Annotated in this window: 45 protein-coding genes; 26 read left to right on the top strand and 19 right to left on the bottom strand. The window is 62.8% G+C overall.

Annotated elements, in window-relative coordinates; genetic code table 11:
* The 4 genes from ACEW8Q_RS09985 to ACEW8Q_RS09970 all read left to right on the top strand — a co-directional run.
* Positions 1-1,209, top strand: a 1,209-nt coding sequence (locus ACEW8Q_RS09985) for a DUF2336 domain-containing protein (protein WP_373503906.1), incomplete at its 5' end; no start/stop codon positions are given.
* A 117-nt stretch (positions 1,210-1,326) separates the two neighbouring features.
* A complete protein-coding gene (locus ACEW8Q_RS09980; RefSeq protein ID WP_373503905.1) occupies positions 1,327-1,731 on the top strand; it encodes a MucR family transcriptional regulator in 405 nt (134 codons plus the stop codon).
* A 102-nt stretch (positions 1,732-1,833) separates the two neighbouring features.
* Positions 1,834-2,331: a PAS domain-containing protein gene (locus ACEW8Q_RS09975; protein WP_373503904.1), complete on the top strand. Its 498-nt coding sequence runs from the start codon at positions 1,834-1,836 to the stop codon at positions 2,329-2,331.
* A 79-nt stretch (positions 2,332-2,410) separates the two neighbouring features.
* The gene (locus tag ACEW8Q_RS09970) at positions 2,411-3,025 is read left to right on the top strand and encodes a DUF6456 domain-containing protein (RefSeq protein ID WP_373503903.1); all 615 of its coding nucleotides are present in this window, start codon (positions 2,411-2,413) and stop codon (positions 3,023-3,025) included.
* Here ACEW8Q_RS09970 and ACEW8Q_RS09965 read toward each other — a convergent pair.
* Positions 3,001-3,438 (bottom strand): SufE family protein, encoded by a 438-nt coding sequence (locus tag ACEW8Q_RS09965; RefSeq protein ID WP_373503902.1) that lies wholly within the window; start codon positions 3,436-3,438, stop codon positions 3,001-3,003. The genes ACEW8Q_RS09970 and ACEW8Q_RS09965 overlap by 25 nt on opposite strands.
* A 63-nt stretch (positions 3,439-3,501) precedes the next feature.
* On the bottom strand, positions 3,502-3,963 hold the full coding sequence (locus tag ACEW8Q_RS09960) for a DUF5330 domain-containing protein (RefSeq protein ID WP_373503901.1): 462 nt from the start codon (positions 3,961-3,963) through the stop codon (positions 3,502-3,504).
* 311 nt (positions 3,964-4,274) lie between these two features.
* Here ACEW8Q_RS09960 and ACEW8Q_RS09955 point away from each other — a divergent pair, with 311 nt between their 5' ends.
* The 3 genes from ACEW8Q_RS09955 to ACEW8Q_RS09945 all read left to right on the top strand — a co-directional run bounded on the left by ACEW8Q_RS09955 (position 4,275) and on the right by ACEW8Q_RS09945 (position 5,553).
* Complete coding sequence (locus tag ACEW8Q_RS09955; RefSeq protein WP_373503900.1) at positions 4,275-4,931, top strand: peptidoglycan-binding protein; 657 nt, start codon at positions 4,275-4,277, stop codon at positions 4,929-4,931.
* A gap of 4 nt (positions 4,932-4,935) precedes the next feature.
* Entirely contained in the window at positions 4,936-5,271 is a 336-nt protein-coding gene (locus ACEW8Q_RS09950) for a DUF1491 family protein (protein WP_373503899.1), read from the top strand.
* A 72-nt stretch (positions 5,272-5,343) separates the two neighbouring features.
* Positions 5,344-5,553 (top strand): hypothetical protein, encoded by a 210-nt coding sequence (locus ACEW8Q_RS09945; RefSeq protein WP_373503898.1) that lies wholly within the window; start codon positions 5,344-5,346, stop codon positions 5,551-5,553.
* On the opposite strand, the gene ACEW8Q_RS09940 is transcribed toward ACEW8Q_RS09945, so the two are convergent.
* The 3 genes from ACEW8Q_RS09940 to ACEW8Q_RS09930 are packed head-to-tail and all read right to left on the bottom strand — an operon-like array spanning position 5,547 to position 9,015.
* Positions 5,547-6,116 (bottom strand): hypothetical protein, encoded by a 570-nt coding sequence (locus tag ACEW8Q_RS09940; protein WP_373503897.1) that lies wholly within the window; start codon positions 6,114-6,116, stop codon positions 5,547-5,549. The two genes, ACEW8Q_RS09945 and ACEW8Q_RS09940, sit on opposite strands and share 7 nt — an antisense overlap.
* Positions 6,113-6,670 (bottom strand): DUF1214 domain-containing protein, encoded by a 558-nt coding sequence (locus tag ACEW8Q_RS09935; protein ID WP_373503896.1) that lies wholly within the window; start codon positions 6,668-6,670, stop codon positions 6,113-6,115. Before ACEW8Q_RS09935 ends, ACEW8Q_RS09940 begins: the two co-directional genes overlap by 4 nt.
* Positions 6,671-6,678: 8 nt before the next feature.
* On the bottom strand, positions 6,679-9,015 hold the full coding sequence (locus ACEW8Q_RS09930) for a transglycosylase domain-containing protein (protein ID WP_373503895.1): 2,337 nt from the start codon (positions 9,013-9,015) through the stop codon (positions 6,679-6,681).
* 195 nt (positions 9,016-9,210) lie between these two features.
* On the opposite strand from ACEW8Q_RS09930, the gene ACEW8Q_RS09925 reads away from it, so the two are divergent.
* Positions 9,211-9,681: a YcgN family cysteine cluster protein gene (locus ACEW8Q_RS09925; RefSeq protein WP_373503894.1), complete on the top strand. Its 471-nt coding sequence runs from the start codon at positions 9,211-9,213 to the stop codon at positions 9,679-9,681.
* Complete coding sequence (locus tag ACEW8Q_RS09920) at positions 9,678-12,500, top strand: caspase family protein (protein WP_373503893.1); 2,823 nt, start codon at positions 9,678-9,680, stop codon at positions 12,498-12,500. Before ACEW8Q_RS09925 ends, ACEW8Q_RS09920 begins: the two co-directional genes overlap by 4 nt.
* Here the strand turns inward: ACEW8Q_RS09920 and ACEW8Q_RS09915 are convergent, their stop codons facing one another.
* The 7 genes from ACEW8Q_RS09915 to ACEW8Q_RS09885 all read right to left on the bottom strand — a co-directional run bounded on the left by ACEW8Q_RS09915 (position 12,501) and on the right by ACEW8Q_RS09885 (position 19,093).
* Positions 12,501-12,728 (bottom strand): formate dehydrogenase subunit delta, encoded by a 228-nt coding sequence (locus tag ACEW8Q_RS09915; protein WP_373503892.1) that lies wholly within the window; start codon positions 12,726-12,728, stop codon positions 12,501-12,503.
* Positions 12,729-12,731: 3 nt separating this feature from the next.
* Entirely contained in the window at positions 12,732-13,556 is an 825-nt protein-coding gene (gene fdhD, locus ACEW8Q_RS09910) for a formate dehydrogenase accessory sulfurtransferase FdhD (protein WP_373503891.1), read from the bottom strand.
* Positions 13,540-16,425 carry a formate dehydrogenase subunit alpha gene (gene fdhF / locus ACEW8Q_RS09905; RefSeq protein ID WP_373503890.1) on the bottom strand — a complete coding sequence of 962 codons (2,886 nt, stop codon included), beginning with the start codon at positions 16,423-16,425 and terminating at the stop codon, positions 13,540-13,542. Before fdhF ends, fdhD begins: the two co-directional genes overlap by 17 nt.
* 13 nt (positions 16,426-16,438) lie before the next feature.
* The gene (locus ACEW8Q_RS09900) at positions 16,439-17,974 is read right to left on the bottom strand and encodes a formate dehydrogenase beta subunit (RefSeq protein WP_373503889.1); all 1,536 of its coding nucleotides are present in this window, start codon (positions 17,972-17,974) and stop codon (positions 16,439-16,441) included.
* Positions 17,971-18,462 carry a formate dehydrogenase subunit gamma gene (locus tag ACEW8Q_RS09895; RefSeq protein ID WP_373503888.1) on the bottom strand — a complete coding sequence of 164 codons (492 nt, stop codon included), beginning with the start codon at positions 18,460-18,462 and terminating at the stop codon, positions 17,971-17,973. The genes ACEW8Q_RS09900 and ACEW8Q_RS09895 overlap by 4 nt, the downstream gene beginning before the upstream one ends.
* Before the next feature lie 79 nt (positions 18,463-18,541).
* Positions 18,542-18,745 (bottom strand): hypothetical protein, encoded by a 204-nt coding sequence (locus ACEW8Q_RS09890; RefSeq protein WP_373503887.1) that lies wholly within the window; start codon positions 18,743-18,745, stop codon positions 18,542-18,544.
* 69 nt (positions 18,746-18,814) lie between these two features.
* The gene (locus ACEW8Q_RS09885; RefSeq protein WP_373503907.1) at positions 18,815-19,093 is read right to left on the bottom strand and encodes a LysR family transcriptional regulator substrate-binding protein; all 279 of its coding nucleotides are present in this window, start codon (positions 19,091-19,093) and stop codon (positions 18,815-18,817) included.
* Here ACEW8Q_RS09885 and ACEW8Q_RS09880 point away from each other — a divergent pair.
* The 4 genes from ACEW8Q_RS09880 to ACEW8Q_RS09865 all read left to right on the top strand — a co-directional run bounded on the left by ACEW8Q_RS09880 (position 19,058) and on the right by ACEW8Q_RS09865 (position 21,754).
* Entirely contained in the window at positions 19,058-19,234 is a 177-nt protein-coding gene (locus tag ACEW8Q_RS09880) for a hypothetical protein (RefSeq protein ID WP_373503886.1), read from the top strand. The genes ACEW8Q_RS09885 and ACEW8Q_RS09880 overlap by 36 nt on opposite strands.
* 113 nt (positions 19,235-19,347) lie before the next feature.
* Complete coding sequence (locus ACEW8Q_RS09875) at positions 19,348-19,686, top strand: hypothetical protein (protein WP_373503885.1); 339 nt, start codon at positions 19,348-19,350, stop codon at positions 19,684-19,686.
* 24 nt (positions 19,687-19,710) lie between these two features.
* Complete coding sequence (locus ACEW8Q_RS09870; protein ID WP_373503884.1) at positions 19,711-20,382, top strand: response regulator transcription factor; 672 nt, start codon at positions 19,711-19,713, stop codon at positions 20,380-20,382.
* A complete protein-coding gene (locus ACEW8Q_RS09865; protein ID WP_373503883.1) occupies positions 20,372-21,754 on the top strand; it encodes an ATP-binding protein in 1,383 nt (460 codons plus the stop codon). The genes ACEW8Q_RS09870 and ACEW8Q_RS09865 overlap by 11 nt, the downstream gene beginning before the upstream one ends.
* Positions 21,755-22,004: 250 nt before the next feature.
* Here ACEW8Q_RS09865 and ACEW8Q_RS09860 read toward each other — a convergent pair whose 3' ends face one another.
* The gene (locus ACEW8Q_RS09860; protein ID WP_373503882.1) at positions 22,005-22,937 is read right to left on the bottom strand and encodes a GlxA family transcriptional regulator; all 933 of its coding nucleotides are present in this window, start codon (positions 22,935-22,937) and stop codon (positions 22,005-22,007) included.
* Between the two features lie 256 nt (positions 22,938-23,193).
* Here ACEW8Q_RS09860 and ACEW8Q_RS09855 point away from each other — a divergent pair, with 256 nt between their 5' ends.
* Positions 23,194-24,087 (top strand): methylenetetrahydrofolate reductase, encoded by an 894-nt coding sequence (locus ACEW8Q_RS09855; protein WP_373503881.1) that lies wholly within the window; start codon positions 23,194-23,196, stop codon positions 24,085-24,087.
* A 20-nt stretch (positions 24,088-24,107) separates the two neighbouring features.
* Here the strand turns inward: ACEW8Q_RS09855 and ACEW8Q_RS09850 are convergent, their stop codons facing one another.
* Genes ACEW8Q_RS09850 through ACEW8Q_RS09835 form a run of 4 tightly spaced genes read right to left on the bottom strand, consistent with a single transcriptional unit; the run spans position 24,108 to position 29,344 of the window.
* On the bottom strand, positions 24,108-24,710 hold the full coding sequence (locus tag ACEW8Q_RS09850; RefSeq protein WP_373503880.1) for a sarcosine oxidase subunit gamma: 603 nt from the start codon (positions 24,708-24,710) through the stop codon (positions 24,108-24,110).
* Positions 24,703-27,729: a sarcosine oxidase subunit alpha family protein gene (locus ACEW8Q_RS09845; protein WP_373503879.1), complete on the bottom strand. Its 3,027-nt coding sequence runs from the start codon at positions 27,727-27,729 to the stop codon at positions 24,703-24,705. The genes ACEW8Q_RS09850 and ACEW8Q_RS09845 overlap by 8 nt, the downstream gene beginning before the upstream one ends.
* A complete protein-coding gene (locus tag ACEW8Q_RS09840) occupies positions 27,726-28,079 on the bottom strand; it encodes a sarcosine oxidase subunit delta (RefSeq protein ID WP_373503878.1) in 354 nt (117 codons plus the stop codon). The genes ACEW8Q_RS09845 and ACEW8Q_RS09840 overlap by 4 nt, the downstream gene beginning before the upstream one ends.
* Before the next feature lie 11 nt (positions 28,080-28,090).
* Entirely contained in the window at positions 28,091-29,344 is a 1,254-nt protein-coding gene (locus ACEW8Q_RS09835) for a sarcosine oxidase subunit beta family protein (RefSeq protein WP_373503877.1), read from the bottom strand.
* A gap of 161 nt (positions 29,345-29,505) precedes the next feature.
* On the opposite strand from ACEW8Q_RS09835, the gene ccmI reads away from it, so the two are divergent.
* The 12 genes from ccmI to ACEW8Q_RS09775 all read left to right on the top strand — a co-directional run bounded on the left by ccmI (position 29,506) and on the right by ACEW8Q_RS09775 (position 42,340).
* Positions 29,506-30,600, top strand: coding sequence for a c-type cytochrome biogenesis protein CcmI (gene ccmI / locus ACEW8Q_RS09830; protein ID WP_373503876.1), 1,095 nt, complete (start codon positions 29,506-29,508; stop codon positions 30,598-30,600).
* Entirely contained in the window at positions 30,597-31,043 is a 447-nt protein-coding gene (ccmE, locus tag ACEW8Q_RS09825) for a cytochrome c maturation protein CcmE (RefSeq protein WP_373503875.1), read from the top strand. The genes ccmI and ccmE overlap by 4 nt, the downstream gene beginning before the upstream one ends.
* Positions 31,040-33,019, top strand: a complete 1,980-nt coding sequence (locus tag ACEW8Q_RS09820) for a heme lyase CcmF/NrfE family subunit (protein ID WP_373503874.1) — start codon at positions 31,040-31,042, stop codon at positions 33,017-33,019. The genes ccmE and ACEW8Q_RS09820 overlap by 4 nt, the downstream gene beginning before the upstream one ends.
* Positions 33,016-33,462 (top strand): cytochrome c-type biogenesis protein CcmH, encoded by a 447-nt coding sequence (locus tag ACEW8Q_RS09815; protein WP_373503873.1) that lies wholly within the window; start codon positions 33,016-33,018, stop codon positions 33,460-33,462. The genes ACEW8Q_RS09820 and ACEW8Q_RS09815 overlap by 4 nt, the downstream gene beginning before the upstream one ends.
* Positions 33,463-33,571: 109 nt before the next feature.
* Complete coding sequence (locus tag ACEW8Q_RS09810; protein ID WP_373503872.1) at positions 33,572-35,056, top strand: Do family serine endopeptidase; 1,485 nt, start codon at positions 33,572-33,574, stop codon at positions 35,054-35,056.
* Positions 35,057-35,208: 152 nt separating this feature from the next.
* Positions 35,209-35,940 (top strand): winged helix-turn-helix domain-containing protein, encoded by a 732-nt coding sequence (locus ACEW8Q_RS09805; protein WP_373503871.1) that lies wholly within the window; start codon positions 35,209-35,211, stop codon positions 35,938-35,940.
* Entirely contained in the window at positions 35,937-37,325 is a 1,389-nt protein-coding gene (locus ACEW8Q_RS09800; RefSeq protein WP_373503870.1) for a sensor histidine kinase, read from the top strand. Before ACEW8Q_RS09805 ends, ACEW8Q_RS09800 begins: the two co-directional genes overlap by 4 nt.
* A 10-nt stretch (positions 37,326-37,335) precedes the next feature.
* Positions 37,336-40,215 carry a bifunctional [glutamine synthetase] adenylyltransferase/[glutamine synthetase]-adenylyl-L-tyrosine phosphorylase gene (locus ACEW8Q_RS09795; RefSeq protein WP_373503869.1) on the top strand — a complete coding sequence of 960 codons (2,880 nt, stop codon included), beginning with the start codon at positions 37,336-37,338 and terminating at the stop codon, positions 40,213-40,215.
* Positions 40,216-40,284: 69 nt separating this feature from the next.
* Positions 40,285-40,734, top strand: coding sequence for an EF-hand domain-containing protein (locus ACEW8Q_RS09790; RefSeq protein WP_373503868.1), 450 nt, complete (start codon positions 40,285-40,287; stop codon positions 40,732-40,734).
* A gap of 21 nt (positions 40,735-40,755) precedes the next feature.
* Positions 40,756-41,349: an RNA polymerase sigma factor gene (locus tag ACEW8Q_RS09785; RefSeq protein WP_373503867.1), complete on the top strand. Its 594-nt coding sequence runs from the start codon at positions 40,756-40,758 to the stop codon at positions 41,347-41,349.
* An 8-nt stretch (positions 41,350-41,357) separates the two neighbouring features.
* Positions 41,358-41,822: a hypothetical protein gene (locus ACEW8Q_RS09780; protein ID WP_373503866.1), complete on the top strand. Its 465-nt coding sequence runs from the start codon at positions 41,358-41,360 to the stop codon at positions 41,820-41,822.
* A complete protein-coding gene (locus ACEW8Q_RS09775; RefSeq protein ID WP_373503865.1) occupies positions 41,819-42,340 on the top strand; it encodes a periplasmic heavy metal sensor in 522 nt (173 codons plus the stop codon). Before ACEW8Q_RS09780 ends, ACEW8Q_RS09775 begins: the two co-directional genes overlap by 4 nt.
* On the opposite strand, the gene ACEW8Q_RS09770 is transcribed toward ACEW8Q_RS09775, so the two are convergent.
* Positions 42,341-44,629: a PAS domain-containing sensor histidine kinase gene (locus ACEW8Q_RS09770; RefSeq protein ID WP_373503864.1), complete on the bottom strand. Its 2,289-nt coding sequence runs from the start codon at positions 44,627-44,629 to the stop codon at positions 42,341-42,343.
* 127 nt (positions 44,630-44,756) lie between these two features.
* Positions 44,757-45,434 (bottom strand): aminopeptidase N C-terminal domain-containing protein (locus ACEW8Q_RS09765; protein ID WP_373503863.1); only part of this gene is annotated, 678 nt, incomplete at its 5' end.

Below are 45,434 nucleotides of genomic sequence, written 5' to 3'. Positions count from 1 at the left end.
CTGCCCGAACCTGAAATGTCCGTTGCGGCGGAAGAGGCGGCACCCATCGTGGAAGCCCTCGCCGATCGTATCGGGCTGGCGTCGGCCCTGCTGAAGGCGAAAGCCGATACGGCTGACCCCTTCGCGCAGCCGGTCGGCCGGTTTCGCGCCGCCGAACCGCGCCCGGAGGAAACGCCCGAAGCCGATGAGGAATCCGGCGATCTTGCCCTGACACTTCTCGACATGATGTCGGGCGGCACCGGTTCACTGCCGCATGAGCGGACGCTTGCCGCCGATACGCTGCTTCGCATCTTGCCGCGCATTCCGGTGAAGCAGTTGATTGCCGTGGTCGAGCGCGTGGCCATCATGGAAACGCCACCGGCACTTCTGGTGGCGAAGCTCATCCGCGATGCCCGCCACGATGTGGTCAGCCCGTTGCTCGAGCGCTGCTCGAACATCAGCGACCAGGACCTGATGAACGCGGCACCCGACGGAGACTCGCCCAAGCTCAGGATGATCGCCCGCCGCCGCGTGCTCTCGACAGTGCTGAGCGACTATCTGATCTCGACGAACGATCCCGGTGTGCTGCTCACCATGATCCGCAATCCCGGTGCACAGATCTCGCACGAGGCTTTCTACCGCCTTGCCGAATTCGCTGGCCTGCATCAGGCCCTGCTGGCGCCGCTCGCCACGCGTGCCGACCTTCCGCCGCCCGTCGCCTTCGAACTGTTCTGGGATGTGCCGCCGGAACTGCGCCGTTTCATCTTCTCGCGCTTCCTCACCGATTCCGAAACACTCAACAAGATTCTCCGCATCACGCTGGCAACGCACACGGGCGAGAACGGCGAACCCGGCGCGGACGCCAAATTCGCGCCGAAGGAAGCCGTGACCGCCGCCCTCGACAGCGCGTGCGCCTTCCGGCTCGACGAAGCTTCGGCGCAATTCGCGGAACTGGCCGGCATCGCGCGAGACACGGCACTCCGCATCCTTTCCGATCGCGATGGCGAACCGCTCACCGTGCTTCTGAAGGCGCTGGGCTGCACGCGCGCTAGTTTCGAGGATGCAATCACCATGCTTCGCCAGTCCGAGGCCGGCCTGCTCAGGAGCGATCGCGATCCGCAGGAGCTACAGGCCATCTTCGAAGGCCTGTCCTTCAACAAGGCGCGCATCCTTCTCACCTACTGGGACTGGTATGTGCGGAAGTCGGGCCCCTACGCCTCGCACAATTGAAGAGCATCCGTTCTTCTCTCAACTGCTCTTGTTGATTGCGCGCCTCTCCCCTAAGTAGATTCGCTGGTCCCGATTGACACCGGGCCGGAATCCGCTGCAGGGAGAAAGCCGTCCGACATGGAAAACAAGACTGCGCTCATTGAGCTCGCAACGCAGATCGTCGCGGCCTATGTGGGCAAGACCGCCGTCGAACAGGCCGATCTGCCGAAGCTCATTGCCGATGTTCATCGTGCCCTGGAGCAGGCCGCCAGCGGATCGGCGGCCCGCGACGACGCCGCCGACGCAAAGCCCGCGGTGAATGTGAAGAAGTCGATCACGCCCGATTATCTGATCTGCCTCGAGGACGGAAAGAAGTTCAAGTCCCTGAAGCGGCATCTGCGCACGCACTTCAACTTGACTCCGGAGCAGTATCGGGAAAAGTGGGGACTTCCCTCGGATTATCCGATGGTTGCGCCGAACTATGCGAACTCGCGTTCGAAGCTGGCGAAGAACATGGGCCTTGGCCAGAAGCGCGGAACATAAGTTTCGCAAAATCTTCGCTTGCTGACTCTTGCGGATCAGTCCTTCACGATTCATAAACGAATTGTTAAATGGGGCATCGATTCGCAAGGGGCATCGTTGGCTATGGGGCAGGTCAACATTGCGTTTAGGGCACAGCTGGTCGTGCCGGAGCAACGGCAGATCTACGACTACTGGTTGACCTGTTCGGATGGCAAGTCGATGCCGGCGCGCGGCGATATCAATCCCGCGCATATTCCACGGCTTCTGCCATACATCACACTGATCGATGTTCATGAAGAGATTAGCCGCAGCACGGTGCGGCTGGCAGGTACACGGCTTCGCGATGTCTATGACCGCGAGATCACCGGCCTCTGCCTCGATGATCTCGATCTCGGGCCGAAACGCGACTACTGGTTGGCGGCCTACCGCCATACGGCCCTCGATGGCAAGCCGACGCAAGGCATCGTGCGCGGGCCGCGCGTCAACAAGGAGCATCTGGTGCAGTACTGGATCAAGCTACCGCTCGCGGTTGCCGGGGGCGATCACATCGGCATGATTCTCTGCCTCGACTATTTCCTGTCCGCGATGGATGACGAGCAACGGCAGGCCAATTCCGCGTGATCGGAAAAAAAGCAAAATAAAAGGTATTGATTCCTGTTCTGGGTATGTCTAGTTTTCCTTCCGCAAGGAGAACTCTACCATGGATCGTGCCGATACCTTCGATGCTCGCAAAGAAACGACGGCCAGCCCCGATCAAACAAACGGGTTTGGAGGCCACCGCCCGCAACGCCCCGGACCTCATGCCGATGCGGCCCCCACATTCAATGATGCTGAAAGCCCGCTTTCCTGGCTCCGCACGCGGCGGGACCGTTCGGGCCAGCCCCTCATCAGCAGCGCGCAGTATCTGGCCGGTGAACGGCTGCGGTCCGACTTCGAGCGTGCCATGATGGCCCGCCGGACCACCACCAATTGGAATCTTGCCGGATCGGGCAGCGGCGGCAATGCAGCCGCCGAACTCAGCGATGGCGCAATCGCGGCCCGCCAGCGCTATCAGAATGCGATCGCCGCAGTTGGCCCCGAGCTTGCCAGCATTCTGCAGCATGTCTGTTGCATGGCGGCGGGGCTCGAACAGGCAGAGCGGGTGCTCAACCTGCCGCAGCGCAGCGGCAAGGCCGTCCTGGGCCTGGCGCTCACCGCCCTGGCGCGGCATTACGGATTGACGCAGGATGGATCGCGTCCGGGCCAGCGCATCTCGCAATGGGGTGTGGAGGACTATCGTCCGGCGATTGCTCAGGCCGAACTGGAAGAGGCCTGAAGGGCCGCCTGCGCATCGGCCTTGATCCGCTGGATCATCGAGGCAAAGCCATTGGAGCGTTGCTGGGTGAGGTGGCCCGAAAGTCCCAGCTTGCCCAGGACCTCGCCGGCATCGGTGGCCAGGATGGTGGAGGCCGTTTTCCCCGAATAGATCATGAAGGCGATGGCGATGAGACCCTTGACGATCAGGGCATCGCTGTCGCCCGAGAAGGTGAGGATGGGGTCCGGAGTCCGGCTGTCAGCCTTCGAGGTGATCCACACCTGACTGGCGCAGCCCCTCACCTTGTTGTCAGGCGAATGGTCGGCATCGGGCAGCGGCGGCAGCTCCCGGCCAAACTCGATCACATGCTTGTAGCGGTCTTCCCAGTCGTCGAGGACCTCGAAGTCGGACAACAGGGTTTCAATGGGGTCCACGAGAGGAGGCCTTCCGGTTCCGGTGATGGTGAAGCCACCAGATAGGCGGAGCGCTCCCGAACCTCAACCTTCTTTCTTGACGGGCGGTGCCTTGGCCGGCACCGGCCCGCGCCACTCGGGGATCAGGTCTTCGATCTCGAGAGTCGACTGGCTCTCGGCGGGCCTTTCCTCGGCCGCGGCCAGCTTGACCGAACCGGTCTGCAGCGGATCGACTGCGATGGCCTCCTGCGAACCTTGCGGCACTCCGGGATCACTCGTGGCATCCGATGCCCATTCGTAGATGAGCTTCGCGGAATACTTCGCCTTGGCCTCGAGCCGTCCGGCGACATAGGTCGCGGTCTCGCATACGCCGGGCTGGCGGACGCAGAAGGACGCCACATCGGAGAAGGCCGATGTTGCCGAAGACAACATCTGGATGGTCGAGACCTGCGGCGCAGGCTCGCTCTGCGCGGCCACATTCTCGGGCGGCGACGGCATCAGGAAGCCCGCACCCGTGAGAACCAGTATTGTTTTGATGAGACGCATCCCCGCACCCCTTTCTACTTGCGGAGACACTAGCAAAATGATGTTTCGGAGCGATAAAGCGAGACGGCAGGATTTGAATACAATGAAAGATGGATTTGATGTTGTTTTGAATAAAATTTTATACTTGGCCTTAACTTCGCTTTAACCATGAGGCTGCGAATGTCTCTTGGGACATGCCAAGAGGGTTCCCGGTTCGGAAAGGCGCCGTTAACTGTGCTGGTGCAAGTTGAGGCAGAACAGGGAGCGTGCCAGCGGTCTTGGCCCCTGAGGGATTAAAGTGAGTTCGGGTCGGCTTTATGCGTGAGATGGTGTTGAACGACTACCGGGGGCGGAAACTGCTGCCGCTTGCCGCTTGGGGCCTGACCTCTTTGATCAGCCTTGCCATCGTGGGCAACGCCTTCTTCGGCCAGCCAGACATGGGCCGGTCGATGGCGGCTGCGAGCGCGGACGTGCCGGAAGGTATGGCGCGGCTCGAGGTCGATGCACCCGTTTCGGGCGGCCGCACCATCCAGCTCAAATATGATCCCGTCGTCGAAACCGTGCAGCGCGAACTGGCCGCCGCAGGTTACTACAAGGGCATCGTCGACGGTGTGATCGGCCGCAAGACGCGCCAGGCCATCACGTCGTACCAGGCCGCAGCCGGCCTCGAGGCCGATGGAAAGCCCTCGGCGGACTTGGCCGACCATATCCGCTTCACCCGCGAAGTGGCGGAAGCCTCGCTTTTCACCGGAACCATCCAGGCCGATCCCGATGCCGAGGCCCGCGCCTCGATCAGGCGGGTTCAGACGGGGCTGGCGGAACTGGCCTACAGCCCGGGCGCGATCAACGGCGAACTCACCCGCCAGACGCGCAATGCCATCCTTGCCTTCCAGCGTGATCGCAAGATGCCCGAGACCGGCGAAATCAACGAAGCGCTGATGGCTGAACTGGGCAAGATGAGCGGCCAGTCCGAACTGGCCACGCAATAGGGCCTTGCGCCTCAAATCCGGCATCTGGGTTTCCGCCTTCCTGCGCCGCTGCATGGTCGAGGGCATTTTCGGTGCGGTCGTCAAGCGGGGGGCCGAGGAAGCCGGCGCGGTCTACGTCGTCGTCGATCACCTTGATGGAACCTGCCATCTCTTCGGACCCGCGCCCGGCCCATCGCACGACGATGAGGGCGAGCGGCGCTGGGCACTGGAACTCATGCCCCCTTCAGGGCCACTCGACGTGCGGGATGTTCTGGAACGCCGAAAGCGGTTCGACCCCGACATCTGGATCGTTGAAGTCGAGGACCGGCGCGGGACCGCGGGCCTTGCCGTTTCCTCTTAGCCAACTGTTAACCATGACCGGGCTTAACTGACGGGCATCCGGAGGACACTCCGCAACGAGAGAGTGAATGCCATGAGTGCCCGTGCCATATGTGCCGTCATCGAGTTTCCCATGAATCGCGTCCGTCCCCTGACGGCGGACCCGCTGGAAGCATCAGGTGAAGTCATCATCTTCCCAGGCGTGCAGATCGAACGGCTGATGTATGATCTGGCCGAACGCCTTCCCGCCGCGCGTGCCGGATCCTCCGCGCAGGCCCGCGCGACGGAATTCGATTTCTACTGAGGCCTGGCACTCTTTTCCGGCCCGCAGCGTGAGCGCCCGACGGCCTCGGCAGCGCCCGCGCGCAATCCCGCTTCCGTGATCGGATACCACACGACGGCCAGGCCCCGCGGCTCGGGCGACATCACGGTCCATCCGCTGTCGATTTCCGGCCGTTCCTTGTCGGTGGCCATGACCAGTGATTCGATCAAGTCCGGTGCCAGCGAAAGGCTCACGTTGAAGATGTTGGAACCTGACTGACGGTGGTTGACCGAATAGATGGCCTCCGCCTTGTCAGTGTAGATCGTTGCCACCCAGAACCCGTCCGGCAGGTCAGCCGAGAAGGTGACATTCGCTGCTGAGACGTCGAACAGGCAGATGCCGGTCACGCCCTGGCGCGGCAGGCCGGGGAACAGCTGTGCCTGGTCCTCAGGCGGAAGGATGAAGAAAGTGTTGGTTCCGTTCGCGGACGCCATCCGCGCCACCTCGCGGGCGAACAGCCAGCCCGGCACGAAAAGCGTGAAGGCGGCATGGGCCGTCATCGCCGCCGCCAGCGCCACGGCCAGCCAGAACAGGTGCCGCATCATCGGCAGGCCTCACGCTTGACGTCGAAGGGCGGGGGAGATGTGAACTTCTGGTTGTTGGCCGGAACCGCCGAATAGATCACGGTGAGACGCCGCGCTACCGGCGTCTTCAGCCAGTTACCGGGCTCGGGCGACACGGAGGCCACGATGCTCAACGAACCGTCCGCCTCGCGGATCACGTTGTCCGAATCGGCGGTAGCCTGGACCGTGGCGTTGGCACTGGCCGATTCGGCCACCGCGAGGCTCCACCAGCGCGGCAGCGGGCTGGTCGCGGTCAACCGGTAGCGGCAGGATGAGGTGAGGGGCTGGTTGTCATCGTCGGTTTCGGCGGTGGCCTCTGTCAACTGACCCGGAGCAGGCGGCAGGCGGCCCGCGATCAGGTAATGCGCGCGCGCGTGATAGTTCCATGGCCCCGCCAGCCCAAGGCCACGGCTGATCCAGGGTGTCCCGGACTGCAGATGCTCGACACCCGAGGACTGTATCAGCGCATAGGCGCTGAAGCAGCCGACCGCTGCTCCCGCCGCGATGTAAGTGAATGCCGCAATCAATCCCCGCATGTCAGAAATCAGAAGATGCTGTCAAAGAGCGTCTTATTTTTCTTCTTGCGCTTTTCCTGGGAGGGCGGGGCGTTGTTCCGCTGGTCCACGCCGCCGAAGATCTTCTCGATGAAGTTGCGCTTGCGCTTCCTGCTGCCGGGTGCGGGCTGCGGCTCGTCCACATTCGCCTTTGGAAGCACCAGTGCCTGCTGCTTCGGCTTCTTGATGACGGGCTTGGCGGCAACCACCGGCGGCGTCTCTTCGAAGAGGTCGAACATGCCGTTGAGCACGTTGTTGACGTTTCCCGGCGGCGGCAAAAACGCGGTGCCGGTATCGCTCTGGTCGGTTTCATCGCTAATGGGAGGGACCGCGGTCTTCGGATCTTCGAGTTTCGCTACCGCATAGGTATTGTCATAGGGAACACCCGCCAGCCCGATGGGCTGAAGCCCGCGCTCTGCCTCCACCATGATGCGCTTCCATGTCGGAGCGGGCAGCAGGCCGCCGGTCACTTCGTTCATCGGCGTGAAGTCGTCGTTGCCGAACCATACGCCGGTCACATGGTGCCCGGTAAAGCCCACGTACCAGGCATCGCGGTAGCCCTGATTGGTTCCCGTCTTGCCGCCTTGCGGTGCGAAGCCCAGATCGGCGCGGCGGCCTGTGCCGGCCTTGACCACGGCGGAGAGCATGGAGTTCAACTCGGCCACCTTCTCTTCCGGAAACACCCGGCGTGGCGGCATCATACTGTCTTCGGTCCGTGAATAGAGGAGATCGCCGTTCGAGCGGCGGATTTCCAGCACGGCATAGGGTGTGGCCGGAAAGCCGCCCGAGGCAAATGCCACATAACCTGTCGTGAGGTCGAGCAGCGACAGGGCGCTGGTGCCGAGCACCATGGGCGCCCATGTCTCGAGCTCACCCTTGATCCCCGCCATGTGCGACGTGTTGATAATGGCGGTGCGGCCGATGTCGATCATCAGCTTCACCGGAATGGAATTGTAGGAGTGGGCCAGTGCCTTGGTCAGGGTGGTGCGGCCCGCATATTTGCCACTGTAGTTCCGGGGCGCCCAGTTGCCCACCGAGACGGGACCGTCCACCACGACGTCGTTCGGCGTGTAGCCATTGAGGAGTGCAGCCATGTAGACGAAGGGCTTGTAGGACGAGCCCGACTGGCGGAGCGCGTCCGTGGCCCGGTTGAACTGGCTGGTTTCATAATCCTTGCCGCCCACGATGGCGCGCACGGCACCATCGGTCGACATGACCACGGTGGCGGCCTGGCCCACGCGGTAGGACTCGCCGTTCGCCGCAAGCTCCTCGTTGATGATGTCCTGGGCGGAGGTCTGGAGCGGCAGGTTGATCGTGGTCTTCACCTCGAGTACGAAATCGCCGGTCAGTCCCTTCTGGTCGATCACGGCAAGCGTGTCCCTGTAGGCCCAGTCGAGGAACCAGTTGGGACTGTCCGAAATCTTCTGCTGGATGGCGGTCGCCGGCTCGCGGCGGGCCAGCAGAAGCTCGCCCTGGGTGATGAAGCCTGAGTCGAGCATGCGGTAGAGAACCGTGTTGGCGCGCGCGCGGGCCACGTCCAGATTCTTGTGTGGCGCGTATTTCGACGGGGCCTTGAAGAGCCCCGCCAGCATCGCGGCCTCCGGCAGCGTGATGTCGCGCACGGACTTGCCGAAGTAGAATTGCGATGCCGCCTCGATGCCATAGGCGCCGCCGCCGAGATAGGAGCGGTCGAGATAGAGCTTGAGGATCTCTTCCTTGCTGAGGCGGGCCTCGATCCACAGCGACAGGAATGCCTCGTGCACCTTGCGGCGGATGGTGCGCTCGGGGCTGAGGAAGAGATTCTTCGCCACCTGCTGGGTGAGCGACGAGCCACCCTGCACCACGTCATTGGCCCGCGCGTTCTGCACGATGGCGCGGAGCGTGCCGATGACATCGACCCCGAAATGTTCGAAGAAGCGGGCATCCTCGGTGGCGAGGACCGCCTTGATCATGTGGGGCGGGATATCGGACAGCGGAATGGCGTCGTCCTGGCGGATGCCGCGCCGCCCGATGATCTCGCCATTCGCATCCGTGAAGGTCACGGCAAATTCGCGGCCGCGGTTCCACACGTCGCCCGTCCCCGAGAAGGGCGGCAGCGCATAAGCCAGCAGCACGAAACTGGCAATGACGCCGAAGGTGACGCCATCGTCGAGCAGGTCGAAGAAGATGCGTCTGAGGCCTCTCAGCCGGAAGCCGTCCAGGAAGGCCGCATAGGCCGAACTGGTACGCTTGATGAAATCCCATGTCTCGAACACCGCCGTGCTGACGACGGAGTCGGCCCGCCAGAGAAAACCGGCAATCGACTTGCGGGGTGGAACCTGGGACACGCTTTTCGACCAATCTGGGGTTGGGAGTGGGTTAAGATGCGATTGTGACGAAAACGGGCCTTCCCCGCCGCCGCAATTCATGCCGCCCTCTCGAAAAAGATACAATGGACCGGATAGATTGGACAGGGGTTAAACACAGGGCGGCCAGCCCTCGGCTGTTGACAATCCCGCCCAAGTCCGTTGCATAGGCCCAACATGACGTCCCCGCCGCCCTTCTGGAAGACCAAGCCCCTCGCCGCGATGACCCGAGAGGAATGGGAATCGCTGTGCGATGGCTGCGGCCGCTGCTGCCTGAACAAGCTCGAGGATGAGGATACCGGCGATTTCCTCTATACTCGGGCGGCCTGCCGGCTGCTCGACCTCAAGACCTGCCGCTGTTCCGACTATGCCAACCGGCAGTCCATCGTCTCGGATTGCGTGGCGCTCACGCCGGAGAATGTGGGCACCCTCGGCTGGCTGCCCCGGACCTGCGCCTACCGGCTGCTGGACGAGGGGAAGCCGCTGCAATGGTGGCATCCTCTCGTTTCCGGGCGGAAGGAAACCGTGGACGAGGCGGGAATCTCGGTGAAGGGCGGCGATGTCTATTCGGAAGAGGGCATCACGGTCGACGAACTGGTCGATCATGTCTGGCGCCTGCCGAAACCGAAGCGCCGCAAGATGCCATGATGCGCCGCGCCTGCCTCGCCATCGTCTATCTGCTGACTCTGGTTCTTCCCGGATCGGCGGAGGAGAAGGCGCTGCGCGGCGTGGCGCTGGTCATTGGCCAGTCTGAATACGAGAACCTGGCCCCGCTCGCCAATCCCGGACAGGACGCCAAGGCCATCGAGGATCTTCTGGAAGACTTAGGCTTCGACGTGACCGGCGTGACCGACCGCAACGCGAAGAAGCTGTTGCGTGACCTCGAACGCTTTGCCGAGGACGCCGACGGGGCCGATGCCGCCATCATCTATTATTCCGGGCATGGCATCGAGGCGGGGGGCGAGAACTGGCTTGTGCCGGTTGATGCCAATCTCGAAGCATTGGAGGACGTTCAGGACAATCTCGTTCCCCTCTCGGGCGTGCTGGACGAACTCCGCGCCAAGGTTCCGCTGACGATTTTCCTGATTGATGCCTGCCGCTCCAATCCCTTCCCGCCAGGATCGGTGGCGCGCAGGCAGGGCGAGAAGCTGGAGATGAGCGGGGCAGGCCTCGGCACGCCGCGCGGCTTTGCAACGATCGAGGAGGGCGCCACCGATACCGTGGGCACCATCATCGGCTTTGCCGCTGAGCCGGGCCTTCCAGCGCTCGACGGAGAACCGGGCGGCAACAGCCCCTATGCCGCCGCCATCCTGCGGCATCTCTCGGCCATGACCGGCGAGGAGTTCGGATTGGTCATGCGCATGGTAACGGAAGAGGTCTACCTCAAGACAGGAACCCGGCAGCGGCCATGGGTGAACGAGTCATTGCGGAAGCAGCTCTTTTTCGGTTCGCCGGAGCAACTGCCAGAGGGTGCGGCAGGCGCCATCACCGGCGAGCGCCGTAAGCTGCTGCTTACGATCTCGGGCCTTCCCGACCCGGAGCGCAAGCGCGTCGAGAAGCTGGCTGCATCCGATCAGGTGCCGCTCGATACGCTTTATGGCGTGCTGGCGGCCCTTGGCGAGACCGGCATCGGCAAGGACCCTGCGGCGCTTGACGCCGCATTGAAGGCGCAGGCGGGACGGCTGAAGACTATCCTCGATGAGCGGAAGGCCCTGTCGCTCGATGACCCCGAGTTGCAGCGGCTGGTGGCCGAGGCCGATCAGGCGGTGAGCGAAGGGGCTATCAAGACGGCGCGCAGCCTGCTGGATGAAGCCAAGGCCCATGTCGAATCGTCGCGCTCCTCGATTGAAGATGTGGAGGCGCAGGCCAGGGCCAAGCGCATGGCCAATGCTGAAATCCTGGTGAAGAGTGCCGAGACCGCCGAAATCGACTTCGACTTTGCGGCCGCTGCCCGGGACTATGCCTCGGCTTTCGACTGGGTGAAGGAGGCCGACAAGGTGATGGCCGCCAAGTACAAGACCTACGAGGCGGATGCGCTGCAGTCCATCGGCAGCTATCGCGGTGACAATCAGGCGCTGGCACAAGCCATTGCCGGCTACGAGCAGGCGCTCGGCCTCGTCAGCAGGCCGCAAGATGCCGTGCAATGGGGCAAGGCCACCAACAACATGGCCAATGCCCTGCTGCGCATGGGCGAGCGGACCCTCGATCAGGCGCCACTGGAAAGGGCTGTCTCGCTCTACCGCGATGTACTATCCGTGGACGGAGGAAAGCCCTCGCTGCGCGCCACCACATTCTCGAACCTTGGCATCGCGCTCAACACGCTCGCCGACCGCCGCAACGACGCGGGCCTCTACGCAGACGCGGGCAAGGCCTTCGACGATGCATTGGCACTCCGCGACAAGGCCAACGATGGGCTGGGCTGGGCGCTCGACATGCTGAACGCGGCAAACTTGGAAATCGCGCTTGCCGACCGCAACACCGAACCAGCGCGTTACAAATCCGCCGAAGAAAAGATTTCGGCGGCGCTGGAACTGATCGACCCTGTTACCAACCGCATCGAGTGGGCGCAGGCCAAGAACAATCTGGCCATCAGCCTGCGCGCGCAAGGTGCCAATACCCGCGACGTGGGGAAGGTGCGGGACGCCCTCAGGATCTATGAAGTGGTGCTCCCCGCCTTCGACCGCAAGACCTTCCCGCTGGACTGGGGCAATACCAATGGCAACATCGCCATCGCCCACACCAACATCGGCGCCATGGAAGGCAATGCCGCTGAATTCGAGACGGCCTTGGATTTCTATAGGCTGGGCCTTCAGGAAGTAACGCGCGAGCGCACGCCCGTGTTCTGGGCCAAGCTGCAGAATGCCTATGGCATGACGCTTCAGGTCGTCGGCACCATGAAGTCCGATCCCGCTTTGCTGGAAGACGCAGCGCAGGCTTTCCGTGGCGCTCTCGAAGTCCGCACCCGCGAGGCCAATGCCGAACTCTGGGCCGAGAGCCAGCAGATGCTGGCCTCCACACTGTCCTCGATCGCCTCATCGAAGGCCGATCCCGCTCTGGCGGACGAGGCGATTGCGGCCTACCGCTCAGCCCGCGAAATCTTTACGAGGGACGCCTTCCCGGCGGATTGGATGTCAGTGTCGTCGGGCCTCGCCATGGCGCTGCAGGGCAAGGGCATCCTGAAGCAGGACGACAAGATTCTGATGGAGGCCGAGGGCATCTACAGGGAAGTGCTGGCGGCAACCGATCGCAAGAGCAAGCCGCTGGAATGGGCCTCCGCCATGAAGGATATCGCCACGATCCAGTTCATGTTGGGCACCACCCACATGAACAAGGCAGAGGTCGAGGAATCGATCAGGAACTTCGACCTCGCGCTGGAGGAGTATCAGAAGTCCGGCAGCTTCATGGACAAGATGATGATCGGCGCCATGCGCAACAACGCTGTGAAGGCGCTCGACCTCTTCAAGTGATCAGGCCGCAGACGTCTGCGGTTTTCTGATCAGGCCGGCTGCCTTGAGGATTGTGGCATCAAGGCCTTCGCCGCCCTTCGCCAGATGAGCGATGAGAGCAGAGCGCATGCGCGGGTCCCAGAACTTGTTGATGTGCTCGGCCGCATCCTTCACCGCAAGCTCCGGCCCGGAGCCGTTGAAGAAGCTGGCGATCTGATTCGCCATGCGGATCATGTCACGCTGTTCCATCTGCTATTCCTCGTCGAAGATCATGACGCCGCGGTTCGAGAGCGCGGCAAGTTTCAGTTGGGCTTGTCTCGCAAGGGACAAGGCGAGCGCGGTAGGGGCCGACACCGTGGCGAGCGCCCCGATGCCCGCGATGGCGCATTTCTGGACGAGTTCGAAGCTGCAGCGGCTGGACATCAGCACGAAGCCCGAAGTGAGGTCGGTGCCAGCCCGCGCGAGAGCGCCGATCAGCTTGTCGAGCGCGTTGTGGCGGCCGACATCCTCGCGTGACAGAAGAATTTCTCCGTCTACGGAACACCATGCAGCGGCATGGACCGTGCGGTTGATGCGGCTCATCGGCTGATGCGCGGGCAGTTGTTCATAGGCGCGCGCGACAGCCTGTGGCGAGAGCTGCACCTTCGGAACGCTGCGGCCCGGCATGCGGATCGCATCCTTGATGTCCTCGATGCCGCAGAGCCCGCAACCGGTGCGGCCTTCGAGCGAGCGCTTCGCCATGCGCGAGCGGTTGAGCCGGTTCTCACGAACTGAGAGATCAAGCGTGTAGCCTTGCTCGCTGGACAACACGAGAACGCCGGTCACATCATCTGCCGCGCCGATGATGCCTTCGGCAAGCGCAAAGCCGATTGCGAAGTCCTCGAAGTCCGCAGGCGTTCCCATCATGACCGCGTGGTTCGCCGAATTGAATTGCACCGCAAGGGGCACTTCCTCCGGCACCTGCCACACGGTTTCGCTGTCACCCGCCAATGTGTGGAGCGTGCCCCACGCAGGCCGCGAGGTCGGCACGGTGCCGCCCTTCGCTGCGAGCGGAATGACGTTACTCCGCCGCGACAAGGGGCTTGGCTCCAATCCGCTTGTTCTCTTCCTCGCGCTCTTCCCATTCCTTCTGCCACTCGGACGGCTGGTTGGAGAGCGTCACTTGAACCGCTGTCACCTTGTATTCGGGGCAGTTCGTCGCCCAGTCCGAATATTCAGTGGTGATGACGTTGGCGCCCGACACCGGATGATGGAACGTGGTGTAGACAACACCCTGCGGCATGCGCTCGGAAACATTGGCGCGAAGAGTGGTAGCGCCCATGCGGCTCGAAATCGAAACCATCGCACCATCCTTGATACCGCGCGTTTCGGCATCGTGCGGATGGATATCGAGAACGTCCTCCTTGTGCCAGGTCACGTTCTCGGTGCGCCTTGTCTGCGCACCCACATTGTATTGCGACAGAATGCGGCCCGTGGTGAGGATGAGCGGGAACGACCGGTTGGTGCGCTCGGGCGTCGGCACAAACTCGGTGACGACGAAGCGGCCCTTGCCACGAACGAAGCCGCCGACATGCATGAGGGGCGTGCCCTCCGGCGCCTTGTCGTTGCACGGCCACTGGACCGAGCCCAGCATGTCGATCTTGGCAAATGAGACACCCGCAAAAGTCGGCGTGACCCGGGCGATCTCGTCCATGATCTCGGCCGCCGAGTCATAGCTCATCGGATAGCCCATGGCGTTGGCGAGGTCGCACACGGCCTGCCATTCATGCTTGCCCTGCATCGGGGCCTTCACCTGGCGAACGCGATTGATGCGGCGCTCGGCATTGGTGAAGGTGCCGTCCTTCTCGAGGAACGAGGTGCCCGGCAGGAAGACATGTGCGAAGGCGGCGGTCTCGTTGAGGAACAGGTCCTGCACCACGACACATTCCATCGACTCCAGGGCATGGTTTACATGCTTGGTATTGGGGTCGGACTGTGCAATGTCCTCGCCCTGGACAAAGAGACCCCTGAAGGTGCCTTCGACGGCGGCATCGAACATGTTGGGAATGCGGAGGCCCGGCTCGCTGTCAAGGTGCGTGGCCCATACCGTCTCGAACATCTGGCGCACCGTGTCGTCACCGACGTGGCGATAGCCCGAGAACTCGTGCGGGAAGGAACCCATGTCGCAGGAGCCCTGCACATTGTTCTGTCCACGGAGCGGATTGACGCCCACGCCATTGCGGCCGACGTTGCCGGTCGCCATCGCGAGATTGGCCATGCCCATGACCATCGTGGAACCCTGGCTGTGCTCGGTGACGCCGAGGCCGTAATAGATGGCGCCGTTGCCGCCTGTGGCATAGAGCCTCGCGGCGGCGCGGACTTCGGCTGCCGGAACGCCGGAGATGCTCTCGAGCGATTCAGGCGAATTGCGCTCTTCTTTGATGAAGGCTTCCCAGCGCGCGAACTCGACAGGGTCGCACCGCTCATCGATATAGGCGCGGTTCTCGAGGCCCTCGGTCAGGATCACATGGGCGAGGGCATTGACCACCGCAACATTGGTGCCGGGCTGGAGTTGAAGGTGATGCGCTGCCTTGATGTGAGGCGAGTCCACCATGTCGATGCGGCGCGGATCGATGACGATGAGCTTTGCGCCCTCGCGCAAGCGCCTCTTCATGCGCGACGCGAAGACGGGATGGCCGTCTGTCGGGTTGGCGCCGATGACGACGATGACGTCCGAATCAGCAACAGACTTGAAGTCCTGCGTGCCGGCCGACGTGCCAAACGTGCGCGACAGGCCATAGCCCGTGGGTGAGTGGCAGACGCGGGCGCAGGTATCGACATTGTTGTTCTTGAAGGCGGCGCGGATCATCTTCTGGACGACGAAGACTTCTTCGTTGGTGCAGCGCGACGAGGTGATGCCGCCGATCGACGTGCGGCCATACTTTTCCTGGATCGCCTTGAAGCGCGAGGCGGCATAGCCGATGGCCTCTTCCCAAGAGACTTCCTTCCACGGGTCGGTGATCCGTTCACGGATCATCGGCGCAGTCACGCGGTCCTTGTGAGTCGCATAGCCCCATGCGAAGCGGCCCTTGACGCAGGAATGGCCTTCATTGGCGCCACCATCCTTGTAAGGCACCATGCGGACGACCTGGTCGCCCTTCATCTCGGCCTTGAACGAGCAACCGACGCCGCAATAGGCACAGGTTGTGACGACGGAGTGCTCGGGTTGGCCCAACTTGATGACGGACTTCTCAGAGAGCGTGGCCGTGGGGCAGGCCTGTACACAGGCACCGCAGGACACGCATTCCGAATCGAGGAAGGCTTCGTCCATGCTGGCCGAAACGTGGCTGTCGAAGCCGCGTCCGTCGATGGTCAGCGCGAAGGTGCCCTGAACCTCTTCGCAGGCGCGCACGCAGCGCGAGCAGACGATGCACTTGGCGGGTTCGAAGGTGAAATAGGGGTTCGATTCATCCTTGGGCTGATAGCGGATATTCTCCGAACCGTCGGCGCGTTTCTTGAAGACGTGGTTGTCGCCCTCATAGCCATAGCGCACATCGCGCAGGCCCACGGCTCCCGCCATGTCCTGCAGTTCGCAGTCGCCATTGGCCGCGCAGGTGAGGCAGTCCAGCGGATGGTCCGAGATATAGAGTTCCATCACGCCCTTGCGCAGGTTGGCAAGGCGGTCGGTCTGGGTCTTCACCTTGATGCCGGGCGCGACCGGTGTGGTGCAGGACGCGGGCGTGCCCTTGCGGCCTTCGATCTCGACGAGGCAGAGGCGGCAGGAGCCGAAGCTGTCCAGCATGTCGGTGGCGCAGAGCTTCGGGATCTTGGTGCCGAGCTCCATTGCGGCGCGCATGATGGAGGTGCCTTCGGGAACGGTGATTTCCTGGCCGTCGATCTCCAGCGTCACCATTTTTTCAGAGGTGGACTTCGGCGTGCCGTAGTCGGTTTCAGTGATGAGGGTCATGGGGCTGTCGCTCCTATTCGGCCGCAAGCTGTGCTGGCTTGTCGAAATCTTCGGGGAAATGGCGGATGGCGCTCATCACCGGCATGGGGGTCAGGCCGCCCATCGCGCAGAGCGAACCGTCCGTCATGGTCTGGCAGAGATCTGACAGGAGTTCGAGATTGGACTCGCGCTCGACGCCGGCGACGATCCTGTCGATGACTTCCACACCGCGGGTGGAACCGATGCGGCAGGGCGTACACTTGCCGCATGACTCGATGGCACAGAACTCCATGGCGAAACGGGCCTGCGCCGCCATGTCGACCGTCTCGTCAAACACCACGAGGCCGCCGTGGCCAACCATCGCCTGCGCTGCGGCAAAGGTCTCGTAGTCCATGGGCATGTCCAGTTGCGAGGCGGGAATATAGGAGCCTAGCGGACCTCCGACCTGGATGGCGCGGATTGGCTTGCCGGAGAAGGTGCCGCCGCCAAAATCTTCCACCAGTTGGCGGAGCGTGACGCCGAAAGCCTTCTCGACGAGGCCACCCTGCTTGATGTTGCCAGCAAGCTGGAAGGGAAGCGTGCCGAGCGAACGGCCCATGCCGTAGTTCCGGTAGACCGCGCCGCCTTTCGCCATGATGAAAGGCACGGCGGCGAAGCTCAGAACGTTATTGATGACGGTGGGCTTGCCGAACAGGCCTTCGAGCGCCGGGATGGGCGGCTTGGGCCGCACCGTGCCGCGCTTGCCCTCAAGGCTCTCGAGCATCGCGGTTTCTTCACCGCAGATATATGCGCCAGCACCACGGCGCACTTCGAGATGGAAGGATTTGTCCGTACCCTGAATAGTGGCGCCCAGCCAGTCGGCCGCGACCGCAACGGCAATCGCTTCCTTCATGGTGGCGATGGCATCCGGATATTCGGAGCGGATATAGACGTAGCCCTTGCTGGCTCCGACGGCGAGGCCGGCGATGGTCATGCCCTCGATGAGCATGAGGGGATCGCCCTCCATCACCATGCGGTCGGCGAAAGTCCCTGAGTCGCCTTCATCGGCATTGCAGCAGATGTATTTCTGCTCGGCCTTCGCATCGTGGACGGTCTTCCACTTGATGCCGGTAGGAAAGCCCGCACCACCTCGGCCACGGAGACCCGACTGGGTGACTTCGGCCACGATGTCGGCACCAGAAAGGCCCAGAGCCTTGCGCAGGCCCTCGAAACCGCCGTGCTTAACGTAATCCGCAACTGACACCGGATCGGTGATGCCGCAGCGGGCGAAGGTGAGGCGCTCCTGATTCTTGAGGTAGGGATGATCCTCGATGTTGCCGAGGCGAAGTTTGTGGCCGCCGCCGGTGAGGAAGTCCGCCGCCTTCAATGAGTCGACGTCTGAAGCCTCAACAGGGCCATACGCAATGCGGCCTTGCGGGGTCTCGACTTCGATCATCGGCTCGAGCCAGAGAAGCCCGCGCGAACCGTTGCGGATGATCTCGACACCATCGATCTTGGCGAGTTCGGCAGCGACCTCGTCGGCTCCAACCGAGCGGGCAGCCGAATCGCGGGGGACATAGATCTTCGTCATGTGCGGCACTCCGCGACGATCTTCTCGAACTTCGCCGCATCGACCCGGCCGACGAGCTTGTCGTCAACCATGATGGCCGGAGACAATGCGCAATTGCCAAGGCAATACACGGCCTCGACCGTGATGGCGCCATCGGCGGTGGTCTGGCCCAGTTTCACCTGGAGATAACGCTCGATCATAGCAGCGAGTTCATTTCCCTTCATTGACTGGCAGGCTTCCGCCCGGCAGACCTTGATGACATGGCGGCCCTGCGGCTCGCGCTTGAAGTCATGATAGAAGGTGACGACGCCGTGAACCTCGGCGCGCGACAGGTTCAGAGCCTTGGCGAGCGCGGGCAGCGACGCCTCGGGAATGAAACCCAGATGCTCCTGCAGATCATGCAGGATTTCAAGGAGCGCATCCGGCTTGTTGCCGTAACGCAAGGCAATCTCCCGCGCGGCCGTCGCCTCGCGCGGGGAGAGATCGATCAGGGTGTGTTTTCCAGACATGGCGCCTTATCGCGCAGTCTGGACGCAAATACCAATTGACGCCTCCTATGATCTCATAGAGGCGGCAAATCGGTGTAGTTCATGCCTTTGCGGAAGGATCGAGGCTGTGGCCGATGCTGGCAGCAAGAAGACTGAGCGCATGGCCGAGGCGGTTCTGGCCGAATTCCTTTTCCAGCGGGCAGGCTTCGTCGCTGCAATTGTGCTGGTCGCGGCACTGGCCCTCGGTTTGCTCGAGCGAGACGGTACGGGCCTGACGGCTGCAATGGGCATGGGACGAGTTCATGGCGATGCTCACAGTGGTTTCCAATGAAACCACCATGAGTTGCGGCCTGTCCGCATTCCTTGACCAAGATCAAGGTTTCAGTTTTTTGGCGGTCGCGAACAGGGCTGAAATCAGGGGGGATTGCGGTTCGCGGGGCAAGCCGACCAGGCCCACCTTGTGCTGGACCGTCGGTTCCACCAGCGGGATGGCCTTCACCCCTTCGAGTCGGCCCAGAACATTGATGAAGTACTCCGGCATGATGGAGGCGAGCCCCATCGACTTCACCGATGCGAGGAGATTCATGATGGAATTGGTTTCCAGCCGAGGTGACGGATGGGCATTGGCGACCGCGAAGGCCCGGTCGACGATCCGGCGGTTCTGGCGATCGGAATGGGCGGCTACATTGGCGGGCGCTCACTGGAAAAAGTGGCCGGAATTGTCACCGCAGCGGCAGGGTCCAAAGTATTGGAAAAGCTGCCCGGACGCCAGAAAAACCCCGTAAAACCTTGATTTTCTGAAGGGAAGTCCCACATCAATTGTGTCTGTGATCTATGTCACAGTCCCATTCATCTTCAGTTCAGGTTGCCTCGCGTAGAACGGACATCGAAAGGACTAATGGGGTCATGCGGAAGTTTCTCACAATTGCTGTCGTCGCGCTGACAGCCGCTCTCGGAGCGGGTCTGGCGGATGCGCAGGTCCGCGTGAAACCGATGAATCCCAATGTGATGGTGCCCAAGGCGCAGAAGGCGCCCCGGGTTCAGCAGGTCAAGCCGGTGAAGCCCAATGTGGTGCTCTTGCCGCCCTCCGCAGCCTTGAAGCGTGCAATGGGAACGGTGCCCAATGCCAAGCCGCTGGGCGTGAAGCTGAGGGGCCAGACTTATGTTGTCAGACTGAAACAAGGTGGTACGATCAAGCAGCTGAGTGTGAACTCGGTGACGGGTGCGGTCACGCCGCTCCCGTAGGCGACCGGTTCAGGAATTTCCATCATGCGGCTTCTCGTCGTCGAAGACGATCCCGATATCAACCGGCAGCTCGTGACCGCGCTGCAGGACTCCGGCTACGTGGTGGATGCCGCCTCGGATGGCGAGGAGGGGCATTACCTTGGCGAATCGGAACCCTATGATGCCGTGGTACTCGACCTGGGCCTGCCCATCCTTGATGGCGTGAGCGTTCTCGAAAGATGGCGCCGCGCGGGAAAGAAGATGCCTGTTCTGATCCTGACGGCCCGTGATCGCTGGAGCGACAAGGTGGCGGGCTTCGATGCAGGCGCCGACGACTATGTTGCCAAGCCCTTCCATATGGAGGAGGTTCTCGCCCGCGTCCGCGCCCTGTTGCGGCGGAGTGCGGGTCACGCGACGAGCGAACTCACCTGCGGGCCCGTGTCGCTCGATACAAAGAGCGCACGCGTCATCGTCAATGGCATGGCCATCAAGCTTACCTCCCTCGAGTTCCGGCTGCTTGCCTATCTCATGCATCACAAGGGCAAGGTCGTTTCGCGCACGGAACTTGTGGAGCATCTCTACGACCAGGATTTCGACCGCGATTCCAATACGGTCGAAGTATTCGTCGGACGCCTGCGCAAGAAGCTTGGTGTCGAGGTGCTGCATACGATCCGCGGCATGGGATATTGCGTGACCGAGCCGGATAATGCGGCCTAGGTCGCTTTCAAGCCGCCTCATCATCTCATCTGCTATCGTCAGTATCATCCTGCTGGCGGCCACCGGCATTGTTCTGGCGAGCCTGTTCAGCGCGGCGCTGGAGCGCAATTTCGATTCGCGCCTGCGCGCGGTGCTTGACGGGCTTCTCGCCAATGTCGAAGTCGGCGCGACGGGCGATCCGGAACTTCCGAGCGAACTGGTCGATACGCGATTCGCACTTCCGCTGTCGGGCTGGTACTGGCAGGTGACACCTGCGGTGCCTGCGGAAGGCGTGGGCGATCTCGCGTCCGAATCATTGCTGGAGCAGCGCCTTGTGCCGACTCGGGAGATGCTGACAAAGCGCGGCTCCGACGGTGTCGCGAGCTTCTACCTGACCGACAGCAATGGGGCTTCGCTACGGGCCATCGAACAGGTGTTCAAGCTTCCAGGCAGCGAACGCGATTTCTCTGTCCTTGTCGCCGGCAATTTCGATGAGTTGAGCGACGAGGTGAATGCCTTCCGGCAGGCGTTGATCGGCAGTCTCGTGTTGCTGGGCATCGGTCTGTTGCTGGCGATCTTCGTTCAGGTTCGCTTCGGGTTGAAGCCGCTGGACGTCATGCAGAGGAACCTTTCGGCAATTCGGCAGGGAACGGCAGAGCAGCTGCAGGGGGACTATCCAGCTGAACTTCAGCCAGTCGCAGACGAACTCAACCTGCTGATCCAGTCCAACACCGAGATCATCGAACGCGCCCGCACGCAGGTGGGCAACCTGGCACATGCGCTCAAGACGCCCCTCAGCGTACTGACGAATGAAGCGGCCGCGCAAAAAGGGCCCCTGTCGCAGAAGGTTCTGGAACAGGCCCATCTGATGCGCGACCAGGTCAGTCTCTATCTTGACCGCGCCCGCCGGGCGGCTCGCGCGCAGGGCGTGGGCGCCGTGACCGAAGTAAAGCCGGTGCTCGATGCGCTGGCGAGGACGCTTGCCCGGATCAACCAGGACAAGGGCGTGACCGTTGGCGTCGACTGCGAGGAGGGGTTGAAGTTCCGGGGCGAGAAACAGGACCTTGAGGAGATGGTTGGCAACCTGCTCGACAATGCTTGCAAGTGGTCGACCCATGAGGTGACGGTGAAAGCCGAGCTGATGCGTGATTCTGTTGCGGCCGGACGGCACTGGTTGACCATCGAGGTGGATGACGACGGGCCGGGACTTCCGGCAGACAAGCGCGCCGAAGCCCTGAAACGTGGGCGCCGGCTTGACGAGACCAAGCCAGGATCGGGCCTCGGCCTTTCGATCGTGACGGAGACGGCCGCCATGTATAGCGGCACTGTTGAACTCGACGATGCGGACAGTGGAGGGCTGCGGGTGGTCCTGAAACTGCCTGCCGCCGTGTGAGTCCAGCCCCGTCCGGTGGATGGCACCTTTCCTTGATGGCCGACAAGGAGATTTGCATCGCCGTTCGATCCGGCCTATATGAGTGAAAACGAATGTTTGTTGAGTCCGGTTGTCCGGGTAGGGTATGTTCGCGGAACGGTTGCCAATTTCAAGGCAAACGTTTCCACTCAGACACGTGATGTTCGCAGGATACCCCCGGTCGCGAACTCACATGTAGAGGGCGGGCCAGCAATGGTCCGCCCTTTTAATTTCAGGCCTCGGCGGGAACTGCGGGCGAGTCGATGACGGGAATGCCACGCTCGCGATAGGGTGTGCGGCCATAGAAAGCGCGGTAGCACTTGGAGAAATGCGACGGAGACGAGAAGCCGCAGGCCAGCGCCACATTGATCACCGACATGTCGGTCTGGAGCAGCAGCGAACGCGCCTTCTTGAGTCGCAACTCCAGATAGTAGCGCTTCGGCGACCGGTCGAGATAACGCCGGAACAGCCGTTCGAGCTGGCGCGTGGAGAGGCCTGCCTGCTTGGCCAGAATGGAAGGCGACAGCGGCTCCTCGAGGTTCTGTTCCATCTCCTCGATGATGCCCACAAGCTTGGGGTGCCGGGCACCGATACGGGCTGGCAACGACATGCGCTGGTGCTCGCTGTGATGCCGGATGGGTGAATGCAGGATTCCTTCGGCCACGGCCGACGCGAGTTCAGGCCCATGCTGGCTTGCGATCAGTGTCAGCATCATGTCGAGCGCGGTGGTGCCTCCGGCACTGGTGAAGCGGTCGCGGTCGATTTCGAACAATCCGCCGGTGGCATCGATTTCGGGAAAAGCCTCGGAGAAGCCGGGCAGATTTTCCCAGTGAATCGTGCATTTGTAGCCGTCAAGCAGGCCCGCTTCGGCAAGAATGTGGGCACCCGTGCAGACGGCCCCGAGGTCTTTGCCCTTGCGGGCGACCTTCCGCAACCAGGCGATCAAACGCTTGTCTGTGTGATGCTGCACGTTGAGGCCGGCGCAGACCAGCACAGTGGCATTGTCCGGAATGGCAGCGAGGTCTCCATCGACCATGGCCAGGATGCCGTTCGATGCCGCGACCGGCCTCGCGTCGACCGAGTGCATCGTCCACTTGTACAGGGATTTCTCCGACAGGCGGTTGGCAATGCGCAAGGGCTCGATGGCGGAGGTGACTGGCATCATGGTGAACTCCGGCACCACAATGACAGCGAAGTGTTGAGGGAGCTGTTTGGGTGGGTCGCCGAACATCGCGCAGGATCTCCTGTTTGATGACTTTTTGCGCAAAGTTGAGGCTGTGTCCATCAGCGTCATGTCGCATGATGAAAACGACAGAGGGTGCCGGCCTCCGGTCGCATTCGTTATGCCCTTGTCGCAAACATCCGTGCGGACGCCACAAGGCTTGGGCATTGTCGTTCCTGAACATCCGGAGCCCCTAGCCATGAATGCCCCGCTCTCGTCCGCCGCCGTTGCCGACTTCCCCTCGGGCCAGACCATGCCTGCCTTTCTCCGCAAGGCGTCGATCGAGATTACCCCGAAGCAGATCGAAAAACTTGCCCTCCTCAAGGAGAGGCTGCAGCCGGGATGCAAGGTTTTCATCGCCCTGATCGACCCCGCCGACGTCGCTGCCCAGATCGAGGCAACGCGGCAGCTCAGGGCCGCCGGGTTTTCACCCGTGCCGCATGTGCCTGCCCGCTTCGTGCGTGACGAGGCTGACCTGCGCGCGCGAATTGCATCGCTCGCGCAGGCCGGTGCCGACACGATGCTGGTGCTCGGCGGCGGCGCCCCCCAGCCCATCGGCATCTATCATGCGGCGATCCAGTTGCTCGAAACCGGGGTGTTCCAGGCCAATGGCGTCAGGCATATCGGTATCGCGGGCCACCCCGAAGGCAATCCCGACATCACCAAGATCCATGGCGACGAGATCCTGCTGAAGGCGCTGCAGGACAAGCAGGCCTATCTCAAGGCCAACAGAATCGAAGGCTTCATCGCGACGCAATTCCTGTTCGAGGCTGCACCCGTGGCCGAGTGGGCGAGGACGCTGCGCCAGGCCGGCATCGACCTGCCCGTCCATGTCGGCGTTCCCGGTCCCGCGACCATCAAGACGCTGGTGAAATATGCCGCGATGTGCGGCGTCGGCAATTCCGCCCGCTTCATCCGCAAGCAGGCGATGAACCTCACGAAGCTGCTCACCGTCAACACGCCAGATGACTTCGTGGCCGGACTGGCGGACCTCCACTTCCACACGCCGGAACTGGGCATCGCGGCGCCGCACCTCTATCCATTCGGCGGCTTCGACAAGCTGTTCGACTGGACCCGCTCCGTCCAGCGCTGAACGGAGCTGCCGAAGCAGCGTCAGACTGGCGCTGGCTGCTGTCCGAACAGGGTGATCTTTGCCGGTTCGCGCGCGGTTGCGAGCAGGAAGTCCCAAGCATAATTCGCGTAGGACCGGAACACGTAGATATCGAAGATCTCGCCTTCGACGACGTGCAGCAGGGCCGCAATTTCGGCAAAGCGCATGCGGCGGCATGTGCCCGGGGTGTATTCCCCCGAGAGCAGGTCGAGCGAGGTGCCCTTCATCAGGATTTCGCGGCTGCCTTCGCCTTCTATGCGGATGACGACCCGCATGTCGGAGACGTCGACAGCCAGCGAATGGATGCCCAGAAGCGCGCCGCGCAAGCTGGCCAGCAACTCATGCATTTTCGTCCGTGTGCTGAGGATTAGCCACTGGTCGATGGAAAGCCAAAGAACCTTTATATCGCCCCATGACACTGACGTGCGGGGCTCCGTCGGCAAATCAACGCCGAGAACGCTCTTCACGGCCGCCATGAAATCAGCATCCGTTGCGAGGCCGCGGAGGTCGATCATGCCGCGGTCAGGGATTTCGCGGAGCGAGACGGAAAGCCCGGCGGGTGCCGCAGCGCCGGCGAGGGGGGAAGTGTAAGAGAGCTCAGACATTCAGCTTGGCCCCTTCCTTGTCGTAGAAGACGGTGTCGGTGATCTTGGCTCGGATGACCTTGCCGCCCGGAAGCGGGAAGGACAAGGTTTCGCCCATGCGCGAGCGGCCATTCTGGATAAGGGCCATGGCGATGGAACGGCCAAGGGTGGGTGACTTGTAGCTGGAGGTCACCTGGCCGATCATCTCCATCGGTGGCTTGTCCTTGACGTGCCGCACCGCGTAGGCGCCGTCGGGCAGCACGTCATTCGGATCTTCGGTCAAAAGGCCGACAAGCTGCTTGCGGTCTGGTCCCTTGAGATAGGACTGCTCCAGAGAGCGCTTGCCGATGAAATCGGCCTTCTTCTTGGAGACAAGTCCATCGAGACCGACATCGACTGGTGTCGTCGTGCCGTCGGTTTCGTCGCCTACGACGATGTAGCCCTTTTCGGCGCGGAGCACATGGAGCGCCTCGGTGCCATAGGCTTCGAGCCCGAACTCGGCGCCCGCCGCGAGAATGTCTTTCCACAATCCCAAGCCAAAGTTCGAAGGCGTTGCAACCTCGTAGGAGAGTTCTCCCGAGAAGCTGATGCGGAACAGGCGAATGGGGTAGGGGCCGAGCTTGCCTTCAACGAAGGACATGTGCGGCAGCGCCTCATGCGAGATATCGAAGGAAGGCTCGAGCTTAGCCAGCACATCGCGCGCCCTAGGACCGGCAATGGCGAACTGCGACCATTGCTCGGTGACGGGAGTGACGAACACTCTGTAGTGCGTCCACTCGGTCTGCAGCCATTCTTCCAGCCAGGCCGCGATGCGATCGGCACCGCCCGACGTCGTGTGCATGAGAAAGTGGTCATCGCCAAGTCGAACGGTAACGCCGTCGTCCGAGAGGAAGCCCAACTCGTTCATCATCAGCCCGTAGCGGCACTTGCCCACCTTGAGCGTCGAGAACATGTTGGTGTACATGCGGTCGAGAAATTCCGCCGCATCCGGTCCCTTGATCTCGATCTTGCCGAGTGTCGAGGCATCGAGCAGGCCAACCTTGTTCCGCACACAGAGGATCTCGCGGTCGATCGAAGCGTGCTTGTCCTCTCCGGCTTTCGGATAGGTATAGGCGCGGCGCCACTGGCCCACGGGCTCCCACACGGCACCCTGGTCGAGATGCCACTGATAGATGGCGGTGCGGCGGATCGGCAGGAAAAGGTTCTTGGTGAGAGGACCAGCCACGGAGCCAAACGAGAATGGCGTGTAGGGAGGGCGGAACGTGGTGACGCCGATTTCCGGTATGGTCTTTCCCGTGGCTTCCGAGAGAATGCCGAGGCCGTTGAGGTTCGACGTCTTGCCCTGGTCGGTTGCCATGCCGAAAGTGGTGTAGCGCTTGGTATGCTCGACCGACTCGTAACCCTCGCGCTGGGCGAGTTCGAGATCGGCAGCAGTCACGTCGTTCTGGTAGTCGATGAAGTGCTTGTTGCCTTCGTTATACTTGCCGGTCGCGGGTGCGAACCAGATCGGCTCCAGCGGCTTTTCATCCGCCTGCACGGCCGTCGGCACAGACACCGCGATGGACGTTGCCTCGGGCTTCACGGCCTTCGCAGCGGCAGAACCCGCGGCATAGGCTTCCTCGAGAATGTTCGAGAGTACGAAGGTGCCGTTCGCCGCGCCAACCGCGCGGATCGCGTCTGCGTGACGGTCAGGCCGGAATGTCTGCAGCGTGTCGTCGAAGCGGATCTTGCCGCCATTGTGGCACCACAGGTGAAGAGCTGGATTCCAGCCGCCCGACATCGCCACGAAGTCGCAGGCGACCTTCGCTTCCTTGATGACGCGGCCCTGGCCCTTGCGATAGGACGCGACCTTCACGTCGGTAATGTTGAGTCCGCCCCATGACGTGTTGACGGCGGAAATGACGGAGCCCGTGTCGACGGCGATTCCCATTTCGCGCGCCTTGTTGGGAAGAGCGCCTTCGGCCCGAGAGCGCGAGTCGACGACGCGCACGCCGACGCCAGCGTCCTTAAGTACGATGGCGGTCTGGTAGGCATCGTCGTTGTTGGTGAAGACGATGCCTGAGGAACCCGGCGACACGCCATAGCGCTCCACCATGCCGCGTGCAGCGGATGCGAGCATCACGCCCGGCCGGTCGTTGTTGGCGAATGCGATGGGGCGTTCGATCGACCCGGTGGCGAGGATCACTTGCCCGGCGCGCACCTTCCACAGGCGATGGCGCGGAACCCCAGCCGCGAGGAGCGCCGGATCGTGGTCTGCCACGCGCTCGAAGAGCATGACGAAGTTGTGATGCCAGTGCCCGACGACCGTGGTGCGGTTCAGCACATGGACATTTCCGGCATCCGCCAGCATGGAGGCCTTCACCGATGCCCAGTCGGGCAGGGCCTGGCCCTCTATGGTGCCGCCGGAGATGTCGGCCAGACCGCCGAAACGAGGGTTCTCGTCGGCGATGATGACCTTGGCACCCGTCGCGGCAGCGGCTTCAGCCGCCGCAAGCCCGGCAACGCCCGCACCGATGACCAGCACGTCGCAATGGACATGGATGTTCTCGTAGGTATCGGGATCGCGGCCCTCTGGCGCCTTTCCCAGTCCCGCCGCACGGCGGATGATGGGCTCATAGACATGTTTCCACAAGGCCTGCGGCCACATGAAGGTCTTGTAGTAGAAGCCGCCGGGAATGAAGCGCGAGACATGGCTGTTGATGGCGCCCACGTCAAATTTGAGCGAGGGCCAGCGGTTCTGCGAAACGGCGATCAGCCCCTCGTGCAGTTCAACCTGCGTGGCCCGCAGGTTGGGCTCATGGCGGACGCCATCGCCCACTCCCACCAGCGCATTCATTTCTTCCGAGCCAAGCCCGATCACGCCGCGCGGGCGGTGGTACTTGAAGCTGCGGCCAAAGACACGCTGGCCGTTGGCGTGAACCGCCGACGCGACTGTGTCGCCCGCGAAACCCGTGAGCTGCTTGCCATCGAACGAGAAGTGAATGCGCTTGGTCCGGTCGATGAAGCGGCCGCCGGTGGAGAGGCGATGTGGCTTGCTCATACCTTGGTCTCCGCCTTGAGCCGGTTTGCAAAATACTCTGCCCACGGACCTTTCGCCTGCGCGATGAGATCGGCGGGGGGAAGCTCGGTGATGCCGTAGTAGGCCTTGAATTCCATCGTCACCGTGTCACGCGCCGCGTGGAACCACTTGCCGCAGCCGCGGTCACAGCGCCAGCGCTCGAAGTGTAGCCCCTTGGGATTGTGCCGGATGAAAAGATAGTCGCGCTGTTCCTCGTCCGTCACGCTAGAGGGATCGGACGTCGCGGGGCGGCGCACATGTGCCTGGCCGCCGGCATGGAAATCCGTCTCGTCGCCTTCAGCGCCGCAAACGGGACATTTGACGATGAGCATGTCGGTATCTCCTAGTGGGCCACTGCCGCAGCGACGCTTTCGTCGATCAGGCGGCCTTCCTGGAATCGGTTGAGCTCGAAAGGCTCGGCAATGGGATGCGGGCGGTCATTGGCGATCGTATCGGCGAACACCCAGCCCGATCCCGGAATGGCCTTGAAGCCGCCGGTTCCCCAGCCGCAGTTGACGAACAGCCCATCGACGGGCGTCTTCGAGATGATCGGCGAACGGTCGCCCGTCATGTCGACGATGCCGCCCCACATGCGGAGCATGCGGAGGCGCGAAATGATCGGGAAGGTTTCGACCAGCGCCGCAACCGTGTGTTCGAGGGCGGGGAAAGACCCACGTTGCGAATAATTGTTATAGGGGTCGGTGCCGCCGCCGATGACGAGTTCGCCCTTGTCCGACTGGCTCATATAGCCATGAACCGTGTTGGCCATGACGACGCAGTCAATGACGGGCTTGATCGGTTCGGAGACCAGCGCCTGCAGGCACTGGCTCTCGATCGGCATGCGGACTCCCGCCATGTCCATGATGGTCGAGACATGGCCGGCGGTGACGACGCCGATTTTCTTGGTGCGGATAGTGCCGCGGGTGGTTTCAAGGCCGGTGACCTGGCCGCCCTCGCGGTTGATGCCGATCACTTCGCAATTCTGGATGATGTCGACGCCCATTGCGTCGGCACTGCGGGCATAGCCCCAGGCGACCGCATCGTGACGGCCCGTGCCGCCGCGGGGCTGGTAATAGGCACCCAGGATCGGATAGCGGCAATTCGGATCATCGTTGATGATCGGAACGATGTCCTTCACCTCCGCCGGCGTGATCATCCGGCAGTCGAGGCCGGCGAGGCGGTTGGCGTGCGCGGTGCGTTGGAAGGCGCGGAACTCGTGCTGCGTCTGGCACAGCATGACGACACCGCGCGGACTGAACATCACGTTGTAGTTCAGGTCCTGGCTCAGGTTCTCGTAGAGCGACCGCGCCAGCTCATAGATGGCGATCGAGGGATCCTGCAGGTAGTTCGAGCGGATGATCGTGGTGTTGCGGCCCGTGTTGCCGCCACCGAGCCAGCCCTTCTCGACAACCGCGATATTGGTCATCTTGTGGTTCTTGGCAAGGTAATAGGCGGTTGCCAGCCCGTGGCCGCCCGCGCCTACGATGACGGCGTCATATTCCTGCTTCGGATTGGGCGAGCGCCATGCTCTTTCCCAGTCCTTGTGGTAGTTCATCGCGTTGCGTGCGATTGAAAAGATGGAATAGCGCGGCTTCATGAGGGTGAATTCCTTGCAACTGTGGCGTATCTAACAAAACGGTGGTGGCACAACCAAGGCTTTTCCGACGCCCCAATGCTGCCATGCGACAATGCGACCAGAATTGGATGGACGGGATGAATTGCATTAATAGTGGCCACGGGAATATCTCATAGTTCATCATGATATGGATTGTTTTCGCGGTAATGACGGCGGCAGTGATCGCCGCACTCCTGCTGCCGGTGATGAGGCAGAAACCTTCGGCTGGGGCGGACGACCGTAACTCCTATGACCGGGCCGTATTCCGGGACCAACTGGCCGAACTCGACCGCGACGTCGAACGCCGGGTGATCGGACCCGCCGAGGCCGAAGCTGCGCGCAACGAGATTTCCCGCCGCCTCATCGCCGCCGCCGCGCCGCCGCAGGTGGCGAAAAGGTCAGGAATGCCCGTCGTCGCCATGTTCGGCGCGCTGCTCATTCCGGCAGTCGCCCTGCCACTTTATCTCAAGGCGGGAAATCCTACGCTTCCCGACGTGCCGCTGGCCGAGCGCATGGCGAACGCAGAAAAGGCCGGAGACTTTGAAGCTCTGATCGTGAAGGTCGAACGGCATCTGGCGCAGAATCCGGATGACATCGAGGGCTGGAAGGTGCTGGCCCCTGCCTACCGGCGCGGAATGCGGTGGGCGGATGCCGCCGAGGCACAACGCAACATCGTTCGCCTGTCGGCACCTACGGCCGACGTGATGGCGGACTATGGCGAGGCTTTGGTGATGGCCGGTCAGGGCATGGTCTCGGCCCAGGCCCATGACATCTTCACGAAGGCGCTGGCGCTTGATCCCAAGCTGCCAAAGGCCCGGTTCTACGACGCGCTGGCCCTGAAACAGGAAGGCAAGACGGAGGAGGCGAAGGCCGCCTTCGAGGCCTTCCTGTCCGACACGCCGGAGGATGCGCCGTGGCGGCCGATGCTTCTGGCAGAAATGCAGGATATGTCGTCGCGTCCTCCAGCGCTTGACCAGCAGGCCATGAAGGATGCCGCCAGCATGAGTTCAGGCGACCAGCAGGCGATGATCCGCGGCATGGTCGATGGCCTGGAGGAAAAGCTGAAAGCCAATGGTGACGATCTCCAAGGCTGGCTGCGGCTGATTCGCGCCCGGGGCGTGCTGGGCGAGGCCGAAAAGGCCAAGACTGCGTATGATGCAGCGAAGATGCAATTCAAGGACAATGCGCAAGCGCTTGCCGCGCTGGACGGCCTCGCGAAGGAAATGAACATCCAATGACCCGCAAGCAGAAGCGCCTCACCATGATCCTTGGCGGCCTGGCCGTCCTGGGCGTTGCCGCAGGTTTGGTCCTCTACGCGCTCTCCGATACGATCACCTTCTTCCACACGCCCAGCGATCTGACTGAAACCGGCGTCCAGCCCGGCCAGCGGATCAGGCTCGGCGGCATGGTGGAGGACGGCAGCCTGAAGAAAGGCCCGGGCACGGTCACGACATTTTCCGTGACCGATCAGATCAAGGCCGTGACAGTGAGCTACAATGGCATTCTTCCCGATCTCTTCCGGGAGGGGCAGGGCGTTGTCACCGAAGGCAAGTTGCAGCCCGATGGAACCTTCGTGGCCGATACCGTACTCGCCAAGCATGATGAGAACTACATGCCGCGCGAACTGACCGAAAGCCTGAAGGAAAAGGGCGTGAAGCTTGGAAAGGGAGCGGAGCAATGATTGCCGAACTCGGTCATTTCGCGCTGATCCTCGCCACCGGCGTGGCGCTCTACCAGTTCCTCGTGCCGCTCTACGGCGCCCATCGCGGCGATGTGGCGCTGATGCGGACGGGGCTCACCGCAGCCGTCCTGCAACTGTCGCTCATCGGCTTCGCCTTCATCGTGCTCACCCACGCCTATATCGTCTCTGACTTCTCGGTCGAGAACGTCGCCGCGAATTCGCATTCGGCCAAGCCGCTGCTCTACAAGATCAGCGGCGTATGGGGAAACCACGAAGGCTCGATGGTGCTCTGGGTGCTGATTCTCGCTCTCTACGGTGCTGCCGTGGCGCTCTTCGGACAGAACCTGCCGCTTGAACTGCGCTCGCGTGTGGTGGCGATACAGGGTTCGGTGGGGCTGGCTTTCCTGCTCTTCATCGTGCTCACATCCAACCCATTCCTGCGTATCGACCCGGCCCCGATCGAGGGCAATGGCCTCAACCCGATCCTGCAGGACCCGGCATTGGCCTTCCATCCGCCCTTTCTCTACGCGGGTTATGTGGGGCTCTCGATTGCGTTTGCCTTTGCGGTTGCCGCACTTATCGAGGGCCGTGTCGACGCGGCCTGGGCCCGCTGGGTGAGGCCATGGACGCTGGCTGCATGGATGTTCCTGACCATTGGCATCGCCATGGGATCGTGGTGGGCCTACTACGAACTTGGCTGGGGCGGCTGGTGGTTCTGGGACCCGGTCGAGAATGCCAGCTTCATGCCTTGGCTCGTTGCCACAGCGCTCCTGCATTCGGCGATTGTCGTCGAGAAGCGCAACGCGCTGAAGATCTGGACGGTGCTGCTGTCCATCCTCGCGTTTTCGCTCTCGCTCATGGGCACGTTCCTGGTGCGCTCCGGGGTGCTGACGTCGGTCCATGCTTTCGCGGTCGACCCCGAGCGCGGCCTGTTCATCCTGATGATCCTCTGCGTCTTCATCGGCGGGGCTCTGACGCTTTTCGCGTGGCGTGCGCCGATGTTGAAGGCCGGAGGGCTCTTCGCGCCCGTTAGCCGCGAGGGTAGCCTCGTTCTCAACAACCTCCTGCTCTGCGTTGCCTGCCTCGCGGTATTTGTCGGCACGCTCTATCCGCTGGCGCTCGAAACGCTGACCAACGACAAGATTTCGGTCGGGCCGCCTTACTTCAATCTCACCTTCGGGCCGATCATCCTGCCGCTGCTGATGCTGGTGCCCATTGGTCCATTCCTCGCGTGGAAGCGGGGCGACATCGCGGGAGTCTTCCGCCGGTTGTGGATCTCGCTCGCCATTGCGGCAGCCGTGGGCTTTGCAGTCTTCGCCTATTCCGTCCGCGGCCCCTGGCTGGCCCCTGTCGGCATGGCACTGTCCGTCTGGCTCGTGTTGGGTGCCCTTGCCGATCTCGCCGCCCGCATCTCTCTCTTCAAGGCGCCGCTTGCCACAAGCTGGCAACGCCTCAGGGGCCTGCCGCGCTCGGCCATCGGCGGCGTCATGGCGCATGGCGGCCTCGGGATCATGATCGCCGGCATCATCGCCATCTCGCTCTGGAAGATCGAGGTCATCGTGGCCTTGAAGCCGGGCGAACAGGCGGCCGTCGGCGACTACACGGTGACCTTCATCGGCGAGACGCCGCTGACGGGTGCCAACTATACGGGCCGGGCAGGCCGCTTCCTCGTCAAGGAAGGCGACCGCGAAATCACGACGCTCGTCTCCGAGAAGCGCGAGTTCAAGCCGTCAGGCATGCCGACCACCGAAGTAGGCCTGCTCCAGACGTTTCTGGGCGATGTCTACGTGGTGATGGGCGATGTCACAACCGATGGCGCCCGGGCCATGCGGTTCTATTATAACCCGCTGGTGAACTTCATCTGGATTGGTGCGCTCATCATGTTCTTCGGTGGCATGCTGTCGCTGACGGATCGGCGCTATCGGGTCGGAGCGCCAAAACGGGCAACGGCAATGCAGGCGGTTCCAGCGGAATGAGAAAGTTCCTTACCATGCTCGCTCTGCTGGCCTGTCTCGGGCCGGCCTACGCTCTTTCTCCTGACGAGATATTGAAGGACGAAGCGCTGGAACAGCGCGCCCGCGGGCTCTCCGCTCATCTTCGCTGCCTCGTCTGCCAGAACCAGTCCATCGACGATTCGGATGCGCCTCTGGCGAAGGACCTCCGCACGCTGATCCGCGAGCAGCTCGTGGCGGGCAAGACCGACGAGCAGATCATGGATTTCGTGGTGGCCCGCTACGGCGAATATGTCCTGCTGAAGCCCCGTCTTGGTGCGGGCACGATCGTGCTCTGGGGAACGCCATTTGCGGTTTTGCTGATTGCCGGGACATTGCTTCTTTTGCGCCGGAAGAACATAGCACCGGCGCCAGAAGCGCCATTGACCGAGGCCGAGCACCAGGCGCTGCAAAGAGCCCTGGAATAGCCCCGGGTTTGCCGCAAGACTTACAGAAGTTTCACGCCCCAGACATGTTGCCGTAAGGAGGAGGTTCCTATCTTCGCATCATCAAATATTGGTTTGATGGAGATAGGAAATGTCATCAGTTACCCCGCGTTCGGCTCCCCGCATCCTCGGCATGTTTGCCGCCGGCTTGATGGTTGCGACCGCTCTGACCGCGACCATCGTTGTGCTGCCGTCCACGCCGGTGCAGGCCCAGCAGCAGCTTCAGGCTGCCGCGATTGACCCCGCCAAGGGCTTCGCCGATCTCGTCGACCGGGTCATGCCCGCCGTCGTCAGCGTTCAGGTGAAATTCGCCAATGCCGCTTCGGTTGCCGAAGGTGGTCAGCAGGCCGCTCCGGAACTCCCCGAGAACAGCCCGTTCCGCGACTTCTTCAAGCAGTTCCCGCAGTTCAAGCAGGGCCAGCCCGACCAGGACCGGTCGCCGCGCGGCATGGCGCAGGGCTCAGGCTTCATCATCACCGCTGACGGCTACGCTGTGACCAACAACCATGTGGTCAAGGATGCCGATCAGGTGGCGGTGACCATGAATGATGGCACCGAGTACGAGGCCGAAGTGATCGGCACCGATCCCAAAACCGACCTGGCACTCATCAAGATCAAGTCCGACACGAAATTCGACTTCGTGGCATTCACCGATGAAGAGCCGCGTGTCGGCGACTGGGTGATGGCGGTCGGCAATCCCTTCGGCCTTGGCGGCACCGTGACCACGGGCATCATCTCGGCCCGCGGCCGCGACATCGGCTCCGGCCCCTATGACGACTTCCTGCAGATCGATGCCGCCATCAACCGCGGCAACTCGGGCGGTCCGGCCTTCAACCTCGAGGGCGAAGTGGTCGGCATCAATACCGCGATCTTCTCTCCCTCGGGCGGCTCTGTCGGCATCGGCTTCGCCATCCCGGCCTCGACCGCGCAGAACGTGATTGCCAGCCTCAAGGAAAGCGGCACGGTGACCCGCGGCTGGCTGGGCGTACAGATCCAGCCGGTGACCGAGGACATCGCTGAAAGCCTCGGCCTCAGCGACGCCAAGGGAGCGATCGTTGCCGACGTGACGGACGAATCCCCCGCACTTGCCGCTGGCATCAAACAGGGCGACACCATCCTGAAGATGGGCGACAAGGACATCTCCGACTCGCGTGACCTCGCCCGCAAGGTGGCGCAGATCAAGCCGGGCCAGTCGGTTCCGATGACCCTCGTGCGCGACGGCAAGACGATGGAGCTCTCGGTCGAGATCGGCACCATGCCGAGCGAGCCGAAGATGGCCTCCAGCGACAAGGGTGACAAGAGTGACGCAGCGGTCTCGCTGGCGAACCTCGGGATCAAGGTGGCTCCTGCACAGGACGGGGCCGGTGTCACCATCACCGAGGTGAAGCCCGACAGCGCGGCGGCCGAGCGTGGCCTCAAAGCTGGCGACACCATCCTGGAAGTTGCCGGAACCGAGGTTCATGGCCCGGCGGATATCCGATCGGCCCTGAAAGAGAACACCAAGAAGCGGGTCCTGATGCTGGTGAAGTCCAGCGATGGTCAGCGCTTCGTGGCGCTCCCTGTCGCCCAGGGCTGACGCCAATCGCAAGTGGGCACGCGGACCTCGCCCCACCCCCCGCTCCGCGTCTGCGTGCCTTTGGCGCGGAGGCTGGCAAGTCCGAATAACGGACGCCGCCTCCGCGCCCCCCTTCTTTCGTGCCTTTCACCCCTTTTCAGATGAGACGGAACATGCAACTTAAAGAGCTCGATTCCCCCCTCTGGACAGCAAAGCCAGCCCGGCAGCCGATGCGCATACTTGTTATCGAAGACGACCGCGAAGCGGCGGGCTGGCTGGTCAAGGGTCTGGCCGAAAGCGGCCATGTTGCCGATCATGCCGGCGACGGCGAAGAAGGCCTCAACCTGGCGTCCGAGGGCGTTCATGATGTCCTCATTGTCGACCGCATGCTGCCGAAGATCGACGGACTGACGATCATCCGCAAGCTCCGCGAGAACGGCATCAAGACACCGGTGCTCATACTGAGCGCCTTGTCAGATGTCGACGAGCGGGTGAAGGGACTTCGTGCCGGCGGCGATGACTATCTTGGCAAGCCCTATGCCTTCGCTGAACTCCTCGCACGCATCGAGAACCTCGGGCACCGTTCGGTGGATGCGCCGCTGGCAACCAGGCTCCGTGCCGCCGATCTGGAAATCGATCTGCTGACCCGCACCGTCACGCGCGGCGGCAAGCCCATTGTGCTGCAGCCCCGCGAGTTCAAGCTTCTGGAATACCTCGTGCGCAACGCCGGCCACATCGTGACCCGCACCATGCTGCTGGAGAATGTCTGGGACTATCATTTCGACCCCCAGACCAATGTCATCGACGTTCACATCTCGCGGCTCCGGTCGAAGATCGACAAGGGCTATGACGAGCCCATCCTGCAGACCGTGCGGGGTGCAGGCTACATGATCCGCGATACGTGAACCCGCGGATCAAGCTCCTCCGCACGTCCACGTTCCGCCTCGCGGCGCTGTATCTGATTCTTTTCGCGGTCTCGGTGTCGGCGCTCCTGGGCTATGTCTACTGGAACACGGCTGTCCTTCTGGAACGCCAGACCGACGAGACGATCCGCGCCGAGGTCCAGGCGCTGGCGGACCAGTACCGCATCCGCGGGCTTCGAGGCATCATCGACACCATCCAGCGCCGCAGCGCCGAGGACAGCGGCTCGGTCTATCTGCTCACCGACAGTTCCGGCCGGCGAATCGCGGGCAACCTCAACTCGCTGCCCGCAATGCCGGACGACGAAGCGGCATGGATCGAGTTCCCGCTCGATGTCGAAAAGGGTTCATCGCGGGAGCGCCACATTGTGCGCGCCTTTCACGCCGATCTCGCGGGAAGCTTCGACCTTGTCGTCGGCCGCGACGTCGAAGCGTTGAGGCAGTTCGCCAGTATCATCCGCCGCACCATCTACTATGCGCTGGCGATTGCCCTCGTTCTGGGACTGGGCGGCGGCTTGCTGATGAGCCGCAATTTCCTCCGGCGTGTCGATGCCATCACCGACGCGAGCCGCACCATCATGGCGGGCAACATGGCGGGCCGCATGCCGGTGCAGGGTTCGAACGACGAACTCGACCGGCTGGCCCTCGCGCTGAACGAGATGCTCGACCAGATCGAAAGTCTCATGGCGGCGATGAAGGAAGTCTCCAGCAATGTGGCCCATGACCTCAAGACGCCGCTGACCCGCATCAAGGCGCGCGTCGAGGCCGCCCTGCGCTCGGGCTCCGAGGGGGAATACCGCGCCGCGCTGGAGCGCACGGTGGACGAGTCGGACAGGCTGCTCGACACGTTCAACGCGTTGCTCTCGATTGCCCGCGCCGAAGCCGGGCAGTCGCGCAGCGGCCTGATTCCGATCGATGCGGCCTCGATCGTTTCCGATGTCGTCGAACTTTATGAGCCGATGGCCGAGGAAGAGGGCGGCACGCTGGTCAGCGACGCCCGGGCCGGATTGATGGTCATGGGCGACCGGCAGCTACTGGCGCAGGCCCTGACCAATCTCATCGACAATGCGCTCAAATACGGCGCCCGCGAAGGCGAAACGCCTCAGATTACCGTGTCGGGCGCGGTGGAAGACGACAAGGTCGTCATCGCCGTGCGCGATCATGGCGAGGGCATCGCACCGGAAGACCGTGGACGCGTCACCGACCGTTTCGTGCGGCTGGACTCAAGCCGCTCCAAACCCGGCAACGGCCTGGGACTGAGCCTCGTCTCCGGCGTGATGAAGCTGCACAAGGGAACGCTGGTGCTTGAGGACAACGCCCCCGGCCTCTCCGCCAAGCTGGTGCTTCCGCTGCACCACGAGGCCAGCTAAAAGGCAGGCCATGCCTGTCAACCCGCCCTGTTCCGCCCCCGATACCGCCGCCGTGGATCTGTTCTGGGAGGACATGGCGCCCGGAGCCATTCCCGAGACTGCTCGCATGCTTGCGGGCAACATTGCAGGCGGCTCGCCCTTTCTTCGCCAGTTGATAATCCGCGATCCGGACTTCGCGCGCCGCGTCTTCTCCGAAGACCCCGATACGCTGCTGGCCGAATTGCTGGATGCACTGGCGAACCTAGCACCGGATGCACAGCAGGCCGACGTGATGAAGATGCTCCGCCAGATCAAGAAGCGCTCGGCAGTTCTGATTGCCGTCGCCGACTTGTCCGGCCAGTGGAACCTGGAGCACGTGACGTCGGCCCTCACTGATCTCGCAGATGCCAGCCTCCGCGCTGCTGTGACCTGGCTGCTGCGCGATTTCGCGAGGGCGGGCAAGGTTGAGCTGAACGATGCCGCCAATCCGCTGTCGGGTTGCGGCTACGTGGCTCTCGCCATGGGCAAGCAGGGTGCGCACGAGTTGAACTACTCCAGCGACATCGATCTCATCATACTCTACGATCATGTCACGCGCCTGCTGCCCGTGGGCGGCGATCCTTCCACGTTCTTCGTGCGATTCACCAGGCGGCTCGTGCAGCTGATGCAGGACGTGACGGAGGATGGCTACGTTTTCCGCACGGACCTGCGCCTGAGGCCCGATCCGCGCGCCACGCAAGTGGCGATCTCGATCGAGGCTGCTGCTCTCTACTATGAGAACCAGGGCCAGAACTGGGAACGCGCCGCGATGATCAAGGCCCGTGCTGCGGCGGGTGACATCGCACTCGGCGAAGAATTTCTCGACCGCCTCAAGCCCTATATCTGGCGCAAGTATCTGGACTTCGCTGCGATAGCGGACGTTCAGTCGCTGAAGCGGCAGATCCATGCGGTGAAGGGCCATGGCGAGGTCAAGGTGAAGGGCCACAACCTGAAGCTCGGGCGCGGCGGCATTCGCGAGATCGAGTTTTTCGTGCAGACCCAGCAGCTGATCGCCGGCGGGCGCAACCCGAAGCTCCGTGGGCGGAGCACCATGGCGATGCTCGATGCGCTGGCGGAGGCCCAGTGGATCACGCCATTGGCTGCCGATGAACTGAAGTCGGCTTATGTTTTCTTGCGCACCATCGAGCATCGCGTGCAGATGGTGAACGACGAGCAGACGCATGCGCTGCCCGCCGACGAGCGCGCCTTCGAAAGCCTGGCGCGGTTTTCCGGTTTTGAAGATGCTTCTGCCTTCGATGCCGAAGTGCGACGCACCTTGGAATGCGTGCAAAGCCATTATGCGCACCTCTTCGAGCAGGCGGAAGATCTCGGCACCGAGTCCGGCAGCCTAGTCTTCACCGGCGGCGAGGACGATCCCGAGACGATCGAGACTTTGTCCCGCATGGGCTACCACTCGCCGAGCGAGGTTTCCGCCACCATCCGGGGCTGGCACTTCGGGCGTTACGCGGCGACGCGAAGCGCCCGCGCCCGCGAGCTTCTGACCGAACTGATGCCGAAGCTGCTCAAGGCGCTGGCCGACATGGGAAACGCCGATCTCGCCTTCCTCGCCTTCGACAAGTTCCTGGGCGGCCTGCCCGCAGGCGTTCAACTGTTCTCGCTGCTGAAAGCCAATCCACGCCTGCTCGATCTCCTCGCCACCATCCTGGGCAGCGCGCCGCGCCTTGCCGAACAACTGAGCCGCAGGCCCAAGGTGCTCGACGCGGTCCTCGATCCCGGCTTCTTCGGCGCGATGCCGACGGCAAGCGAAATGGGTCAGGTGATCGCTTCCGCCATGCCGCCGGGCGTTCCGCTTGACGAGGTTGCCGACCGCGCCCGCGTGGTGGGCAAGGAACAGGCCTTCCGCATCGGTGTCCGCGTGCTCTCGGAGACGGTGAGTGCTGTCGATGCCGGAACGGCGTTCTCCCAACTCGCCGGGCTGCTGCTCGAAAGGCTCCATGCGGCAGTGGGCGAGGAGGCCGAAAGCCGCCACGGTCTTCCAGCCGGGGGCCGCAGTGCCGTCATTGCGATGGGCAAGCTCGGCGGCCGCGAGATGACCGCAGGCTCCGACCTCGACCTCATCATCGTCTATGACGCGGCACCCGATGCTGAAATGACGGCCGGCGCCAGGCCCACCAGCATCAACCAATACTACGCGCGGCAGGCCCAGCGCCTGATCTCAGCACTGTCGGCGCCGACCGCCGAGGGCGTGCTCTATGAGGTCGACATGCGGCTGAGGCCATCCGGCAGCAAGGGGCCAGTGGCGGCCAGCCTTGCGAGCTTCAAGTCCTACCACCGGGATTCGGCGTGGACATGGGAGAAGCTGGCGCTGACCCGCGCGCGCCCGGTCTGCGGCGATGCCGGGCTGATGGGCGAACTTGAGACCCACATCCGCGCGGCCCTTTGCACGCCCCGCGATCCGTCCGCAACCGTGGCCGACGTGCTGGACATGCGCAAGCTCATGCTCAGGGAACAGGGCCAGGGCGGGTTGTGGGACATCAAGCGGGCGCGGGGAGGCCTCGTGGAACTGGAGTTCATCGCCCAGACGCTGCAGCTGATCCATGCCCCGGCGCATCCCGGTGTTCTCGATACCAACACCCTTGCGGCGTTGGAAAAACTCACCCTGGCGGGCCTCCTCGACCCTGCAACGGCGTCCGTGCTGAGGGAGGCTGGCCTCCTCTATCACCGATTGACGCAGGTGCTGCGGCTCTGTGTCGATGGCTCCTATGACCCGGCGAAATCGCTGCCCGCCCTCAACCAGCTGGTGGCGAGTGCGGCGGCCTGCCCGGACATACCGACCGCCGAATCGCTCATCGCCGATACGCAAGCCGAAGTGGCCCGCATCTTCGACCGCATGATCGGCCCGGCAGGCTGACATTTCGCAGCGACGGAATTCCGTTCCTGTTTCGTCTTGGGTTTCAGGACAACAACAGGAGGAACGTCCATGAGCAAATTCACCTTCGTGCTGGCCCTCATGGGAGGCATGGTGGCGGTTCCCGCCGTGGCGCTGGCGATGGAACCCTACCTTCCGAAAACGCAGAAGGTCTTCAGCAAGCTCGACGCCGACTCCAATGGCCGCATCACGCTGGCCGAAATCCAGCCCAAGGCCGAGAAGCGCTTTCTTCGCATGGATGGTGACAAGAACGGCGAAGTGACAACGGCCGAGATCGATGCGGCGCTCAACCGCGCACTGGAGCTTCGCCGCAAGCGCATCCTCGCCAATCTGGACAAGGATGGGAACGGCAGTGTGACCAAGGGCGAACTGGATGCCTTCGTCGAGACGTTGCTGGCGTCGGCCGATGCCGACCACGATGGCGGCGTGACACTTGAAGAAGCAAGGAATTTCCGGGTTGCCAAAGTGAAGAAACCCGCTACGGGAGAGAGCTCCAACTGACGCAAGGTTACGGACACCAGCTTGCTAAGCGACGCCTCGGCTTTCCGGCAGATGACGGACGCCGGCCTGCTCGAGGCCGCCGCCGGCCGCAATCATGCGGCCTTCGGCGAGATCGTCAGCCGCTATCACCAGCCCGTCTACCGGCTGGTGTGGCGGATGACAGCTGGCGCGGCCGATGCCGAGGATATCGCGCAGGAGGCCTTTGTGAAGCTGTGGCAGAACCCCGCGCAAGTGCGCGAGGCGGGAGCCCTCAAGGGCTGGCTGATGCGGGTTGCCTCCAACGCGGTCATCGACCGCAGCCGGAGGCCGCGCCACGGTGATCTCGACGCGGCACCCGAGATCCACGACCCGCAAGCGAGGCCCGATGCGCCGCTCGACCGGAGCGAGGCCGCGAAGCTGATCGACGGGCGGATCGCGGCACTCCCCGACCGGCAGCGCCTGGCGCTGTCGCTTGTCTATTTTGAAGGCCTGTCCAATATCGATGCCGCGCAGGTGATGGACGTGAGCATCGAGGCCATTGAATCGCTTTTGGCGCGGGCGCGCCGGAGCTTGAAGGAAAGCCTGTCTGCCGAGTGGCGCGAGCTGCTGGGCGGATTGACGGAAACGGGACGTTGAGGACTGATATGGAAAACGGCAAGGACACACGCCTTGACCAGCTCTTGGCCAGCTATGGTGCGGATCGCGCCCGCTGGCCCGAGGCCGAACGCATGCGCGATGGTGGCGGAAATGAGCCCGCGCAGGCGGACGCCGAGTCAATCGACCGGCTGCTATCACTCGCGTCCACCGTCTCAGCCCCGGCTGATGCCATGTCGCGCCTCATGCAGCGCATCGCGGAGGAGCCGCAGGGCGCGAAGGTCATTGCATTCCCCGGCGGGTCCAGCCCGCCGCGCTCCCGCGTCTTCCGCTATGCCGCAGCCCTTCCGCTCGCGGCTTCGTTGGCGCTCGGCGTCTATCTGGGTGCGATGGGCTCGCTCGACTTCATGCTGCCCACGTCCATCACGGGCGGGGTCGCCCTCAATGACGAGATGCCCGACGATCTGGGCGGCGTCGGCGAGGCGGATGCCTACGCCGAGGAATCGCTGACATGACGACGACCGAAACGCCGGTGGCAACACCCCCGCGCCGCGCCTTCAACTGGTTGAAGATCGTGCTCGTCGCGTCGCTGGCGCTCAATCTCCTGTTCATCGGCGGCGGCCTGGCACGCTTCTTCGTCCATGGCCCGCCCGAGCGCATGACCGGCATCAGCCAGATGCAGCTCATTCCGCGCAAGTTCTTCAGTGAATTGAGTGGCGCCCGCAAGGCGGAACTGCTGAAGGTGTTCAAGGATTTCGGCCAGGAGTTTCGCGATGGCCGCAAGGCTGCACGCGTCGAGGTCGTCAATCTGGCGGCGGCTCTTGAAGCCGAGCCTTATGATGCGGCCAAGGTGAAGACGGTGATCGACAGCTTTTCAGGGCGGAGCGCGCACCTGATCGCCACGGGCGGGCAGGCAGCCCACACGCTCATCGAAAAGCTCACGCCAGACGAACGCAAGCTTCTCGCCCGGCACATCCGCCAGCGCGAGGACGGTGGCCGCCGCAAGGGCGAAGGCAGGCCCGGCAAGGACTGATCAGGCCGCCTTGTTGGGGAACTTGACCAGCACTTCCGTACCCTGGCCCACCATGCTGCGGATCGTCAGGCTGCCGCCATGGAGCTCGACGAAGGACTTCGAAATCGCAAGGCCAAGCCCTGAGCCGCCTTTCGACTTGGTGAACTGGTTTTCCACCTGTTCGAACGGCCGCCCGAGTTTTTCGATGTCGCGGGCGGGGATGCCGATGCCTGTGTCCCGGATCGATACGGTCATCCCTCCATCCGTCGCGACGGCAGAGACATTCACCTTGCCGCCTTCGGGCGTGAACTTCACCGCATTCGACAGCAGGTTGATGAGCACCTGCTTGAAGGCGCGCTTGTCGGCCCACAATTGCAAGCCTTGCGGCACATCGCGCTCGATGCTGACGCGGCCTTCATAGGCGCGTGGCCCGATCAGGCGCATGACCTCGTCGAGCGCCGAGTCGACCTGCAGCGTCTCGCATTCCATCTGCATCCGGCCTGCCTCGATCTTCGACATGTCGAGGATGTCGTTGATGACATCGAGGAGGAACTGTCCGCTCCGGTGGATGTCGTTCGAGTATTCGGAATACTTGTCCGATCCCATGGGGCCGAACATCTGCGCCTGCATGATCTCGCTGAAGCCGATGATGGCGTTGAGAGGTGTCCGAAGCTCGTGGCTCATGTTGGCGAGGAACTCGGATTTCGAGCGGTTCGCCGATTCCGCGCGGGTCTTCTCGCGGGCATACTTGTCGGCAAGGTCGGCAAGGCGCTGCGCCTGCTGGTCGGCGAGCATGCGTTCCTTCTGGAGGTCGCGCACCGTCATCATCAGTTCGCGCTCGGACAGCAGCAGGCGCTCCTCCTGCATCTTGAGCGCGCTGATGTCGGTGCCGACCGAGACGAAGCCGCCATCCTTGGTGCGGCGCTCGTTGATCTGCAGCCAGCGGCGGTCAGCGAGTTGCACCTCGAAGGACTTGCCTTCCGCCGTCTCGCCCTTGAGGCCGATGCGCTTGCGGATGGCGGGTTCCTTGGCCGAGCGCACCACGTCTTCGTAGGCCGTGCCCGGCACGCAGACGGAGGCGGGAAGCGAATGGAACTGCTGGTACTTCGAATTGCACAGCACCAGCCGGTTGTCGGCATCCCACAGCACGAAGGCTTCCGAGATGTTCTCGACCGCGTCCTTGAGGCGAAGCTCGGCTTCCTTGTTGAGCTTGTCCGCCAGCTTCTGCTGCGAGACGTCGAAGACGATGCCGATCAGGTGCGGCTGGTTTTCGACGTCACCGGGTGCGAGCGCGACGCGGGCGCGCAGCCACACCCAGTGCCCATCTTCATGGCGCATGCGGAATTCGCGGTCGAAGGACGTGATCTCGCCATCGAGCAGGCTTTCGACGGCCTCCTCAAGCTGCGTGTCGGTGGGATGCAGCCGGCTCACGACTTCGGCGAAACTCAGGAAATCGCCCTTCACCGGCATGCCCAGAATGTCGAACATCGAGCGTGACCAGAAGATGATGCCCTTGGTCACGTCCCAGTCCCACATGCCGCACTGGCCGCGGTCGAGGGCCTTGTCGAGCCGTGCGGTGGCAACGCCCAGGATCGTGTCTGCCTCGGCAGCCTTGGCGGCTTGCCAGTGGAAAGCGGCACCCAGCAGCATGAGGACGAAGAGTGTCACGATGAAGAGCGTGGTGACCTGGGTGACACTGGAGCGCCAGGCCGAAAGCACATCCTGCTGGCGCTGGAACACGATCAGGCTTCCCGGGAATGTGCCCAGGTCATACATCGAGACGAAAGCCTCTTCGCCCGACGCCAGCAGCAGCGGCGACATGTCATCACCGTTGAGCGCCGCGTCCGTCACGAAGTTGGGTGACAGCACCGCCGTGATGAACTTGCCGTCGAGCGCTTCCGCCGAAGGCAAGCTCGCGGTAATCTTGCCGAGGCTTTCGGCGACCGCAAAGACCCGCTTTTCGGCCAGCGCTTCGGGCGCGAGAATCTTCCGGAGATAATCCGCGTCCATCACTGGCGGCGTCTCGCCCGCGAGTGCAGCTTGCGCGAAGTCGGTCTTGATGCGCTGTGCCGCGAGGTGCCCGTGCAATGCCGAGAGGCGGTTCTGCTCGGCCAGATGTGTCGTCCGGCTGTCCATCAGCTGGATGAGCAGCGCTGAACCCAGCACGAGCAGGAACAAAACGATGAGCGAGGTGATGAGCAGGCGAAGATGCCGCTCCGAAATCGTGATCCTGAAGCGATCGGGCCATGGCGACGGGAGCCTGAGCACCCGCTCCTTGAAGAACAACTCGCCGATATGTGTCTTGCCCAAGATATTCCCCTGACTTCCCAGCCTGCCCAAGGCGGAAAGTGTCCCGAAAACGCAGAACGCCACCACACATCGAATCACCCCTATTGATTCGAAACAGGGGTGATTTGTCCAGATATGAAGATGGACCTTATGTGCGCGCGATGCGTGAGACGATCTCGAACACGTCGCGAGACAGGGAAGGCTCGGCCAGAACGCGGTTCAGTTCCGCCTCCGCGGCCGATTTCCGGATCGAATTCAACACCTTGCAGCTGCGGAACCCGGTCGCAATGCGTGCGGCCACCTGCGGGTTGATCTGGTCGAGCCGGAGAATGGCATCGGCCACGACGCAGTAACCGGAGCCATCTGCGGCATTGAAGCCCGAGACATTGCCCGCCGTGAAGCCCGCGATGAGGGCATAGACCTTGTTGGGCGTCGTCCACTTGAAATCGGGATGGGAGGTCAGCGCCTCGACGCGTGCAGCAGCGCCATCGCCCACGGCCTGCGCATTCAGCATCAGCCACTTGTCGATGAGAAGATGATCATGCGCGTGGCGCGCGTGGAATTGATCGAGCGCCTCTTTCCGTTCACTGCATTCGACCTGCACCAGTGCAGAAATCGCACCGATTTCAGCGCTCATGCTGTGAGGTGCGTCAAGCTCTTGTAGTGCCGCGGCGATGCCTTCACGCGGGTTTCCAAACACCATGAGGGCAAGCGCCGCATAGCGCAGCGCGCGCCGCGCCGTGGACGCCGGGTCCGGCCTGTAGGGGCCTCGCTCCGCAGACTCGGTCCAGATGCGGTTGAGACTTGGCGCAAGCAGGCGCCCGAG

The organism is Aestuariivirga sp., from assembly GCF_041738905.1.
GTDB lineage: Bacteria > Pseudomonadota > Alphaproteobacteria > Rhizobiales > Aestuariivirgaceae > Aestuariivirga.
The sequence above is the reverse complement of the archived record's forward strand: the minus strand, read 5'-3'. Positions and strand labels throughout refer to the sequence as shown.

Excerpts from the sequence above, each read along its gene's own strand:
- ACEW8Q_RS09980 (WP_373503905.1), top strand. The coding sequence starts at position 1,327 with ATGGAAAACAAGACTGCGCTCATTGAGCTCGCAACGCAGATCGTCGCG.
- ACEW8Q_RS09975 (WP_373503904.1), top strand. The coding sequence starts at position 1,834 with ATGGGGCAGGTCAACATTGCGTTTAGGGCACAGCTGGTCGTGCCGGAG.
- ACEW8Q_RS09970 (WP_373503903.1), top strand. The coding sequence starts at position 2,411 with ATGGATCGTGCCGATACCTTCGATGCTCGCAAAGAAACGACGGCCAGC.
- ACEW8Q_RS09960 (WP_373503901.1), bottom strand. The coding sequence starts at position 3,963 with ATGCGTCTCATCAAAACAATACTGGTTCTCACGGGTGCGGGCTTCCTG.
- ACEW8Q_RS09945 (WP_373503898.1), top strand. The coding sequence starts at position 5,344 with ATGAGTGCCCGTGCCATATGTGCCGTCATCGAGTTTCCCATGAATCGC.
- ACEW8Q_RS09940 (WP_373503897.1), bottom strand. The coding sequence starts at position 6,116 with ATGATGCGGCACCTGTTCTGGCTGGCCGTGGCGCTGGCGGCGGCGATG.
- ACEW8Q_RS09935 (WP_373503896.1), bottom strand. The coding sequence starts at position 6,670 with ATGCGGGGATTGATTGCGGCATTCACTTACATCGCGGCGGGAGCAGCG.
- ACEW8Q_RS09925 (WP_373503894.1), top strand. The coding sequence starts at position 9,211 with ATGACGTCCCCGCCGCCCTTCTGGAAGACCAAGCCCCTCGCCGCGATG.
- ACEW8Q_RS09920 (WP_373503893.1), top strand. The coding sequence starts at position 9,678 with ATGATGCGCCGCGCCTGCCTCGCCATCGTCTATCTGCTGACTCTGGTT.
- ACEW8Q_RS09915 (WP_373503892.1), bottom strand. The coding sequence starts at position 12,728 with ATGGAACAGCGTGACATGATCCGCATGGCGAATCAGATCGCCAGCTTC.
- fdhF (WP_373503890.1), bottom strand. The coding sequence starts at position 16,425 with ATGACCCTCATCACTGAAACCGACTACGGCACGCCGAAGTCCACCTCT.
- ACEW8Q_RS09900 (WP_373503889.1), bottom strand. The coding sequence starts at position 17,974 with ATGACGAAGATCTATGTCCCCCGCGATTCGGCTGCCCGCTCGGTTGGA.
- ACEW8Q_RS09895 (WP_373503888.1), bottom strand. The coding sequence starts at position 18,462 with ATGTCTGGAAAACACACCCTGATCGATCTCTCCCCGCGCGAGGCGACG.
- ACEW8Q_RS09890 (WP_373503887.1), bottom strand. The coding sequence starts at position 18,745 with ATGAACTCGTCCCATGCCCATTGCAGCCGTCAGGCCCGTACCGTCTCG.
- ACEW8Q_RS09880 (WP_373503886.1), top strand. The coding sequence starts at position 19,058 with ATGGGCATTGGCGACCGCGAAGGCCCGGTCGACGATCCGGCGGTTCTG.
- ACEW8Q_RS09875 (WP_373503885.1), top strand. The coding sequence starts at position 19,348 with ATGCGGAAGTTTCTCACAATTGCTGTCGTCGCGCTGACAGCCGCTCTC.
- ACEW8Q_RS09870 (WP_373503884.1), top strand. The coding sequence starts at position 19,711 with ATGCGGCTTCTCGTCGTCGAAGACGATCCCGATATCAACCGGCAGCTC.
- ACEW8Q_RS09865 (WP_373503883.1), top strand. The coding sequence starts at position 20,372 with ATGCGGCCTAGGTCGCTTTCAAGCCGCCTCATCATCTCATCTGCTATC.
- ACEW8Q_RS09860 (WP_373503882.1), bottom strand. The coding sequence starts at position 22,937 with ATGATGCCAGTCACCTCCGCCATCGAGCCCTTGCGCATTGCCAACCGC.
- ACEW8Q_RS09855 (WP_373503881.1), top strand. The coding sequence starts at position 23,194 with ATGAATGCCCCGCTCTCGTCCGCCGCCGTTGCCGACTTCCCCTCGGGC.
- ACEW8Q_RS09850 (WP_373503880.1), bottom strand. The coding sequence starts at position 24,710 with ATGTCTGAGCTCTCTTACACTTCCCCCCTCGCCGGCGCTGCGGCACCC.
- ACEW8Q_RS09845 (WP_373503879.1), bottom strand. The coding sequence starts at position 27,729 with ATGAGCAAGCCACATCGCCTCTCCACCGGCGGCCGCTTCATCGACCGG.
- ACEW8Q_RS09840 (WP_373503878.1), bottom strand. The coding sequence starts at position 28,079 with ATGCTCATCGTCAAATGTCCCGTTTGCGGCGCTGAAGGCGACGAGACG.
- ACEW8Q_RS09835 (WP_373503877.1), bottom strand. The coding sequence starts at position 29,344 with ATGAAGCCGCGCTATTCCATCTTTTCAATCGCACGCAACGCGATGAAC.
- ccmI (WP_373503876.1), top strand. The coding sequence starts at position 29,506 with ATGATATGGATTGTTTTCGCGGTAATGACGGCGGCAGTGATCGCCGCA.
- ccmE (WP_373503875.1), top strand. The coding sequence starts at position 30,597 with ATGACCCGCAAGCAGAAGCGCCTCACCATGATCCTTGGCGGCCTGGCC.
- ACEW8Q_RS09820 (WP_373503874.1), top strand. The coding sequence starts at position 31,040 with ATGATTGCCGAACTCGGTCATTTCGCGCTGATCCTCGCCACCGGCGTG.
- ACEW8Q_RS09815 (WP_373503873.1), top strand. The coding sequence starts at position 33,016 with ATGAGAAAGTTCCTTACCATGCTCGCTCTGCTGGCCTGTCTCGGGCCG.
- ACEW8Q_RS09810 (WP_373503872.1), top strand. The coding sequence starts at position 33,572 with ATGTCATCAGTTACCCCGCGTTCGGCTCCCCGCATCCTCGGCATGTTT.
- ACEW8Q_RS09805 (WP_373503871.1), top strand. The coding sequence starts at position 35,209 with ATGCAACTTAAAGAGCTCGATTCCCCCCTCTGGACAGCAAAGCCAGCC.
- ACEW8Q_RS09795 (WP_373503869.1), top strand. The coding sequence starts at position 37,336 with ATGCCTGTCAACCCGCCCTGTTCCGCCCCCGATACCGCCGCCGTGGAT.
- ACEW8Q_RS09790 (WP_373503868.1), top strand. The coding sequence starts at position 40,285 with ATGAGCAAATTCACCTTCGTGCTGGCCCTCATGGGAGGCATGGTGGCG.
- ACEW8Q_RS09780 (WP_373503866.1), top strand. The coding sequence starts at position 41,358 with ATGGAAAACGGCAAGGACACACGCCTTGACCAGCTCTTGGCCAGCTAT.
- ACEW8Q_RS09775 (WP_373503865.1), top strand. The coding sequence starts at position 41,819 with ATGACGACGACCGAAACGCCGGTGGCAACACCCCCGCGCCGCGCCTTC.